This window comes from Aquabacterium sp., assembly GCF_048860245.1.
GTDB lineage: Bacteria > Pseudomonadota > Gammaproteobacteria > Burkholderiales > Burkholderiaceae_C > Aquabacterium.
Map to the genome: position 1 here is coordinate 1 of NZ_JBLIZW010000072.1, position 50,402 is coordinate 50,402.

Below are 50,402 nucleotides of genomic sequence, written 5' to 3' on the forward strand. Positions count from 1 at the left end.
ATCGACTCCAGTTCACCTTCCAGCACGCCCAACGCATTCTTGAGGTCGTGGGCAATGAGTGCGAGCGCAGTACTCATGATGATGGCTTTGGGTCAGGGCTCAGTGCGGCTGGGCAGCTGTGTCCAGCATGCTCAGGGTTTCGCGGAAGTAGCGTCGCATCATGATGACGCGGTCGCTGGCGGGCATCAGTTTTTCGAGTCGGGTCAGGTAATTGCTGACGCGCTCGATTCGACCGCGGTGACGTTCTTTCTTCAAACGCAGTGCCATGCAGTTGATCTGCGCAGCCTGCAGCAACACACCTGTGTTTTCAGGGTAGTCATGCACGGCTTGCTCAATCGCATCCACGGCTTCGTCGATGTGACTGTCACGCAGCAGTTTGCGGGCGTCTTTGACCTTGGCATCCAGACCCGCCGCCGCAGACTCGATCACCGAGCCGATCTTGTCCTCATGGCCGGTGTCGTGCAATGCCTTGCCGATCATCTGCTTGATGCGGGGGTTTTCGTGGTCGGCACTGATCGCAGCCTCCAGCAAAGCCAGTCCGGCTTCTTCATTGCCTGACATCAACTCGGCCTTGGCCAGTGCTACCGTGGCAAAGTCTGCTTTGCCGCGCCCCATGGTTTCGCGCGCCTTGGCCAACGTTGCGGCGGCCTGTTCCGTCTGTCCGGCCTGCATTTCGGCCTGAGCTTGCACGGCCAGGGCGACTTGCGCAAACTGGGGCGCGTTCTTGAATGTCTTGGCGGCATCGCCCAGCACACGCACGGCCTCAGTGGATTCGCCGATGTCCACCAAAGTCTGCGCCAGCATCAGCGGGTCCAGCGGCTGCTGCACCATCGAGCCACGGCTGGATTTGTTCGCTTTGACCAACGCATCCTTGGCAGTGTCCAGATCGCCATTGCGATAGGCGCTTTCGCCAACGAGCCGGAAGCGCCGCGCCGACGGTACGACCACAGCCGCTTCGCGCAACACCCACATGGCCCCTTCGGGGTCGCCCATGGCTTCCAGCGACTCGGCAATCACGTCGTAGGCGGCCACGTTGCGCTCGCCCTCGCGTGAGTCAATGATGTCCTGGGCAAACTGCTTCGCCTCTTCATACTGGCCTGCGGCTTTGTGGGCCCGTGCCAATCCCAATCTGGCCCAAGTCAGGTCGGCACGTTGTTCCAGTGCCGCCCGATAAACGACCTTGGCATCTTCGTGGCGTCCCAGCTTCAGCAGTGTCTGTGCCTTGAGTTGCAGGGCAGACATGAACCAACGGTTGCGTGCGGCCAGAAGCTTGTCACATTGGGTCAGTGCACCCGGCAAGTCCTCTTTGCTCAAGCACGTGGTGATGGGCAGCAGGGCATCGCGCTTGTCCAGTGCACTTTTCAGGCGTTCATCCAGGTCGGCCGCGGTGATGGGCTTCAGCAGGTAGGCGTCCGGGTAATGCTCGGTGGTGGCCGCAACCGAGGCATACGAGCCCTCTGCCGTGATCATGAAAAACAAGCAGTCATGAGGCAGAAGTTGCTCGTCTCTCAGGTACTCGAAGAACTGTTGCCCATCTGTTTTGTGGTTCAGGTTGTAGTCGCAGAGGATGAGGTTGTATCTGCGCGACTTGACCAAACGAACCGCATCATCTGCCGTGGAGGCTACATCAGTCTTGTTAATCCCTAACAGAGAAAGATATCCCCGCAACGTGGATTGCTGTACCGCCATGTCATCGATGATGAGCACAGCAAGGTTGGAGTACGGGGTGATGATGGTGGCCATGGCGCAATACCGACGGTTCCTTGCGACGAGTACGGGATCTGACGCGGATGGCCTTTGACACAAGCGCAAGGCCAGCCATGCACTACATCGTGTTTTTCGGCATGTGATGGGCTGACTTGAGCTTTGGGGTGAAATTCCTGCTTTTTCAGGACAAAAGAAAGGGTTAACCCCTTGTTTTGCGCTGCGGGAGTCAAAAGAAAAGGCGCCCGAAGGCGCCTTGGAGGGTGTCATGCTGACGATGATCACTTGAAGATGTTCTTCACGCGATCGGTCCAGCTCTTCGAATTGGGCGAGTGCTTCTCGCCACCTTTCTTGAAAGACTCGTCGAGTTCCTTCAGCAACTTGCGCTGGTGCTCGGTGAGCTTGACCGGCGTTTCCACCACGATGTGGCAGTACAGGTCGCCTGGGTAGCTGGAGCGAATGCCCTTGATCCCCTTGCCACGCAGACGGAAGGTCTTGCCGTGTTGCGTACCTTCGGGGATGTCGATTTCAGCCTTGCCGCCCAGGGTTGGCACCTCGATCGAGCCGCCCAGCGCTGCCGTGGTCAGTGGCACTGGCACGTTGCAGTGCAGGTCGTCGCCATCACGCTCAAAGATGTCGTGCTGCTTGATGCGGATCTCGATGTAGAGGTCGCCTGCAGGGCCACCATTGGTGCCAGGTTCGCCATTGCCGGCCGAACGAATGCGCATGCCTTCGTTGATGCCGGCCGGGATCTTGACTTCCAGGGTCTTGGTCTTCTTGACCTTGCCTTGGCCAGCGCAAGCGGTGCAGGGCTCGGGAATGATCTTGCCCGTGCCTTGGCAGTGCGGGCAGGTTTGCTGCACGCTGAAGAAGCCCTGACGCATGTGGACGGTACCCGAGCCATTGCAGGTCGGGCATGTCTTGGCGCTGGTGCCGGGCTTGGCGCCGCTGCCATGACACACGCCGCACTCGTCCCAAGCGGGGATGCGGATTTGGGTTTCCTTGCCCGCAGCAGCCTCTTCCAGGGTGATTTCCATCGCGTACGACAAGTCGCTGCCACGGTAAACCTGGGGGCCACCGCCACGGCGGCCACCGCCACCTTGGCCAAAGATGTCGCCAAAGATGTCGCCGAAGGCATCCGCAAAGCCGCCATACCCATGCGCACCACCTGCGCCGCCGCCCATGTTCGGGTCAACGCCGGCATGGCCGTACTGGTCATAGGCTGCGCGCTTCTTGGGGTCCGAGAGCATCTCGTAGGCCTCTTTGACCTCTTTGAACTTCTCTTCGGCTTCCTTGGCCTTGTCACCCTGATTGCGGTCAGGGTGGTACTTCATGGCCAGCTTGCGGTAGGCCTTTTTGATGTCGTCGTCAGACGCGCCTTTGGCGACGCCAAGGACTTCGTAAAAATCGCGTTTTGCCATGATCTTGTCGAGCTGAGCGAAGGTTGTTTCGCTGGTCGGGGCCAGATCCGACAAAGGCACAGGGCCTGAGCGCGTGGCTCATGCAACCTGTGCCCCATCGGTCAGAGGTGGACCAGATCAGTCCTTCTTGACTTCCTTGAACTCGGCGTCCACGACGTTGTCATCGGCCGGCTTGGCTTGCTCGGCACCTGCAGCACCTTCTGCAGCACCGGCAGCGCCTTGGTTGGCCTGCATGTCAGCGTACATCTTCTCGCCCAGCTTTTGCGAAGCGGTCATCAGGGCATTGGTCTTGGCCTCGATGTCGTCCTTGTCGTCACCCTTGAGGGCTTCTTCAACGTCCTTGATCGCGGCTTCGATCTTTTCCTTCTCACCGGCTTCCAGCTTGTCGCCGTATTCGGTCAGGGACTTGCGCACGCTGTGAACCATGCCATCGCCTTGGTTCTTGGCTTGCACGATTTCGAGCTTCTTCTTGTCTTCGGCGGCGTTCAGCTCGGCGTCCTTCACCATCTTCTGGATTTCTTCCTCGGACAGACCCGAGTTGGCCTTGATGGTGATCTTGTTTTCCTTACCGGTGCCCTTGTCCTTGGCGCTCACGTGCAGGATGCCGTTGGCGTCAATGTCGAAGGCCACTTCGATCTGGGGCACGCCGCGAGGTGCGGGTGGGATGCCTTCGAGGTTGAACTCACCCAGCATCTTGTTGCCCGAAGCCATTTCGCGCTCACCCTGGAACACCTTGATGGTCACGGCTGGCTGGTTGTCGTCAGCAGTCGAGAAGGTCTGGGCGAACTTGGTGGGGATCGTGGTGTTCTTGCTGATCATCTTGGTCATGACACCGCCCAGGGTTTCGATACCCAGGGACAGCGGGGTCACGTCCAGCAGCAGCACGTCGGTGCGATCGCCGGCCAGTACTTGACCTTGCACCGCAGCGCCCACGGCCACGGCTTCGTCAGGGTTCACGTCCTTGCGTGGGTCCTTGCCGAAGAACTCCTTGACCTTCTCTTGCACCTTGGGCATGCGGGTCATACCGCCGACCAGGATCACGTCATCGATGTCGGCCACGGCCACGCCTGCGTCCTTGATGGCGGTGCGGCAAGGGGCGATCGTGCGCTCGATCAGGTCTTCAACCAGGCTTTCCAGCTTCGCGCGGGTCAGCTTGATGTTCAGGTGCTTCGGACCAGTGGCGTCAGCGGTGATGTAAGGCAGGTTGATGTCGGTTTGAGCCGAGTTCGACAGTTCGATCTTGGCCTTTTCCGCGGCTTCCTTCAGGCGTTGCAGGGCCAGCACGTCCTTGGCCAGGTCGACGCCAGATTCCTTCTTGAACTCGCTGATGATGAAGTCGATGATGCGTTGGTCGAAGTCTTCACCGCCCAGGAAGGTGTCGCCGTTGGTCGACAGCACTTCGAATTGCTTTTCGCCGTCCACGTCGGCGATTTCGATGATGGAGACGTCGAAGGTGCCGCCGCCCAGGTCATACACGGCGATCTTGCGGTCGCCCTTGCCAACCTTGTCCAGACCGAAGGCCAGTGCAGCGGCAGTCGGCTCGTTGATGATGCGCTTGACATCCAGGCCCGCAATGCGACCTGCATCCTTGGTGGCTTGACGTTGCGCGTCGTTGAAGTAAGCCGGCACGGTGATGACGGCCTCGGTGACTTCTTCACCCAGGTAGTCTTCAGCGGTCTTCTTCATCTTGCGCAGCACGTCGGCCGACACTTGAGGAGGCGCCATCTTCTTGCCGCGCACTTCCACCCAAGCGTCACCGTTGTCCGCAGCGGTGATGGTGTAGGGCATCAGGTCGATGTCCTTTTGCACTTCCTTTTCGGTGAACTTGCGGCCGATCAGGCGCTTCACCGCGTACAGGGTGTTCTTGGGGTTGGTCACAGCCTGGCGCTTGGCCGAGGCGCCCACCAGCACTTCACCGTCTTCTTGGTAAGCAATGATGGAAGGGGTGGTGCGAGCGCCTTCGCTGTTCTCGATCACCTTGGTGGTGTTGCCTTCCATGATGGCCACGCACGAGTTCGTGGTGCCCAGGTCAATACCAATAATCTTGCCCATGTTTGTGTGCTCCTAGAGGATTTGGTCTGGAAGACAGTCGCTTCCGATTGATTCGTTATCTGTGCACGCCGGCGCCGTTTTCAAGAGCCCCTGTTTCAAAAAAGGGCTTGGACCGGTCGTGACAGCGGTTTATTTGGGGGCGGCCACGGTCACCAGGGCAGGGCGCAGCACGCGCTCGGCGATGGAATAGCCCTTTTGCAGCACACCCACCACGGTGTTGGCTTCCTGCTCGGCGGGTACCATGCTGATGGCCTGGTGGTAGTTGGGGTCGAACTTGGTGCCGGCTTCCGGGTTGATTTCCAGCACTTTGTTGCGCTCCAGCGCAGCGGTCAACTGGCGCAGCGTGGCGGTCACGCCTTCCAGCACCGTTTCGACCGGGGTGTCAGGCTTGGCAGCGTGCGAAGCCAGAGCGGCCTCCAGGCTGTCGCGCACGGGCAGCAGGCTTTCGGCAAAAGATTCCACCGCAAACTTGCGCGCCTTGGCGATTTCTTCTTCCGAGCGGCGGCGAATGTTTTCGGCCTCGGCCTTGGCGCGCAGGTAGGCGTCGGACACCTCTGCGTGCTTGGCCAGCAGTTCGGTCATGTCCTGGGCCACGGACTCGTTCGGCAGCGCTTCGGTCGCCGTGTCGGGGGTGGCTGCCTCTTCGGGCGTGTTGGTCGTGTCGCTCATTTCTGATTCGGGTGGTTGTTTGCGAAAACCCTCCCCATGTCAGGGTGCTGAGGGGGTTTTCAAGAGGGGTGAAGAAATTATTTTTCGATGCTGACGGACCATCGCTGCCAGTCGGCCAGTTTCCGACGGTCGCGCTTCGTGGGGCGTCCCTGTTCAATGCTCTCGGCTGGCTCGGCGGCCAGTCGACGCTGCTCCTGGGCTTGCTGGCGCAGGCGCGCACTTTCGGGCGTTTCTTCGTAGAGTTGTTGCGCCTGCGGCGCCGGCCCACGAACCGTGCTCAACGCTTTGACAACCACCGTTTTGATGATCGGGCCTTGACGGATTTCCACCCGATCGCCGGCGCGCAATTCACGAGACGCCTTGGCGACCTGGTCGTTGACCTGGATGCGTCCCTTTTCAATTTCGTCTGCAGCCAGCCCGCGTGTCTTGAAAAAACGGGCGGCCCACAGCCATTTGTCCAACCGCAAGCGTTCGGTCAGTCCGGGAAGCGGGCGTTCTGTGTCACTCATCGGTCGTCAATTTGTCAGTCTGGCGGCTGGTTCGAGCCAGGAATCGTGCCGGGTCCATGGCATCTCTGAGTCCGATCTCGACCGGGCAGGGCGAGCCGGTAACCCAGTGGGCCAGCAATTCTCCCGCAAGTGCGGCCCAGGTGATCCCCCGAGAACCCAGGCCGGTCACGACAAATAGCCCCCCTTGCTCGGTGCGCTGGCGTGGTATCAACCGCACCTGGTCCAGTCGCACCTTGCGGCTCGCTGCCTGAAGTCGGTCGATCGACCAAGGCAGCGCCCCCACCAACGGCAATCGGTCGGGTGTGGTGGCCCGCCATCCGGTTCTGCCAAACAGGGCCGCCATGTCAGGGACATCCGATGGACGGGTCAGATCCCGATGCCATGCGCCAAGGCGCTTGGCTTGTCCCAGATTGTGGATGTGGTCAGCCTGTCGAACGGCTGGATCTTCATCGTGGTGCTGTGTCGTGGCACCACACAGAAGATCTTTGCCGCCAAGCGGTAGTACGTACCCACTGCCCGCAACGGGCAATTTGGGAAGCGTCACATCCTTGAAGTCGGCTGTGTCGTGCGCGATCGCCGTGATCTGCCCGCGCACCCTTGAAAGTGGCACAGGCGACACGGCCAATGCCGAGGGCAACTTGTTGCACAACGCTGTGGCTTGGTGCGCGCAGGCCATGACAACGGACGCCGCTCGGGCGATTTCAACGCCATGGTCATCCAAGGCCAGCCAAGTACCGTCTTTTGCCTGCGTCAGCGATGCGACCTCCGAATGCCAGCGTACAGACAGCAGCGGTTGACCATCCAGCTGCCATGGCGCGGCTTCGCTCAGCAATTGCTTGGCATACCCAGCTGGATGCACCCATCCCGCTTGATGAAAAAACCATCCACCACAGGGCAAGTTCAATCCGCTCATCTCTGCGGCTTGCGCCCGATCCAGCCACTCGACATGGTCGTCAGGCAGGTTCAGCTTGGCGATCAAAGCCTTCGCATCATCACTGTGGGTCTTGGCATCGAGGCGGATCAGCCCCTGGGTCTGACCGGCGACCTGCCCGTCAGCGATCCACCCTTTAATTTGAGACCAAGTGGCAAGAGCCGCCGAGCGGTGGGCGCGCGCATGAATCCCGTCTTCACCGTGAACAATGCTGTGAAAAAGGCCCCCAGGGTTGCCTGATCCTTCCTGTGCGGGCCCAGCATGCCGGTCCATCAGGGTGACCCGCCACCCTTGCCGGCAAAGGGCATGCGCAGCGGAACATCCTGCCAAGCCTGCACCGATGACCAGCGCATGCCGATGCGGCGAGGCAACGGTGGACTGCAAACCGCCCGCGGGTGGTGGCGCCACATACCGAGGGGCAAAGTGCCCCTGAATCATGTCGCGCTTGCCGGCAAACCCGGGCGTCTTCGTCATCACAAAGCCGGCGCGTGTCAGTGCGTCCCGCACCCCGCGCGCAGCAGACCAGGTGGCCGCAGTGGCATCAGGCGCCGCCAGACGGTCGAGGCGGGACAGCAAGCCTTCATCCCACATATCGGGATTCTTGGCCGGCGCAAATCCGTCCAGATAAAACGCATTGACCGAGGCCAGCAACGACGGCAGCAACTCTGCAATGTCGCCCAGCCCTAACATCAGCGTCACGCCTTGAAGGCGCCCGTCAGCTGACAACGGCTCGTCAAAGTGCCGGGTATGCCAGCCAGCGGTCAGTGGCGGCCATTGCTCGATCAGGCGTGTTGACAATGCGGCGCGCAATCCAGCGTCTGGGTCTTGCGTGTCGGGCACGGCGGCGTGCACGCGCGCCAAATCATCACGCGTCAGCGGGTGCTTTTCGATCGAGATGAAAACCAGACGATCACATCGCTCGGCGTCAGCCAACCAGGTGGCCCACGTTGCCAGGAAATTGTTCCCCAGACCAAACCCGGTTTCCAGAATCACAAACCGGGTTTGACGCTGCCAGCGTGCTGGCAGTCCGTTGCCACCCAAGAACACGTGCCGGGCCTGAGCCCAAGCACCGGCCACTGCGTGATAAACGTCGTCGTACACCGGCGAGTAGGGGATGCCGGGAGCATGGCCCGACGGGCTTTCGCCCAGGGCCGCGGGAATCACTGACATGGCTTACTTACTGCGCAACCCAGCCGCCGTCCACGTTCCAGGCTGCGCCACGCACGTTGTCCGCGCCGGGCGAGCACAAGAACACGGCCAAGTCACCCAGTTGGGCAGGGGTCACAAATTGAAGGGAGGGCTGCTTCTCGCCCAGCAGACCCTTTTGTGCGTCAGCCAGACTGACACCTTCACGCTCGGCCTTGGCATCAATTTGCTTTTGCACCAGGGGCGTCAGCACCCAGCCGGGGCAAATCGCGTTCACGGTCACGCCGGTGGTGGCGGTTTCCAGCGCGGCAGCCTTGGTCAGTCCGACCAGTCCGTGCTTGGCCGCGACATAAGCCGACTTGCCGGCCGATGCGACCAAGCCATGGGCGGATGCCAGATTGATCACGCGCCCCCAGTTCTTGCTGCGCATGCCTGGCAGCGCCAATCGCATGGTGTGGAAGGCCGAGCTCAGGTTGATGGCAATGATGGCATCCCACTTTTCAACCGGGAAATCTTCCACATTGGCCACATGCTGAATGCCAGCGTTGTTCACCAGGATGTCAACGCCGCCAAATTCCGCTTGCGCGTAGGCGAACATGGCTTCGATTTCAGCGGGCTTGGACATGTCGGCGCCGTGATACCCCACTTTGACGCCGTGCGCGGCGCCAGCGGCCCGAACCGCCGATTGGGGGGCTTCGACCTCGCCAAATCCGTTCAGAATGATGTTGGCGCCTTGCGCAGCCAGCTTCTCGGCAATACCCAGACCAATCCCGCTGGTGGAGCCTGTTACCAAAGCGGTTTTACCTTTCAACATCTCGGGCCTCCTGTAGGTAAGAAGAAACACAAACAATGTGGAATGGCCCATTATCTGTTGTGATACCGACCTGCCACGCTTTCATTCGACCATGAGCACAGACAACAACGTTCAGCCCACGCTTCGCCATGTCACTTGCCCGGGCGCCAGTCACACCGATGCAGCGACCCACCGCATGGCTTATTGGTCGTGGGGGGACGAGCGCAATCCGAATGTGTTGATCTGTGTCCATGGCTTGAGTCGCCAAGGCCGTGACTTCGACACCCTGGCAAAGGCTCTGTGTGATCGCTATCACGTGGTCTGCCCGGATGTGGTGGGGCGCGGTGAGTCCGACTGGCTGGCCGACCCATCTGGCTACCAGGTGTTCGGCTATGTGGGTGACATGGTGGCGCTGCTCCAGTCGCTGCGCACGCAACGAGGTGCAGCCGATCCCATTGCGGTGGACTGGGTGGGTACGTCCATGGGCGGGTTGATCGGCATGGCGCTGTCGGCGCTGCCGCCAGCTGCGTCGGGGGCGACATTGCGCAAAATGGTACTCAACGACGTGGGGCCACGCGTGCGTCACGAAGCCATCGTGCGCATTGGCGAATACTTGGGGCAGCCCATGCGATTCTCGGACGAGCAGCAAGCTGCCGACTACCTGTGGCGCATCTCGACCGGATTTGGTCCCCATACGCCGGAGCAATGGCTGGCCTTGTCGCGGCCCTTGCTCCGGAAGGCACCGGATGGCAGCGGGCTGATCCTGCACTACGACCCGGCCATTGCCGCGCCGTTCAAAACCATGAATGCAGACAGCGCTGCTGCGGGCGAGGCCATGCTGTGGCAGGTGTACGATTCCTTGAAGGCCAAGGTGCTGCTGTTGCGAGGCAAGCAGTCCGACTTGCTGGACACGGCAACGGCCGTGGACATGACCCGGCGCGGACCCAAGGCGCGCTTGGTGGAATTTGAAGGTGTTGGGCATGCGCCAACGTTGATCGCCGCAGATCAGGTTGCCGCAGTGAAGGAATTCTTGATCGAATGAAGACCAGTTCTCTCATGCCAGGTTCGGCGGGGCATGCGGCCATTGTCGAGCTGGTCGAGATGTCCCCTGAAGGCGAATCGCCTTCAGGCAGTATTTTGTCCAAAGCTCGGTCGTTTGCTGAGCCCTTGCTGCTCACTCAGCGGTTTGAAACGGGCGAAGACGCGCTGACGCATGCCGACGGTGTCAACTTCATTCTGTCAGGCATCGGTGCGCCGCCGTCTTTGCGTGCTGCGGCTTATCTGGTCTATGCCAGCGAATACCTGACGCAGCCCGAAGAGATCATCGCCCGCTCGTTTGGCGAAGACGAGGCCACGCTGGTCACGCATACCCGCAAGCTGGTGCAGGTGCAGCGCAATGCGCGCGATGCCATGGCAGACGATGTCGACGGCCCACTGGCTGCCGAGCAGGTCGAGCGCATCCGCAAGATGCTGCTGGCTTTTTCCCGCGATTTGCGCGTGGTGCTGCTGCGCTTGGCATCGCGGCTGCAAACACTCCGCTATTACGCCGAGAGCAAGCAGCCTTGCCCCCGGGCGTTGGCGCGCGAGTCTCTTCAAGTGTTTGCGCCCCTGGCAAACCGTCTGGGCATCTGGCAGATCAAGTGGGAAATGGAGGACTTGTCTTTCCGCTTCCTGATGCCGGAGTCGTACAAAGCCATCGCCAAGTCATTGGACGAAAAGCGGCTGGAGCGAGAGCATCACATTGAACAGGTGCGTGCCCAACTGGCCCAGGCGCTGAAAGACGCAGGGATCCCGGCACTGGTACAGGGTCGCCCCAAGCACCTGTACAGCATCTGGAAGAAGATGAAGGGCAAGGATCTGCCCATTGACCGGGTGTTTGACATTCGCGCGCTGCGGGTCATCGTCGCAGACATCCCGGCCTGCTACGCTGCGCTGAGCCGTACGCATGAACTCTGGCACGCCATGCCGGAAGAGTTCTCTGATTACATTGCCAAGCCCAAGCCCAACGGCTATCAGTCCTTGCACACGGTGGTGCGTGATGAGCAGGGGCGCAGCATCGAAATCCAGATCCGAACACAAGCCATGCATGACCACGCTGAAAGCGGCGTGGCGGCACACTGGGCTTACAAAGAGGCGGGCACCAAAGGCTACGCCGGGGTGCAGGCTGCAGGCGATTTTGAAACCAGAGTGGCCGAGGCACGCAAAACTGTCTTGCGTCAGTTGCTGGCTTGGGAGCGAGATCTGGCTGCAGCGGATGATGCGCAGGGGGAGCCGGGTCACAAGGGGCTCTTCGACGATCGCATCTACGTCTTCACGCCGGGTGGCGAGATCATTGATTTGCCATCGGGCGCGACGCCCATCGACTTCGCCTACACCCTGCACACCAATCTGGGACACCGCTGCCGTGGCGCCAAGGTAGATGGCGCCATGGTGCCGTTGAACACCGCGCTCAAAAGTGGCCAGACCGTGGAAGTGGTGTCCATCAAGGAAGGTGGGCCTTCGCTGGATTGGCTGAATGCCGATTTGGGCTTCCTCAAAAGCCAACGCGCCCGCGCCAAAGTGCGCGCCTGGTTCAATGCTTTGGCGCAGCAGGCCACCATCGCTCGCGGTCGTGAGTCGGTCGAAAAACTGTTGCAACGTGAGGGTAAAACCGCCATCAAGCTCGACGAGTTGGCCTCGCGTCTCGGATTCAAGAGTGCCGATGCCTTGTTCGATGTGGTCGGCAAGGACGAGTACTCATTGCGCAACATCGAGCAGTTTCTGCGTCCGGCCGCGCCAGAGCAGAGTCCTGACGAGCTCATCACGCAGCGCATTGCCCGGGCGGATCCATCGAAATCCGCGACAGATGGCAAGGGTGTGCTGGTGGTCGGACTTGACTCGTTGCTGACGCAGTTGGCGCGTTGCTGCAAGCCTGCGCCGCCCGACAGCATCGGTGGGTACGTGACGCGAGGCAAGGGCGTCGCTGTCCATCGCGCGGATTGCGTGAACTTCCGCCAACTGGCCGCCCAACAGCCCGAGCGGGTGATCCCGGTCACGTGGGGGCGTCAGGCCATCACCGAGTCAGCGCAATACGCGGTGGATGTGATGGTGGAAGCACACGACCGGACCGGCCTGCTGCGCGACGTGTGCGACGTTTTGGCGCAGGGCAAGATCCATGTGCTGTCCATGCACAGCCACGTCGTGCGTGACCGCGTCACCATCACCCTGACCGTGCAGACAGGCGACACATCCCGCTTGAACAACATCTTGGCCAAAGTGTTGCAAATCGGGGGCGTATTGCGAGCCCGACGCAAATAATGCTATAGTAGCGGTCTTGCAGGCGCGTAGCTCAGTTGGTTAGAGCACCACCTTGACATGGTGGGGGTCGTTGGTTCGAATCCAATCGCGCCTACCAGATTTGGTAGAAAAGCCGATCAGCGTCAGCCGGTCGGCTTTTTTGTTGCCTGACTGCGGATCAGCACCTGGAGTGGGTTAGGGTAATGTCTTATATAAGATATAATTTCAGTCATTGATTACCCCCCAATCCAGCCCCCGACCCCGGGATCTCTGGAAAAAGTGAAGAAACCGCCCACAAGGCGGTTTCTTCCTTTGTGCGCGCCATTTGTTGAGTTCTGCGCGACTCGTTGCGCTTTGAGAATTCAGTCGCTGAATCCCCTCCTACAATGTTCCGAGAACACAGGAGCAGCTCATGAGCGCAACGCCACGAAAGTCCACCCGCAAAGAAGCCGAACCTTCAACCTCCGCCGAGTCGACGGAGCAGGGTGCACAACCGGGCGCGAGTACCGGCAGCGTCCGAGCGATCAAGAAGTACCCCAATCGTCGCCTGTACGACACGCAGACCAGCAGCTACATCACACTGGCCGACGTGAAGGACATGGTCCTGGCTTGTCAGCAATTCGTGGTGCTGGACGCCAAAAGCGGTGAAGACCTGACCCGCAGCATTCTCTTGCAGATCATTCTGGAAGAAGAAACCGCCGGGGTGCCCATGTTCTCAACGCAGGCCTTGGCTCAGATCATCCGTTTTTACGGCCACACCATGCAAGGGTTGATGGGGAACTATCTCGAGCAGAACATCCAGTCCTTCATCGACTTGCAGGGGCGGTTGGCAGAGAACTCCGTCGCCAACCTCCAGCAAAACCCGCTGATGCAAAACTTCATGGGCGGCTACATCGAGCAAACCCAGCAAATGTTTGCACAAATGCAGCAGCAAATGAGCAAACAGGCCGAGACGCTGATGGGGAGCCTCGGGGCAGGCCTAGCGCCCAAGAAGTAATGGCTTGAGTGCCGGCCACACGTTGTCCAGCAAAATGGGGTGGCCTGCAGCCGTTGGGTGAATGCCATCGGCCTGGAACCACTTACTGGCATCGGCGCGGTCGGCGATGCCCTTCAAGAAAAACGGCACCAGTGCGCACTTGGTTGCTTTTGCCAAGTCGGCGTACATCGTGGCGAAATCCTGTGTGTACCGCTTGCCGAAGTTGGGTGGCATCTGCATGCCCACCAGTACAACGCGCGCACCTTGGCGGACTGAGGCCTCAATCATGTTTTGCAGGTTTTGGCGCGTGCCGGTCAGCGCCAAGCCCCTGAGCGCATCGTTCGCGCCCAACTCAATGACAACCACCGACGGCTGATGCACCTGCAGTAAAGCTTGCAACCGAGCCTGCCCGCCAGAAGTCGTTTCACCGCTGATGCTGGCGTTTTCAACCTGCCAGTTCGGGCGCTCTGCCTTCAGTCGGGCCGATAGCAAAGCCACCCATCCCGCTCCACGAGGCAAGCCATACTCGGCAGACAGGCTGTCGCCCAGGATCAGTATTTTTTTGCCGGCATGGGTGTTGGCTCGGGCTTGTGAGCCCCAGGCAAGACCCCAAAAGATGGAAAGAGCGACGCGTCGCGTAAAGTTCATCTGACCGGACCCTTATTGCGCAGCACATGAATATCAACACCACCGAGCATGATCTGATCGACCGTCATGCCATCGTCGCCAAACGATTGGGTAAGCGCGTGCTTGACTCTACAGGTGAGTTGACCATCTTGCACGACATCGATCTGCAAATCCCACGCGGTGAGACGGTTGCGATTGTGGGGGCGTCCGGCTCCGGCAAAAGCACACTTCTGTCTCTGTTGGCGGGTCTGGATACACCCACCGATGGCGAGGTTTGGTTGTGTGGTCGATCCCTGTATGCAATGACCGAAGACGAGCGCGCAGCCCACCGTGCCCAACACCTTGGTTTCGTTTTTCAGAGTTTTCAACTCATTGGCCATCTGACCGCACTGGAAAACGTGATGCTTCCGCTGGAATTGCGGGGTGACAAACAAGCCAAGGCCAAAGCGGAGGCCATGTTGATCCACGTGGGTTTGGCGCAGCGTCTGGGCCATAAGCCCGCGCTGTTGTCCGGAGGGGAGCAACAGCGTGTTGCGCTCGCGCGCGCCTTTGTCGTTCGCCCAGACATCCTGATGGCCGACGAGCCGACGGGAAGCCTGGACCATGCCACCGGTCAAAACATCATGGATCTGATGTTCAAGCTCAATGCGGAGGCTGGTACCACGCTGGTGCTGGTCACACACGATCTGGGCATTGCTGAGCGCTGTCATGCGCGAATTCAGATCAGCGCGGGTCGTCTGAGCGGTTAGGATGCGCGCATGAGTCTGAAACTGCTATTTGGCTTCCATGCCGTTACCGTGCGCCTGAAGGTTGCGCCCAAAACCATTCGTGAATTGCATGTTGACGCGTCTCGGCGCGATCAGCGGATGAAGCAGTTTCTCGCCAAGGTCGAAGAGGCGGGCCTGAAAGTCATCGAAAGCGATGACGATCACCTGCAAAAGCTGTGTGGCACCCATCGCCACCAAGGCGTTGTGGCGCGCGTTGAAGCGGTACAGCAGGCGCGTTCGCTGGACGACCTGCTCGACTCTTTGTCCGAGCCGCCACTGCTGCTGGTGCTTGATGGCGTGACGGATCCACACAATCTGGGCGCCTGCCTGCGTGTGGCAGACGGTGCGGGGGCCCATGCGGTGATTGCGCCGAAGGACCACGCTGTGGGCATCAACGCCACCGTCGCCAAAGTGGCCAGCGGTGCAGCCGAGACGGTTCCTTACTTCATGGTGACCAATTTGGCTCGCACGCTCAAGGAGCTGAAAGAGCGCGACATCTGGATCATTGGCACGTCTGATGATGCGCCACACGGCCTCTACGACGTGGACCTCAAGGTCCCCACGGCCATTGTGTTGGGCGCTGAGGGGGATGGCATGCGTCAACTGACCCGCAAGAACTGCGATGACTTGGTCAGCATCCCCATGATGGGCTCGGTGGACAGCCTCAATGTGTCCGTGGCCAGCGGCGTGTGCCTTTACGAAGCTCGCCGCCAGCGCATGGCTTGATCACGGCGATCGCTGTAGCAACGCGGCGTCTCGGCGCCGCTGCACAGACCAGGCCCAGCCACTCAGGCTCAGCGCCACCATCATCCATGTCAGGCTGAGCCAGTGCAACTGGCTGTAGCCATGATGACTGAGCACCCATCCGCCGCCCGATGCCCCCATGGCATGCCCCAGGTAAATGGCGGATGTGTTCAGCGCCATGAGCGCGGGCGCCAGCCTGGGTGACAAGCCGCCCAATCGGGCTTGCTGACCAGAGTTGGTGGCAAACCCACTCAAAGCCCAGGGGATGAAAACCAAGGCCAGAGCGGGCAGTGTGTGCGCCAAAGGCCAGATCAACAAACTGATGGCCATCAGCCCCAATGTCAAGGTCACCGCAGGCGCTGCGCCCACACGGTCGACCATGCGATTGAGCACCAGGTTGCCCCCCAAGGCCAACGAGCCAAACCACGCAAACATCAAACTGATCTGCTCCGGGGTGGCACCAAAGTCGTACTTGTAATACGGGGCGGCATAGGCCAGCAGGGAGTACTGTCCTGCGCTTTGACATGCCGTCACGAGCACGACGGCCATCAGCAGTGGAGAGGTCAGGACCTTGCGCCAGGACCGCCATGACAGGGCAGGGGGGCGAATACCGGTCGGGACGTGACGATGAACCAGCCACGCAACGACGGCGGCACTTGCAGCGATCAGCCACATGGCAATGCGCCAGCCAAGCCGCTCACCGATCCACGCTGCCATGGGCATGCCGACGACCGATGCAATCGACCACCCCATGAAAACGAACGTGATCGCCCGCCCACGGTGTGCGGGGGTGCTCATGTAACCCATGGCTGCCGCAGCCTGCGGCGTGAACACGGCTGCGGACAGGACGGTCAGCGCCCGAGCGGGCCATAACCATGGGTAAGAGGGGGCCATGGCGCACAGTGCATGCCCGATCCCGTACCAAATCATGGCCCAGCAAAGCAGCACACGGCGATCAATGCGCGAGATCAGCCCAGCCAGTATGGGGGCGCCCAGGCCCATCATCACGGCCGCAATGGCGATCAACTGGCCACCTGTAGCGACCGTGATGCCCAAATCCTTGGTCAGATCGTTGAGCGTGCCGCCAACCACCATGACGCCGCACCCGATCACAAAGTTACCCGCCAGCAAGCTCCAGCGAGTGCGAGCCATGCTCGCTGCAGTCCGGGTTCGTTCAAGCTCCACGTCAGGTTGCCTTAATGCGGGACGCGAAGAGCCTCGGGATTCACGATGTTGGTGGGCGTGCCTGCGATGTAGTTCAGCAGGTTGTCGAAGGCCTCGCTGAACAAATGCTCGTAGTGATCCTGCTCCACGAAGCCAATGTGCGGGGTGCAAACAGCATTTTCCAGTCGCAGCAACGGGTGCCCCTGAAGAATGGGTTCACTTTCAAACACATCTACGGCCGCCATGCCTGGATGCCCGCGATTGAGGGCTGCGACCAAGGCACCGTCTTGCACCAATTCCGCACGGGAAGTATTGACCAGTAGCGCGGTGGGCTTCATGCGCGCCAAATCTTCCAGCGTCACGATGCCTCGCGTGTCCTGACTGAGTCGCAGGTGAATGCTCAACACGTCAGACTCGGCAAAAAAAGCCTCACGACTTTCCGCGGTCATGTAACCGTCGGCCACAGCCTCATTTCTGGCCCGCTCGCTGCCCCAAATGGTCACGCGCATGCCGAAAGCCTTGCCGTAGCCAGCCACCAGGCGACCCACTCGGCCATAGCCCCAGATGCCGAGCGACTTTCCGCGCAACAGCATGCCCACACCGAAATTGGTGGGCATGGAGGCAGACTTCAGGCCCGCCTGCTGCCATGCGCCGTGCTTGAGGTTGCCGATGTACTGCGGCAGGCGACGCATGGATGCCATCACCAACGCCCAGGTCAGCTCAGCTGGTGCGACGGGATCCCCGGCCCCTTCAGCCACGGCAATGCCCAACTTTGTGCATGCATCCAGGTCGATGTGGTCGCCCGCTCTGCCGGTTTGACAGATCAGGCGCAATTTGGGCAGCTTTTCCAGCAGCGCTTTGGGAAGGGGCGTCCGCTCGCGGATCAGCACAAGTGCTTCAGCGTCTCGGAGGCGGATGGCCAACTGGCCGGTGCCTTTGACGGTGTTGGTGAAGACTTTGGCGGAAAGCCCATCCAATTTGGACGCGCAATGGAGTTTGCGTACGGCGTCCTGGTAATCGTCAAGAATGATGATGTTCATGGGGCTGTCGGCGTTTCAGCCCGTCATTGTGCAACAACGCCTGCGTCAAGTGCGCAGTGACAGCATTAAATTTCGTCACCAAGTCGTTGATTTAACAGACCTGCTGGGGGCTGAATTGGTGATTTCTTGAGGGCGAATCGGGAAAACCATGTCCAGCGCATCCAGTCGCTTTTGCGCGTCCATCTGCCCACGGTGAAGCGCGACCACCCGAAATACGGCTGGGCGCAGGTGCCAAAGCTCCCTCAGTGAGCGAGACATGGCAATGTTGTCCCTGACCTCGTCTGCCTGTGCCGACTGTAGGTCCCATAGCGCACGCTCAAACTGTGCCTTGACGCCAGCCAGGCCCGACAGGGGAGGGAGCGTGGTTGGCAGATGCTCCAGGTCTCGGACCCAGCGCCAGAACATCTTGGGCCATTTCAACCAAACGGGATCGGGCTTTCGGCGCAATGCGGGTGGCGGCGTGTGGACGCGGCGCGATTCGCCGCACCCCAGCGTGTCGGACACCACAGTCAGTCGCGAGCCATTGACCGTCGACCCAGCCAAGGGCTCCAAATGTTTGCGGCGCACCGCGTTGCTCCCCGCCGAGGGGGATTGGCTATCAGAAAAGAATTGTGATGCCATGACATCCTCGCATCAGCCGCTTGAGACGGCCACTTGCTTCGGATATCGGACAAATGCGCTGTTGGGTTAATCAGCGTTTGGGTGAACAAATACCGAAAGGACGGGGCGTCAAGCCGCTGCCGCCAGCATGAGGGCGGGCTGGTGATCAAGACGTTGCCATCCTCCGTCGGACGCATCAGCAAACACGGCACGGGCACAGTCTTCGCAACGGCCGCAGCACGTCGCCACGCCAGTTGCCATCTGCAACTCATCGAATGACGAGCAGCCTTGCTGAGCACGCCGCGTGATTTCGCGATCAGAAACGCGATTGCAGACACAAACGATCATGGGGGTCCCCACGGGGTTTCAATGCGCTCATTCTAAATGCGAATGATTTGCATGTAAACGGTAGGATCATGGATCAGGCTTGGATCTCACCCATGATGGACTGCAGGTAGTTCTGAACGCCAACCTTGGTCAGCAAGTCGATTTGCGTTTCCAGGAAGTCGATGTGCTCCTCGGTGTCATCCAGAATTTTCTGAAAAATGTCGCGGGAGACGTAGTCACGTACCGCCTCGCAGTGCGCAATGCCTTCTTTCACGGTTGCCTGCGCAGCAGTCTCCAGTTTCAAGTCGCACTCCAGAATCTCGGGGACATCCTCCCCGATCAGGAGCTTGCCAAGGTCTTGCAGATTAGGCAGTCCGTCGCGCGTGAAGATTCGCTCCATCAGCATGTCGGCATGCTTCATCTCGCCGATCGACTCTTCGTACTCTTTCTTGGCAAGCTTGGTGAAGCCCCAGTGCTTCAGCATCCGATAGTGCAGAAAGTACTGGTTTGTCGCAGTCAGTTCGTTTTTCAGTTGCGCGTTCAGCAACTCGATCACGCGTGCATCGCCCTTCATGGTGAACCTTTCGTATCTGCGGCCTTTGCCGACGGTGGAGATGGACAAAGTACGGTCAGAGTGTGAACCAAATGGCATCTGTATGCCATGCGTTACCACCCTAAAGCTGCGGAATGGTTTCTCTTCGGTTATACTCCTAAGGTTTACCCGCAACCATCCCCGCCTAGCGAAACCCCGAACGTTTCCTTAACTGGACTCGACCTGTCACGCGCGCGCTCAGCTTCAGCAGAGTGCGGCGTCACGAGGGCAGAGCTGGGCGCGCACAACAAACGGAGAATGAACCCGTGCTGCCCGTACTGCCCCAAGCTCTTCTGGCCCTCGCAGACGGCACGGTCTTTCTAGGCACTTCGATCGGCGCTGCCGGTCACACAGTTGGCGAAGTGGTGTTCAACACCTCTTTGACCGGCTACCAAGAGATCCTCACCGACCCGAGCTACTGTAAGCAGATCGTAACCCTGACGTATCCGCACATCGGTAACTACGGCGTGAACGGTGAAGACGTCGAAGCCTCGAAAGTCCATGCCGCTGGTCTGATCATCAAAGATCTGCCCATCCGCACTTCCAACTTCCGCCAGAACCAAACGCTGTCGCAGTACCTGCAAGCCGAAGGCACGGTTGGTATCTCCAACATCGACACACGCAAGCTGACCCGCATTTTGCGCACCAAGGGTGCACAAAATGGTTGCATCGTGGCGCTGGCCGTGGGCGAGAAGGTCACTGACGCCGTCATTGCGGACGCCGTGGCCAAGGCCAAGGCTGCTCCAAGCATGGCCGGGCAGGATTTGGCTCAGGTCGTGACACGCACTGACGTGGCCGAGTGGACCGAAACCGAGTGGAAGCTGATCAACCCTCAGCTGGACGGCAAGCCTGGCTTTGGCAAGGTTGAAAACGCCAAGTTCCACGTGGTCGCTTATGACTTTGGTGTGAAGCGCAACATCCTGCGCATGCTGGCCGAGCGTGGCTGCAAGGTCACCGTGGTGCCTGCCAAGACGCCCGCTGCCGAAGTGCTGAAGTACAACCCTGACGGCATCTTCCTGTCCAACGGCCCCGGGGATCCCGAGCCTTGTGACTACGCGATTGCCGCCGCCAAGGAGCTGATCGAAACCGGCATCCCGACGTTTGGGATCTGCCTGGGTCACCAGATCATGGCTTTGGCCTCTGGCGCCAAGACCTACAAGATGCCTTTCGGGCACCACGGTGGCAACCACCCTGTGAAGGATCTGGACACCGGTCGCGTCAGCATCACCAGCCAGAACCACGGTTTCGCTGTGGACGCCAAGACGCTGCCAGCCAACATGCGCGCCACGCACATCTCGTTGTTCGACGGCACGCTGCAAGGCTTGGCCCGTACCGACAAACCCGCTTTCTGCTTCCAGGGTCACCCTGAAGCCTCGCCCGGACCGCATGACATCAGCTATCTGTTCGATCGCTTCGTGGCATTGATGGAGAAGAAGAATGCCTAAGCGTCAAGACATTAAAAGCATCCTGATCATTGGTGCCGGCCCGATCATCATCGGTCAGGCCTGTGAGTTCGATTACTCCGGCGCCCAAGCCTGTAAGGCCCTGCGTGAAGAGGGTTACAAAGTCATTCTGGTCAACAGCAACCCTGCGACCATCATGACCGACCCGAACACGGCCGATGTCACCTACATCGAGCCCATCACATGGCAAGTGGTCGAGCGCATCATCGCCAAGGAACGTCCTGACGCGATCCTGCCCACCATGGGGGGGCAGACTGCCCTGAACTGCGCCCTCGACCTGCACAAGCATGGCGTGCTGGACAAGTACAAGGTCGAAATGATCGGTGCCAACGAGCACGCGATCGAGAAGGCCGAAGACCGCCAGAAGTTCAAGGAAGCCATGACCAAGATCGGTCTGGACTCCGCCAAGTCTGGCATTGCTCACACGATGGAAGAAGCTTGGGGCGTGCAAAAGCGCATCCAGGCCGAAATCGGCGGCTCCGGTTTCCCCATGGTCATTCGCCCCAGCTTCACGCTGGGCGGCACTGGCGGTGGCATTGCCTACAACCCTGAAGAATTCGAAGAAATCTGCAAGCGTGGTCTGGACCTGTCGCCCACCAACGAGTTGCTGATTGAAGAGTCGCTGATCGGTTGGAAAGAGTACGAAATGGAAGTGGTTCGCGACAAAGCGGACAACGCCATCATCGTTTGCTCGATCGAAAACCTGGACCCCATGGGCATCCACACCGGTGACTCCATCACCGTGGCCCCGGCTCAGACCCTGACCGACCGCGAATACCAACTGCTGCGTAACGCGTCCATCGCCATCCTGCGCGAAATCGGCGTGGAAACTGGCGGTTCGAACGTGCAGTTCTCGATCAACCCGGACAACGGCCGGATGATCGTGATCGAAATGAACCCCCGCGTGTCGCGTTCGTCGGCACTGGCCTCCAAGGCAACCGGCTTCCCGATCGCCAAGATCGCGGCCAAGCTGGCTGTGGGCTTCACCCTCGACGAACTGAAGAACGACATCACTGGTGGCGCCACCCCGGCCTCGTTCGAGCCTTCGATCGACTACGTCGTCACCAAGATTCCTCGCTTCGCTTTCGAGAAGTTCCCTGCCGCCGACAACCGTCTGACCACTCAGATGAAGTCCGTGGGCGAAGTGATGGCCATGGGCCGCACCTTCCAGGAATCCTTCCAGAAGGCTCTGCGTGGCCTGGAAACCGGTATCGACGGTCTGACCGAGCGCAGCACCGACAAGGATGAAGTGATCGAAGAGATCGGCAACGCCGGTCCTGAGCGCATCCTGTTCCTGGGTGACGCTTTCCGCCTGGGCATGACTCTGGATGAAGTCTTCGAAGAGACCAAGGTCGACCCCTGGTTCCTGGCTCAGATTGAAGACATCATCAAGACCGAAGAGCAAGTCAAGGCTCGCAAGCTGGAATCGCTGTCGGCCGAAGAGTTGCGCTATCTGAAGAAGAAGGGCTTCTCGGATCGCCGTCTGGCCAAGCTGATGGGTACTGACCAGCACGCTTTGCGCAAGGCCCGTCATGCACTGGGTGTGCGTCCTGTCTACAAGCGTGTGGACACCTGCGCGGCCGAATTCGCCACCCAAACTGCCTACATGTACTCGTGCTACGAGAACGAAGGCGGCGAGTGCGAAGCCGATCCGACCGACAAGAAGAAGATCATGGTGCTGGGCGGTGGCCCGAACCGCATTGGTCAGGGTATCGAGTTCGACTACTGCTGCGTCCATGCTGCCCTCGCCATGCGCGAAGACGGCTACGAGACCATCATGGTCAACTGCAACCCCGAAACCGTCTCGACCGACTACGACACCTCCGACCGCCTGTACTTCGAGCCGGTGACGCTGGAAGACGTGCTGGAAATCGTCGAGAAGGAAAAGCCGGTTGGCGTGATCGTGCAGTACGGCGGTCAGACCCCGCTGAAGCTGGCCCTCGACCTCGAAGCCAACGGCGTGCCCATCATCGGCACCACGCCTGACAGCATCGACATTGCCGAAGACCGCGAGCGCTTCCAGGCTCTGCTGCACAAGCTCGGCTTGAAGCAGCCGCCGAACCGTACCGCGCGCAACGAGGAAGACGCCATCAAGCTGGCCAACGAGATTGGCTATCCGCTGGTGGTTCGCCCCTCCTATGTGCTGGGTGGCCGCGCGATGGAAATCGTGCACGGTGACAAGGACCTGGAGCGCTACATGCGCGAAGCCGTCCGTGTCTCCGAGAAGTCGCCTGTGCTGCTTGACCGCTTCCTGAACGACGCGGTGGAAGTGGACGTGGACTGCATTGCCGACGGCGCCGACACCATGATCGGCGGCATCATGGAGCACATCGAACAAGCTGGCGTGCACTCTGGTGACTCCGCTTGCTCGCTGCCTCCGTACACCCTGAGCGCCGAACTGCAAGACGAACTGCGTCGCCAGACCGCCCTGATGGCCAAGGCCCTCAACGTGGTTGGTCTGATGAACGTGCAGTTCGCCATCCAGGGCGACGTGACCAAGGGTCTGAACGACGCCACCGTCTACGTGCTGGAAGTGAACCCACGTGCCTCGCGCACCGTGCCGTACGTGTCGAAGGCGACGGGTCAACCTCTGGCCAAGATCGCCGCGCGCTGCATGGCCGGTCAAAAGCTGTCGACCCAGAAGTCACCGGACGGCCAGGCTCCTCGCGAAGTCGTGCCGCCTTACTTCACGGTCAAGGAAGCTGTCTTCCCGTTCAACAAGTTCCCGGGTGTGGACCCCGTCCTCGGCCCTGAAATGCGTTCGACCGGTGAAGTCATGGGTGTGGGTGAGACCTTCGGTGAAGCCATGCTGAAGTCTCAGCTGGGCGCCGGTTCGCGTCTGCCAACCAAGGGCACAGTGTGCATCTCCGTCAAGGATGGTGACAAGGAACGTGCCGTGGCGGTGGCCAAGGACCTGATCGAGCTGGGTTTCAGCGTGGTGGCCACCAAGGGCACTGCTGCCGCCATCGCGGCTGCGGGCGTCCCCGTCAAGCCCGTCAACAAGGTGAAGGATGGTCGTCCGCACATCTCCGACGCCATCAAGGCTGGTGAGATTCAGCTGGTGTTCACCACCGTGGACGAAACCCGCACCGCGATTGCCGATTCGCGCAGCATCCGCCAGGCCGCTTTGGCCAACCGGATCACCTACTACACGACCATGGCCGGCTGCGAAGCAGCGGTTGAGGCGATGAAGCATCAGGCTGATCTGACGGTTTATTCGCTGCAAGAACTGCACGCCAAACTGCACTAAACTGTGCGCTTAGCCCGGGGGCTTCGGCACCCGTGGCACCCTGACACATCAACGGGCCGCGCCCTCTCACCACCGCAAGGTGGCGCCTGGGACGCGGCTCGGTTTATTTTGCGAGACAAAACCATGTCCACGATTCCTATCACCAAGCGCGGCGCCGAAAAGCTCAAGGAAGAGTTGCAGCGTCTGAAGCACGTCGAGCGTCCTGCTGTGGTGCAAGCCATCGCGGAAGCCCGTGCCCAAGGTGACCTGTCGGAAAACGCAGAGTACGACGCCGCCAAGGACAAGCAAGGCTTCATCGAAGGTCGCATCAACGAGATCGAAGGCAAGCTGTCGGCTGCCAAGATCATCGATCCCTCCGAACTGGATGCTGGTGGCAAGGTTGTGTTCGGCGCCACCGTCGAGATGGAAATCGAAGCCACTGGCGACATCGTGACGTACCAGATCGTCGGTGACGACGAAGCCGATCTGAAGCACGGCCTGATTTCGATCAGCTCACCCATCGCACGCGCGCTGATCGGCAAAGAAGCCGGCGACGTGGCCGTGGTGCAAGCGCCCGGTGGCGAGCGCAACTACGAAATCATCGAAGTGCGCTACATCTGACGATGACGCTGGCTCGCATCCAAACCTTGCTGGCCACGTTGTGGGCTGGCATGGTCTTGACGGTTGGTGGCTTGGCTGCGCCGGCGCTGTTCAGCGTGCTGGAGCGTCAGGCTGCGGGACTCGGGGCAGGGCGCATGTTCTCGATCGAGGCCCGCGTCAGTTTCGTGTTCGCGGTGCTGATCTTCCTGCTGGAACGCCGCAGGGTGCGTGATGCCGTCGAAGCGGGGCAATCAGCCAGCGCAGTGAGCGCAACGCTCTTGTTGGCATTGAGCGCGCTGTTTCTGACGATCATGGGTGAGTTTGTCTTGCACCCGTTGATCGAAGCCGCCAAAGCCGGGCAGGCGACCACGCTGTCGTTCGGTGCCTTGCATGGGATTTCCTCATCCCTGTATTGGTTGAAGGCCCTGTTGATTGGTGTGTTGGCCTGGCGTCAAACCCAATGAAAAATGCCACATCGCCCGAGAGGGCGTGTGGCACAGACGAAACCCGTTCGGGAATCAGCTTGGCTTTTTGCTCGCCACGCGTTTTTTAGCGCGCTTGATCAAGCCGCCGGCGGTCACTCGCTGGTTACCCATCACCTGAACCTTCTTGATCTCAGGGCGGCGCAAGCCACTCTTGGAGAACTTCAGGATCTTCACTTCACGAGGCGCGGCGCCACGGCCTTCCTTGGGCTCAGCGCTCACCTTTTCAGGGATTGGGCGCCACAACACCAGCAACTTGCCGATGTGCTGGATGGGGGCTGCGTTGAGTTGGTCGCACATTTGCGCGAAGATCTCTTCGCGGTTGGCGCGGTCGTCACCCAGGACACGAACCTTGATCAGGCCATGGGCCTTGAGCGCAGCGTCGGTTTCCTTGAGAACGGCAGGAGTCAAGCCATCACCACCGATCATCACGACCGGATCCAGATGGTGGGCGTCAGCGCGCAGTGCGCGGCGCTCGGAGGTAGTCAATTGAATTGCAGGCATACCGCTATTATCCAACCATGAAAGTCAAAACCAAAAGTAAAAAGGTCAACAAGGCATGGTTGAACGACCATGTGACCGATCCCTACGTGCGTCTTGCACAAAAAGAAGGCTTTCGATCGCGTGCCGCCTACAAGCTCAAGGAAATTGACGAGGCGCTCAATCTGATCAAACCCGGTCAGCTGGTGGTCGACTTGGGTGCTGCTCCTGGCGCGTGGAGTCAGTACGTTCGACGCAAGTTCGCCCCCAAGGATGCGGGCACTGGCGGGGCCGCCGTGGGTGAACTGAACGGCACCATCATCGCGCTGGATTTGCTCGATTTTGAACCCGTTGAAGGCGTGACCTTCATTCAGGGCGACTTTCGTGAGGAAGAGGTCCTGCAGCAGTTGCAGGCGGCCGTGGGCGATCGCCCCGTCGATGTGGTGATCTCGGACATGGCCCCCAACCTCAGTGGCATTCAGGTGTCTGATGCCGCGCGGGTGGAGCATCTGATCGAACTGGCCATCGACTTTGCTCAGCATCATCTGAAGAAGGACGGTGCGCTGGTCTGCAAGGTCTTCCACGGCAGTGGCTACAACCAGTTGGTTGAAATGTTTAAGGCAAACTTTCGTGTGGTGAAACCAATCAAGCCCAAAGCGTCACGCGACAAATCTGCTGAAACTTTCTTGGTCGGCATTGGTCTGAAGGCTTGATGAATTTTCTTGATCGCGGTGTTTATGCCCTGGAAAACCGGGGTAGATAAGGGGTATGAGGCGAGCAGGGCTACTCTTGACTCGTCTAGAATCGTCCCCATATACCGCGAAGACCTTGCTGATTTTTTTCAGTTTGAAGGTGTCAGCTGGGTTTTTGATAGCTGTTTGGGTCGGGAGATGCGTCCGCATCAGCCCAAGCAGGTGTGAATGGGTTTAAGGAGCCGCGGTGAACAATCAATGGTTCTCCAAGATTGCAGTCTGGCTGGTTGTGGCACTGGTGTTGTTCACCGTGTTCAAGCAGTTCGATCGTGTCAGCACGGGGGGAAGTCCAATGGGCTACTCCGATTTCCTCGAAGAGGTTCGTGCCAAGCGAATCAAGAACGTCACCCTGCAAGAGGGCAATGGCGGCACAGAAATCATTGCCACCACAACGGATGACAAGCGCATCCGCAGCACCGCGACCTATCTGGATCGCGGCTTGGTGGGCGACCTCATCAACAACGGTGTCAAGTTCGACGTCAAACCCCGTGAAGAGCCCTCGCTCATCATGAGCCTGCTCATTTCTTGGGGGCCGATGCTGCTGCTGATCGGCGTGTGGATCTACTTCATGCGCCAGATGCAGGGCGGCGGCAAGGGCGGGGCATTCAGCTTCGGCAAGAGCCGTGCGCGCATGCTCGACGACACCAACAACAGCGTGACCTTCGCGGATGTGGCAGGTTGCGACGAAGCCAAGGAAGAAGTCAAAGAGTTGGTGGACTTCCTGCGCGACCCTCAGAAGTTCCAGAAGCTGGGCGGCCGCATTCCTCGCGGCGTGCTGATGGTCGGCCCTCCAGGCACGGGTAAGACCCTGCTGGCCAAGTCCATCGCTGGTGAAGCCAAGGTTCCGTTCTTCACGATCTCGGGTTCCGACTTTGTGGAAATGTTCGTCGGTGTCGGCGCCTCGCGCGTCCGTGACATGTTCGAGCAAGCCAAAAAGAACGCACCTTGCATCATCTTCATTGACGAAATCGACGCGGTCGGTCGTCATCGTGGCGCTGGCTTGGGGGGCGGCAACGACGAGCGCGAGCAGACGCTCAACCAGATGCTGGTCGAGATGGATGGTTTCGAGACCAACCTGGGCGTGATCGTGATCGCTGCCACCAACCGTCCCGACATCCTGGATCCGGCTCTGCTGCGTCCAGGTCGTTTCGACCGTCAGGTGTATGTGACGCTGCCCGATGTGCGCGGTCGTGAGCAAATTCTGAACGTCCACATCCGCAAGGTGCCGGTCGGTCAGGACATCAAGGTCGACATTCTGGCCCGTGGCACACCCGGCTTCTCGGGCGCTGATCTGGCCAACCTGGTCAACGAAGCAGCTCTGTTCGCTGCGCGCCGCAACGGTCGCGTGGTGGAAATGCAGGACTTCGAAAAGGCCAAGGACAAGATCATGATGGGCCCCGAGCGCAAGTCCATGGTCATGCCCGAGGAAGAGCGCAAGAACACCGCGTACCACGAAGCGGGTCACGCCTTGGTGGCGCGCTTGTTGCCCAAGACCGACCCGGTGCACAAGGTCACCATCATCCCTCGCGGCCGTGCGCTGGGTGTGACCATGCAATTGCCTGAAGGTGACCGCTACAGCATGGACAAGAGCCGCATGCTGGACACCATCTCGGTGCTGTTTGGTGGTCGCATTGCAGAAGAAGTGTTCATGAACCAGATGACCACCGGTGCATCGAACGACTTTGAACGTGCCACGGCCATCGCACGTGACATGGTGACCCGCTACGGCATGACCGATGAGTTGGGTCCCATGGTGTACGCCGACAATGAAGGTGAAGTCTTCCTGGGTCGCTCGATCACCAAGACCACCAACATGTCTGAAGAGACCATGCAAAAGGTGGACAAGCAGATCCGCAAGATCATCGATGAGCAGTACGGCATTGCGCGCAAGCTGATTGAAGACAATCAGGACAAGATGCACGCCATGGCCAAGGCTCTGCTGGACTGGGAAACCATCGACACCGAGCAGATTGACGACATCATGGCTGGCCGCGAGCCACGTCCTCCCAAGGACTGGACGCCTCCGAGCAATCGCAACAACGGGGGCACCAAGCCTCCGATGAGCGCAGACGGCGCGGCTGCTGCGGTCTGATCGCTGTCGCAGCATCACCAACGGGGCTTCGGCCCCGTTTTTTCATGCGGGATCCAGATGTATTGGCACACCACACGCTTTCAGATTGACCTGAGTTCGCCCAAGGTGATGGGCATCGTCAATGTCACGCCGGACTCTTTTTCGGATGGCGGTCGCCACAACCAGACAGCAGATGCTTTGGCGCATTGTGAGCAGTTGCTGCGAGAAGGTGCCCACATCCTTGACATTGGGGGCGAGTCAACCCGTGCAGGCTCACCAACCGTGCCAGTCGAGGATGAGTGGGATCGAATTTCTGGCGTTTTGCAGGGTGCGTTGAGACTGGGGGTTCCCATCTCGGTAGACACCTGCAAGCCTGAGGTCATGGCCCGCGCACTCGACATGGGCGTGGACATCATCAACGACGTGCGCGCCTTGGAAGCCCCGGGTGCCACGGATGTCATTGCCCGGCATCGTGAATGCGGTGTGTGCCTCATGCACATGCAGGGAACGCCACAAACCATGCAAGATCGACCCGATTACCCCGATGTGGTGGGAGAAGTGGTCAGTTATTTGCAGTCCCGCGTGCGCGCTTGTCTGGACATGGGGATCCGTGCTGAACAGATCACACTGGATCCGGGAATCGGATTTGGCAAGACACCCGAACACAATTTGATGTTGCTGAAAGAGCAAGCCAGACTGCTGGCCTTGGGATATCCGGTGTTGGTGGGCTGGTCTCGCAAATCCACCTTGGGACACATCACCGGCAAGCCTGTGGGTGACCGATTGGCTGCCAGCGTCGCTGCGGCGTTGGCCGGTGTACAGCGAGGCGCACACGTCGTGCGCGTGCACGACGTCGCTGCCACAGTAGATGCTCTCAAAGTGTGGGCCGCGGCAGGACTGCCGGGGTGATCCCTCAATCCGGGCGACAATCCACAATCGATCGAAATTTATTAAGCGTTCGCAGACATGTCTCGACAATTTTTTGGCACCGACGGTATTCGCGGTACCGTAGGTCAGTCCCCCATTACTCCGGATTTCGTATTGCGCTTGGGTCATGCCGTTGGACAGGTGCTTCGTCGTACGGCGTCGCGCCCAACCGTCTTGATTGGCAAAGACACGCGTATTTCTGGCTACATGCTCGAGTCCGCACTGGAGGCTGGCTTTTCGTCCGCAGGGGTAGACGTTTTGCTAACGGGGCCGCTGCCAACCCCCGGGGTGTCCTATCTGACGCGCGCGCTGCGCTTGAGCCTCGGCGTGGTCATCAGCGCATCACACAACCCGTTTGGCGATAACGGCATCAAGTTTTTCTCCGCGCAAGGCGAGAAGCTGCCCGACCAATGGGAGTTGGATGTCGAAGCCGCGCTGCAAGAGGCACCTCGTTGGGTGGACTCTGCTACGCTGGGCCGCGCTCGACGCATTGAGGACGCGCGCGGGCGTTACATCGAGTTCTGCAAAGCGACCTTTGCTTCCAACTTGTCGCTGCGCGGGTTGAAGCTGGTTGTGGATGCGGCGCACGGTGCGGCTTATCAGGTTGCGCCGGCGGTCTTCCATGAGTTGGGCGCTGAAGTGATCTCGATTGGCTGCTCGCCAGACGGCTTGAACATCAATGCCGGAGTCGGGGCGACGCATCCTGAGGCCTTGGTGAAAGCCGTGCAAGAGCACAAGGCTGACTACGGCATTGCCCTGGACGGTGATGCCGATCGCCTGCAACTGGTTGACGCGTCGGGGCGGTTGTACAACGGCGACGAACTGCTGTACGTGATGGTGGCCGACCGTTTGGCGCAAGGCGAGGTCGTGAAGGGTGCTGTGGGCACGTTGATGACCAATATGGCCGTGGAGCTTGCGCTGCAATCCAAGGGAATTGAATTTGTGCGCGCCAAGGTTGGCGATCGTTACGTGCTGGAAGAGTTGACCGCCCGAGGCTGGCAATTGGGCGGCGAGGGCTCCGGGCACCTGTTGGCGCTGGATCGCCACACGACCGGTGACGGCATCGTGAGCGCCCTGCAAGTGTTGCAGGCTGTGGTGCGCAGCAATAAATCGGTGTCGGATTGGCTGGACGGGGTTTCATTGTTCCCGCAGCGCTTGATCAACGTGCGATTGCAGCCGGGGCAGGACTGGAAGAGCAATGCCAAGCTCGCCTCGGTGCAACGTGAGGTTGCCGGTGAACTGGAAGGCAAGGGGCGCATTTTGATCCGGGCGTCAGGCACCGAGCCGCTGCTTCGTGTGATGGTGGAGGCGCGGGATCAGGCGCTGGCCGATTTGTCGGCACAAAGGCTCGCGGATGCCGTCACGGCTTGATCCGATTTAGCGCATGAAAAAGCCGGCCATATGGGCCGGCTTTTTTGTGGGATGACAGCGCGATTGACTTGATTACTTCTTCTTGGGTGGGGTCAGGACGGTGTCAATGACGTGGATGACGCCGTTGGTCGCCACTTTATCGGCCGAGGTCACCATGGCATCTTCAACGGTGACAAAGTCACCCGCCTTCGAAATGCTGATCTTTGCGCCTTGCAGCGTTTCCTTGGTGCTGCTGCCGGTGATGTCGGTCGACTTGATGACGCCTTGTACGATGTGGAAATTCAGCAGGCTCTTCAGCGCCTCAGGATCTTTGCTGAGCTTGCTCAGGGCGTCTGCAGGCATGGCCTTGAATGCCGCATCGCTGGGGGCGAAGATCGTCACAGGGCCTGTGGTGCCGAGTTGTGCGGCTAGGCCGGACTCTTGGGCCAGCTTGTTGAAGGTGCTCAGTTCCTGATCTGCAGCGATGGTGGCGCTCAGTGTCACAGGCGCGTTGGCCACCTGCGTGCTGGCGCAGCCGGTGATGTTCAGGGCCGTTGCCAGGACTGCGGCCAGGATCAGGTGTTGGCGAGGGATCAGTTTCATCGAGGTCTCCGCGTTCAGCTATATGACTTACAGAAGCAATGCCGACACGATAGAAACCGTCCGTGACGAATTGGTGACGAATGCATGACGAGCGCTGTCACAAACACCAATTCGGCTTCGGTGGCCCATTTGTGACAGCCGCCCCTTGTTTGTCATATAGGCGTCACAATCGACTCATAAAGTCTGCCTTGACCAAATTCTGACTGTCATTTGTTTTGACAAGAAAGGCGTACTCATGAGCTTCAAGATGATTCGCACCGCAGCAGCCGTCGCGCTGGCCGTGATGTCTGGTGCAGTGTTGGCCCAGGATGTGACCGGCGCGGGCGCCACATTCCCCGCTCCCGTTTACGCCAAGTGGGCGGCTGGTTACAACACCGCAACCGGCGTGCGCATCAATTACCAGTCCGTTGGTTCTGGCGCTGGCATCAAGCAAATCAAGGCCAAGACGGTGGACTTCGGTGCCTCCGACATGCCTTTGAAGGATGAAGAGCTGGCCAAGGATGGTCTGGTTCAGTTTCCTACCGTGATCGGTGGTGTGGTGCCCGTGGTCAACGTGAAGGGTATCCAGCCCGGTCAACTGAAGTTGACGGGTGAAGTGCTGGGCAACATCTACCTGGGCAAAGTGACCAAGTGGAACGACCCCGCCATCGTGGCACTGAACCCTGGCTTGGCTTTGCCTGATGCGCCCATCGCTCCTGTGCGTCGCGCCGATGGTTCGGGCACCAGCTTCATCTTCACGAACTATCTGTCGAAGGTGAACGCCGAATGGAAGGCCAAGGTTGGTGAAGGTACGGCTGTGAACTGGCCCACGGGCGCGGGCGGCAAGGGCAACGAAGGCGTATCGGCTTTCGTGCAGCGTCTGCCTAACTCGATTGGCTACGTCGAATACGCCTACGCCAAGCAAAACAAGATGGCTCACGTGGCGCTGAAGAATGCCGCAGGCAACTTCGTGCAGCCCGATGACGTCAACTTCAAGGCAGCGGCCGCCAGCGCCGAGTGGAACAAGTCGTTCTATCAGATCCTGACCAATCAGGCTGACAAGAACGCTTGGCCCATCAGCGGTGCCACGTTCATCCTGATGCACAAGTCGCAAGACAAGCCTGCTCAAGCCGCTGCGGCACTGAAGTTCTTTGAATGGGCTTACGTGACCGGCGACAAGACCGCCGCCGATCTGGAATACGTGCCACTGCCCGCATCGGTGAAGGATCTGGTCCGCAAGCAATGGGCTTCGATCACAGACACCGCCGGCAAGACGGTTTCGTACAAGTAATTGCCTCTGTTCGGGTGAGCTGCATGTGGTTGCGGCTCGCCCGGTCATGCTCTGACTGATGATTTTGGAAGCACTTCTCCATGGAGGCGTTCGATGACCGCCATACTCCCTGCTGGCATGAGTGATGCCGCAACAGTAACCTCGCGAGATGCGAAACGCCGCCCCATGACAAATCCTCCCTCACGTCGCGTACAGGCCCCTTGGGCTGACGCGGTTTTTGCCATGTTGGCCCGCGGTGCGGCCTTCATGACCTTGGCCTTGCTGGTCGGGATTCTGATTTCTCTGGTGCTGGGCGCCATGCCCGCCATCAAGGCCTATGGCCTGAGCTTCCTGTGGCGTACCGAATGGGACCCTGTGCAGGAGCAGTTCGGTGGCCTGGTGATGATCTACGGCACCTTGATGACCTCGTTCATTGCCCTGCTGATCGCCGTGCCGGTCAGCTTTGGTATCGCCTTGTTCCTGACCGAACTGTCGCCATCCTGGCTCAAGCGCCCCCTGGGGATCGCGGTGGAATTGCTGGCTGCCGTGCCATCCATCGTGTACGGCATGTGGGGGCTGTTGGTCTTTGGCCCCATCTTGTCGACCTATGTGCAGCAGCCCCTGCAAAGCCTGACGCAAGGTGTGCCGTACTTGGGGGCCTTCTTCTCTGGCCCGCCCGTGGGGATTGGCATTCTGTCGGCTGGTGTCATTCTGGCCATCATGATCATTCCTTTCATCGCATCGGTGATGCGTGACGTGTTTGAAGTCACGCCTCCCATGCTGAAAGAATCGGCCTACGGTCTGGGTTCGACCACCTGGGAAGTGGTTTGGAAGGTTGTGCTGCCGTACACCAAGACCGGTGTGGTCGGTGGCGTCATGCTGGGCCTGGGCCGTGCGCTGGGTGAAACGATGGCCGTGACCTTCGTGATCGGCAACATGAACCAGCTGAACTCGTTGTCTGTTTTTGAGGCTGCCAACAGCATCACCTCGGCCCTGGCCAACGAGTTTGCCGAGGCCAATGAGGGCCTGCATCAAGCTTCGCTGATCTATCTGGGTCTGATTCTGTTCTTCATCACCTTCGTGGTGCTGGCCTTCTCCAAGGTCTTGCTGTCCCGACTGAAGAAAAACGAAGGAGCGCGTTCATGAGCGCCGATATCCAAACAATCCGTGCGCGCAAGTACGCCTCACGCAAACGCATCAACGCGATTGCGCTGACCATGTCTCTGCTGGCCATGGCCTTCGGCCTGGTGTGGCTGGTCTGGATCTTGTTCGAGACGGTCAAGCTGGGGCTGGACGGCCTGGGCTGGACCACGTTCACCCAGATGACGCCGCCGCCGCAAGAAGAGGGCGGTCTGGCCAACGCGATTGCCGGCTCCTTCCTGATGGTGGGCTTGGCCACGCTGATCGGTACGCCTGTGGGTGTCATGGCCGGCATCTATCTTGCCGAGTATGGCGAGCGCGGCTGGCTGGGCAGTGCCACGCGCTTCATCAACGACATCCTGCTGTCGGCACCTTCTATCGTGGTGGGCCTGTTCATCTATTCCGTGGTGGTCGCCCGCATGCACACGTTCTCGGCTTGGGCCGGTGTGCTGGCCCTGGCGCTGATCGTGGTGCCGGTGGTCATTCGCACCACAGAAAACATGCTGTCGCTGGTGCCACATGCACTGCGTGAGGCAGCTTACGCCCTGGGTACGCCGAAGTGGCGCGTGATCCTCACGATCACCCTCAAGTCGGCACGCGCTGGCGTCATCACCGGCATCTTGTTGGCTGTGGCCCGCATCTCGGGCGAGACTGCGCCTCTGCTGTTCACCGCGCTGTCCAACCAGTTCTGGTCGGCCGATCTGGGGCAACCGATGGCCAGTCTGCCGGTCACCATTTTCAAGTTTGCGATGAGCCCGTATGAGAACTGGCAGAAGCTGGCATGGGCTGGCGTCTTCCTGATCACCGTGGGTGTCCTGGTGCTCAACATCATCGCTCGAACCATGTTCCGCCAGCGCTGATCGGCGCGGCTCAAAGATATTGACGGAGATCCATCTCATGGACGCCAAGGTTTCCAACCCCACCGCCAACAAGGCCAAACTGGCCGTTCGCAATCTGAACTTCTACTACGGCAAGTTCCACGCGTTGAAGAACGTGAACATGGAATTGCCCGAAAACCGCGTGACGGCTTTCATCGGCCCGTCGGGCTGTGGCAAGTCGACCCTGCTGCGCACCTTCAACCGCATGTTCGAACTCTACCCTGAGCAACGCGCCGAAGGCCAGATCCTGCTGGACGGTCAGGACATCCTGACCTCGAAGGAAGACGTGTCGCTGATTCGTGCTCGCGTGGGCATGGTTTTCCAAAAGCCCACCCCATTCCCGATGTCGATCTACGAAAACATCGCGTTTGGCGTGCGTCTGTTTGAAAACCTGTCTCGCACCGAGATGGACGAACGCGTGGAGTGGGCCTTGAAGAAGGCTGCGCTGTGGAATGAAGTCAAGGACAAGCTGAACCAGTCGGGATCGGGCTTGTCGGGTGGCCAGCAGCAGCGTCTGTGCATTGCTCGCGGTATCGCGATCAAGCCCGAAGTGCTGCTGCTTGACGAACCATGCTCTGCGCTGGACCCCATTTCGACCGGCAAGGTGGAAGAGCTCATTCACGAACTCAAGGACGACTACACCGTTCTGATCGTGACCCACAACATGCAACAGGCGGCGCGTTGCTCGGACTACACCGCCTACATGTACTTGGGTGAGTTGATTGAATTCGGCGCCACCACGGACATCTTCATGAAGCCCAAGCGCACCGAGACCGAGGACTACATCACCGGTCGTTTCGGTTGATGCACACGCGATATAAAACCAACAACATCAAGTGAAGGATAGGGCGATGACTGAAAAACACTTGTCCAGCCAGTTTGACAACGAGCTGAGCGGCATCTCGACCCGTGTGCTGGAAATGGGCGGCCTGGTGGAATCCCAGTTGGCACAAGCCATGGAGGCACTGACCCATTTCAATGGTGATCTGGCCAGCCGCATCCTGGTTCAGGAAGAGCGCGTAAACCAGATGGAGATGGAGATCGACGCCGACTTGTCGACCATCATCGCTCGCCGTCAGCCAACCGCACGCGACCTGCGCCTGCTCATCGCCATTTCCAAAACGATTGGCAACCTTGAGCGCGTGGGTGACGAGGCAGCCCGCGTTGCGCGCACGGTGCAGCGTCTGATCAACACCGGTGTGTCGAGCCGCCTGCGCTTGCCGGTGTCGGACGTGTCGTTTGAGGCGTCGTTGGCCACCGCATCGTTGCGCAAGTCTTTGGATGCCTTTGCGCGCCTGGACATCCGCACGGCACTGGAAGTGATCAAGAGCGACAACGAGATTGACGCTGAGTTTGATGGCCTGATGCGCAAGCTCATCACTTACATGATGGAAGACCCACGCACAATCTCGGCATCGATCGATCTGGTGTTTGTGGCCAAGGCCATCGAGCGTGTGGGCGACCATGCCAAGAACCTGGCCGAGCAGGTGATTTACATCGTCAAGGGTACAGATGTGCGTCACAACTCGCCCGAAGCAGTTGAGTCCATCATCAAATAAGTGATCGGGAGCGTTCTATGAGCAGAGTGCTGGTCGTTGAAGATGAATTCGCGATTGCCGAGTTGATTTCGCTGAACTTGCGTCATGCGGGCTTTGATGTGGCAGTTGCCCACAATGCCGATGAAGCGCAGTCTGAGATCGACAAGGTGTTGCCGGATCTGGTCCTGCTGGATTGGATGCTGCCAGGCCAGTCGGGCTTGAGCATCGCCAAGCGCTGGCGCGGCGTGGCTCGCACCAAAGATCTGCCCATCATCATGCTGACGGCCCGGGCCGAAGAGACCGACAAAGTCGCCGGGCTGGATGCGGGGGCTGATGACTACCTCACAAAGCCGTTCTCTACGCAAGAGTTGATGGCGCGAGTGCGTGCTGTGCTGCGTCGCAAAGCGCCTCAAGCCTTGGACTCTGCCGTGGAGATTGCTGGCCTGAAGCTCGACCCGGCCACACGTCGTGTGAGTCGCGGCGAACAGGAAGTGAAGATCGGACCGACCGAATTCAAGTTGCTGCACTTCTTCATGACCCATCCTGAGCGCGTGCACAGCCGTGCGCAACTGCTGGACCGGGTGTGGGGCGACCATGTCTTCATTGAAGAACGTACGGTGGATGTGCACGTCAAGCGTCTGCGCGAGGCTTTGACGCCTGTGCAGCGCGCACAGTTGATTGAAACCGTTCGGGGTGCAGGCTATCGCCTGACACAACAGGTCGCTAACGTCGCGGCCTAACTTAAGCCTACTGGTTATCGTGGATACAACTGATTCGTGGCTGTTGTCGCGTGTGGGCGCTCGCCTGTTGTCTGCTGGTGCAGGGGGCGTCGCAGGCTGGTTGATAGGTGATCGAATGGGCTACCCGGGCACGATGTGCGCGGTCGGCGCAATGAGCTCGGTATTGGTCATCTCGGTGGTGGATACCTTGCGAGGCCATCGGCTCTTGGACTGGTTGCGTGTGCCCGAGGGCGTGGCGCCAACCTTGCCTGGCATGTGGGGCGAATTGGCCCACCGCATGCAGCGTGTTCTGCAATTGCGGGAAATGGCCACCAATCAGGAGCGCGATCGACTCGCGCAGTTCCTGGCAGCCATTGATGCCTCACCGAATGGCGTGATGCTGCTCGATGCCAGCGATCACATTGACTGGATCAGTTCTGCGGCAGCCGATCATTTCGGGTTGAATCAACACCGGGATATTCAACAGCGCGTTACGAATCTGGTGCGCCAGCCGGCCTTTGTGGAGTACCTCTCGAACGGCAACTTTGCCGAGCCGCTGAAGTGCCCCATGGGCCATGGCTCCAAGAACTGCTTGCAGGTTTACGTCCGGCCTTATGGTGACGGGCTGAAGTTGGTGCTCTCTCAAGACATCACTGAGCGGGAGCGTGCTGACACCATGCGCAGTGATTTCGTGGCCAACGTCTCGCATGAAATCCGCACGCCCTTGACGGTGCTGGCGGGCTTCATCGAGACCATGGCAACCTTGCCGTTGACCGAAGCCGAGCGTGCGCGGGTGTTGTCGCTGATGTCGCAGCAAGCCGAGCGGATGCAGCATCTGGTTTCGGATTTGCTGACGCTGGCGCAGATCGAAGGTAGCCCCCGTCCGCCTTCCCATAACTGGACAGGTGTTTCCAAGCTGCTGGACCGCATTGAAAACGATGCGCAAGGATTGTCCAGAGGTCGTCATACCGTGGTGTTCAACCTGCCCCAGCCATGCAAACTCTGTGAGATTTCCGGTGTGGAAAGCGAATGGCTGAGTGCCATGGGCAACTTGGTGTCCAACGCCATCCGCTACACCCCCGAAGGGGGCGCCATCACGGTGTCGTGGTCCAGTACGCCCGATGGCTCAGCCGAGTTCAGCGTGCGCGATACAGGTCCAGGCATCGCGGCAGAGCACCTGCCTCGTCTGACCGAGCGGTTTTACCGTGCCGATGGCAGCCGCTCACGTGACACGGGCGGTACCGGGCTGGGCCTTTCGATCGTGAAACACGTGATCCAGCGACATGGTGGTGAACTCCGTATCACCAGCGAAGTTGGAAAGGGTTCCAACTTCACGCTGCACGTACCCGCAAGCCGCGTCCGATACGGCACGCCAGCTTGAAGCTGGTGGTCAGGGGTGAGCAACGGCTGCCGGCCGGCGATACACAACGATTTGTTCGGAGTTGCGCGTACGCTGGTTGAATTGCGCCACGCGCTCCCACCCATCGACGGTTGGGGCCGCGGCCCGACCACCAACGCGCAGCAACAGCGCGTCACACCGAACAGAGGGTGAGCGCTGGCTGTCTGGCAGGCCATTGACTTGATAGCCACCGAAGTATTCCAGTCCGGTCAATAAGCCAACGGGCACTTCTGGCGCGCACAACAAGGCTTTTGACGGGACGGTGGTGCTGATCTTGCCGATCAGGGCGCGATAACTGCGGGCCTGATCCAGAATGGGAAGCCACAGGGTCATGAACAACAGCCAGCACAAGGCGACACCGCCGGCTGGCAGCACCAGGCTCTTCCACAATGCATGGCTGTGCCGCGCCGTACGCCAACGAACGAGCGCCAGCCACAGCAGGGTACCGAGCAGCGCCGCCAATAAAGCCGTTAGCGAGAAATAGGCCTGAGTGCCTGGCACCAACTTGGCAATGCGCTCTGCGGTTTTGGCGGGGACCCCGGTATGCAGTGAGATGTAGCCCACCCAGATCAGCCCCGCACATACCGTAAAGAAGCACACCGAAAACCAATCCAGTGCGGCACCCAGACCGCGCTGAAGAATGGGGAGTGCAAATGAGGCCAGCACAGCCAGCGCTGGCAAAGTCACCAGCATGGCGCGCTCATTGCCACCCATGGCAATCGCTGCGCCAAAACCAACCAGGGCCAACAACAGTGGCACAGCGATGTGCCGGTAAGTGATCTGACGGCGCCAGTACCAAACCGTCAGTGCGGCAAGGGGCAGGGTGGGCCACGTAAACCAGACCACCAGCTTGGGAATGTCCATCACACGCTGAGCCGCATCGACGCGCCACGCCCACCCCGACAAACCGATTGCGCTGAGCAGCGTTGCCAGTGCGGCGGCCATCGCCGTGGCAGCGACCACGAACCAGAAGTGGCCGCGCAGTTCAGTTTGGCGTGAGCGCCAACAAACGGCCATTCCCGCCAAGCCGGACAACACCGCAACCGTCGGGCTGCCGCTCGCGGCCATTTCTGGAAGCGCGAGAAGGGCGGCCCAACGCGCCTGGATGGGGTGATATTGAGCCGATGAAAGGCTGTACAAAAAGGCCACGCTGCCGGTGAGTTGCAGCAGCTCTGGCGTGGTTTCATGCCCCAGTTGCAGCAGGCCCAATGAGGCGATCAACGCCAGCAAGGCACCATCGGCCAGTGCTCTCGCATAGTCCTGAGGGCGTGCTTCACCGCCAAACGCCAGGGGCAAGGGCTGAGCAGCATCCGTTCGCGCCAGGTGGTAGGTGCTGTACCACGTCAGTGCCAGGATCAGCGACAGCAGCAGCGCAAAGGGAATGCGTGCGGCCAGCGCCGGGTCGATCCAGGGACTCAGCAGGGAAATGAAGGCGCCCCCCAGCCAATAAGGCAGCACGCCCCCCGAAGTTGGCAATACGCCGCCGACATTGGGGTGCAGCCAGGAGGCTTGTCCCAGCGCCACGCTCCACATGTGTCCGAACGACGCGATGTCTTCGTTCTTCCAGGGATCTCGCCCGATCAGGCCCGGGATGACATAGGCGGCACAAAACAGCAGGAGCGCCCAACGGGGCAAGCGCTGCACCGCCTTCTGGGTCACCAGAGCGGGAGTAATGAAGGGGGCCTGCGAACGGGTGGTCATGCGATGTGTGGCTCGGGCAGGGCAGAAACGAAAAAGGGCAGCATACAGCCACCCTTTTGAGATTCAAGTGCAGGAGCGCAGAAGACCTGCGCTCGGCACACAAGATTACTTGCGGAATGCAGCAAACTTGTTGCGGAACTTCTCGACGCGGCCGCCCAGGTTGTCGACGCTCTTTTGTTGGCCGGTGTAGAAGGCGTGCGATTCGGAAGAGGTTTCCAGCTTGAACAGGGGCAGTTCACGGCCGTCTTCCAGCTTGATGGTTTCCTTGGTAGGAGCGCAGGAACGGGTCACGAACTTGAAGCCGTTGGACTGGTCCAGGAAAACGACTTCACGGTAGTTGGGGTGAATACCTTGCTTAGGCATGTGAGAAACCTCTTGCTGTTTGCATCATCGGTAGCCACCAGACCCCATGTCTGGCACTTTCCGACAGCCGGAAAATGGCGGATTGTAGCAGATAAAAAACCCTGATCGCAAGGCGAGCAGGGCTTAGTGGGCATGTCAGCCATGCCCATGCTCCAGGGGATCAACCCCCACGACGCATCATGTCGAAGAAATCGTGGTTGTTCTTGGTGGAGCGCATCTTGTCGAGCACGAACTCCATCGCCTCGATCTCATCCATTGGGTAGAGCAGCTTGCGCAAAATCCAGCTCTTTTGCAGGATTTCGGCCTTGAGCAGCAGCTCTTCGCGACGGGTGCCGGACTTGTTGATCAGGATGGATGGATAGACACGCTTTTCGGCCATGCGGCGATCCAGATGGATTTCGCAGTTGCCGGTGCCCTTGAACTCTTCGTAGATCACTTCGTCCATGCGGCTGCCGGTGTCGACCAGCGCGGTGCCGATGATGGTCAGCGAACCACCTTCTTCCACGTTACGGGCGGCGCCAAAGAAGCGCTTGGGGCGTTGCAGCGCGTTGGCGTCCACACCACCGGTCAGCACCTTGCCGGAGCTGGGCAACACGTTGTTGTAGGCGCGGGCCAGACGGGTGATCGAGTCCAGCAGGATGACCACGTCCTTCTTGAGTTCGACCAGACGCTTGGCCCGCTCGATCACCATTTCGGCGACCTGAACGTGACGCTGGGCTGGCTCGTCGAAGGTGGAGCTGATGACCTCGCCGCGCACGGTGCGCTGCATTTCGGTCACTTCTTCGGGACGCTCGTCGACCAGCAGCACGATCAGGTGAACGTCGGGATGATTGGCAACCAGCGCGTGCGCCAGGTTCTTCATCATCACGGTTTTACCGCTCTTGGGAGGCGCAACCAACAGCGCGCGCTGACCCTTACCGATCGGGGCGATCAGATCGATGATGCGGCTGGTCACGTTGTCATCGCCGCGCACGCCATCGCTTTCGAGCTTGAATTGCTCGTCAGGGAACAGCGGCGTGAGGTTTTCGAACATCAGTTTGTTCTTGTTGACCTCGGGGGCAATGCCGTTGACGCGGTCAACCTTGACCAGGGCAAAGTAACGCTCGCCGTCTTTGGGCACGCGCACTTCGCCTTCGATCATGTCGCCGGTGTGCAAGTTGAAGCGGCGAACCTGACTGGGAGACAGGTAAATGTCGTCCGTGCTGGCCAGGAAGCTGGTGTCCAGCGAGCGCAAGAAGCCAAAGCCGTCAGGCAAGACTTCAAGCACGCCGTCGCCGAAGACCTGTTCGCCAGCCTTGGCGCGCTTCTTCATGATGGCGAACATCAGCTCTTGCTTGCGCATGCGAGCGACGTTCTCGATTTCGAGGGCTTCGGCCATCTCCACCAATTTGGAGATGTGCAACGCCTTCAGTTCTGACAAGTGCATGGATGGGGACCCTGAACGAAATCTGACCAGCGCAACATCACTCTTCGAAGGAGCAATGAGCCAGGCAGAAGAAAAACTCGTGGGTGAATGGACAAGAGGCCACGGGGCCATCGTTTGTCGAGGTGAGGTCAGCCGGGAAGGCGCCCTGTGAGGGCCATTTGCTGCGACACCGTCAGTCTGATGTTGTCAGACTGCTTCGACGAACACCGACCGAAAACCCGGTCAGCGATCGCATTATAGATACATAAATGGCGAAGGCCCGTGAGGGCCCCGCCGAGACGCTTACAGGTTGGCGTCGATGAAGGCGGTCAGTTGCGCCTTGGACAGGGCACCAACCTTGGTTGCAGCCAACTGACCATCCTTGAAGATCATCAGCGTAGGGATGCCGCGGATGCCAAACTTGGCGGGCACATCGCGGTTTTGGTCCACGTTCATCTTCGCAACGTTCAGACGACCAGCGTAATCATTGGCGACTTCGTCGAGGATCGGGGCGATCATCTTGCAGGGGCCACACCACTCGGCCCAGTAGTCCACCAGCACGGGCTGTGCAGACTGGAGGACGTCTGCCTCGAACGAAGCATCAGAAATGTGTTTGATCAGGTCGCTGCTCATGTAATTGTCCTTGGGGGAATTTGACGAGCCACATCTTCGTTACGGTGCGTCGTCAACGGTTGGGGAATTCTGACACAGAAGCTGTGCGGGGGTTATGGCAGGACGCAATCCCATTTCTATCGCGTTGATAGCCTGCGTCCAACCGTTGCATCCATGATCATGCGCTTACAAAAAAGTCCGCAATGTGAAATAGAGGGTGGTTTATGCATCAGGACCGGGCTTTGAGTGACTTGTTTTGTTGTGCAATACCGGAGTAACAAAGGGAAACCACGTTCCGAGGATCATTCGTCTTGCAAGCGACCATGGCCACCGCCGCAACACAACAGCAGACAGCGCCGCGACAGTTCGCGCGCTTTCAGTTGCTGCGCATGCTCGGGCGGTCGCTGGCATCGGCTGTTTGGTTGGCGATGGACCCGCGACTGCAGCAAGAGGTTTTGGTCGTGGTGCCTCGCGCGCAACCCGCCAACGTGCGCGAGCGTGAGAACTGGATGGCAGACGTTCAGGCCGGCGCGAGGCTGCGTCACCCACGGTTGTCCGAGGTGCTGGAAGTCGGTCTGCACGAGGGGTGGCCCTTCGTGACCTACGCCCGGGGTACCGGGATGACTCTGGCTGAACGGGTATCCACGGGATCCAGCCTGACGCCTGTTGAAAGTGTGCAGATCATCGCTGAAGTGCTGGAGGGCGTGGCTTACGCCCACGAAGCCGGCGTGGCGCACCATGACATTGGCTTGCATGACGTGTTGCTGGATGCCAATGGGCATGCGCAATTGCTGGGGCTCGGTGCCGGACTGGCCCGACTCGCCCCTGGTGACGCACGTGCACAGCACATGGGGCGGCAGGAACTTCGCCTGGCTTCAGAGCGCGACGTGCTGATGTGTGGCCTGTTGCTGCACCGCCTGCTGGCCAACCACCCGGCACTGGATGACGCAGACATTGGCAGCGCAGCCGGGCGTGTCGGCGTCGAGATTGTTCGGCTGCCCTGGACAACCCCGCATCCGGTTCCGGAAACCTTGCGTGCGATCGTCAACCGATCGACAGACCGGCAGCACCGTCAGCGCTATCTGAATGCACGCACCCTGCTGGGCGCACTGCATGGTTGGATCAAAACCAATGCAGACGAGGCCGGGGGGCCGCTGGCATTGCTGCTGGACCGATTGAATTCGGTTGGAACATTGCCTTCTCGCCCGGGCATGGAGCGTGCGCTGGTGGGGGCGTTGTCACAGGAAATGCTGCGCGTGGACGACTTTGTCGACGTTCTCGTGATGAATCCGGCGCTGACATGGGAAATGCTGCGAGCCGTCAACACGGCATCGTTCCGGAGTCAGGGCGTGGATGAGGCAGTCAGCACCTTGTCGCGTGCGGTGATGCTGCTGGGGCAACAAGGCATTCGCAAAGTGGCCTCCACGGTGCGTGCATGGCCGGGTGCCTTGGGGGCTCAGGCCAGCCTGACGCATACCGGTGAGACACCATCCGTTGTAGCCCTGCAGCATGAGCTTCGGCGCACATGCCTGGCGGGTGCCATGGCCCGCTTGTTGGCGCCGTTTACCATCCACGACGAAGAAGCATCGGTTTCAGCCATGTCCCAGAGATTGGGTCGCTTGCTGATCCACTATCACTTCCCGGACGAGGCCGCACAGATCCATCGTTTGATGCAGCCGTCGCCGGCGACCGAGCCCGATGCCAAACCCACGCCTGGCATGCAGTTGGAAACGGCCGTGAGCGCGGTACTGGGTGTCAACCTGGATGATTTAGGCGGTGCTGTGCTGCAGCACTGGGGCATGCACGAACGCATCGTTCATGCGGGTCGCCCTCTGCCCAGAACTACGCCTGTACGCCACCCGAGTTCGCCGGAGGAAACCCTGCGTGCCGTGGCCAGTCTGGCCAATGAGTTGACCGATGCGCTTCAAATGGAGCCCACCAAGGTGCCCAGCGCGATTCATCAGGCCTATTTGCGCTATGCGCGTGCGCTGGAGTTGAGCTCGAAAGAGTGCCTGCAAACGATCGAGCAGGCCACCCGTCTGGTCGACGGGGGCCGAAAGCCTGAAGCGCTTAACCCAACTTGAGTGCCTGAGCGCACTCTTTGACCAGCGCCGGGCCGCGATAGATCAGACCCGTGTAGATCTGGACCAGATCCGCCCCGGCATCGATCTTGGAGCGTGCATCCGCTGCGCTCATGACGCCACCCACCCCGATGATGGGGAAGCGTGGGCCCAATGCCGCACGCAACTGACGAATCACCTGATTGCTGGCCTCCAGCACGGGGGCGCCACTCAAGCCGCCAGTTTCCTCGGCGTGCTTCATGCCCTGAACCGCGTCACGAGAAATGGTCGTGTTGGTGGCGATCACGCCGTCAATGCCATTCTTCTGCAATGTGGCTGCGATCACGCCTGCTTGCGTTTCGTCCAGGTCAGGCGCGATCTTGACGAACATCGGAACGGTGCGACCATGCTGTTGAATCAGCTGTTGGCGACGCTCTTGCAGTTGTCCCAGCAAGGCATCCAGAGCCTCGTCGCTTTGCAGTGCGCGGAGGTTTTTGGTGTTGGGAGAGGAAATGTTGACGGTGACGTAGTCGGCGTGTGGGTACACCCCTTCGAGGCAGATGAGGTAGTCATCCACGGCGTTTTCAATGGGGGTGACCGCGTTCTTGCCGATGTTCAGCCCCAGGATGCCGCCGCTTTGACGGAAGCGCGCACGCTTGACGTTGGCCAGAAAAGCATCCAGCCCTTCGTTATTGAAGCCCAGGCGGTTGATCAGCGCATTGGCTTGCGGCAGACGGAACATGCGAGGCTTGGGGTTGCCGGGCTGCGCCTTGGGTGTGACCGTGCCCACCTCGACAAAGCCGAAGCCCATGGCACCCAGCCCGTCGATCACCTGACCATTTTTGTCCAGACCAGCGGCCATCCCGATGCGGTTGGGGAAGGTGATGCCTGCCACTTCGACGGGGTCCTGAACGCGCTCGCTGCCCCACAGGCAGGCCAGAGGCGTGTTCTGAAACCGGGCCAGGCCCGCGATGGTCAATTCGTGTGCCGTTTCCGGGTCCAGGTTGAACAGCACGGATTTGGGCAGAGAGTAGGGCAGCAGAGCCATAAGACGGCGATTGAGCGACGAAGTCGACTGTTGACGGCAAACCTCTATTGTCCCCGATCTGGGCGTACTTGCATCCCCTGTGTGCCATCAAGTCGCTGTGGCAAACTGCGCGACCTTGATGCTCGCGCTGGCCCCGTCAATGAAGGCAGGGCAATCGCAGCAATGTTTGAATGTTTTTCGACAAGGCCTGAGCTTGGACAAGATCCTGATGCAATTGGCGGCCGAACTGAAGGTTCGTCCCGCGCAAGTCAACGCAGCTGTCGAACTGCTCGACGGTGGCGCCACGGTTCCCTTCATTGCCCGTTACCGCAAGGAAGCCACCGATGGCTTGGATGACACCCAACTGCGTGAGCTGGATGCTCGCTTGGGCTACCTGCGTGAGCTGGAAGACCGTCGCGCGGCCGTGCTCAAGAGCATTGATGAGCAAGGCAAGCTGACGCCGGAATTGCGGGCAGCCATCGAGTCCGTGCCCACCAAGCAAGAGCTGGAAGACCTGTACCTGCCGTTCAAGCCCAAGCGTCGCACCAAGGGCATGATCGCCCGCGAGGCTGGCATCGAGCCCTTGGCCGACAAGCTGTTTGCAGACCCAAGCCTGGACCCTCAGTCGGAGGCCGCTGCGTTTGTGAACGCTGATGCCGGCTTTGCTGACACGTTCGCGGTGCTGGATGGCGTCCGGGACATTTTGTCTGAGCGCTGGGCGGAAGATGCCACGCTGATCGGCAAGATGCGCGACTGGCTGTGGTCAGAAGGCCTGTTCAAGTCCAAGCTGATGGATGGCAAGGACGAGAACAACCCCGATGTCGCGAAGTTCCGCGACTACTTTGACTACGATGAACCCATCCGGACCGTGCCCTCGCACCGCGCATTGGCTGTGTTCCGTGGACGCACGCAAGAATTCCTGGATGCCAAGCTCGTGCTGGATGAGGAAGTCATGCCAGGCAAGCCCACACTGGCAGAAGGTCGCATCGCGGTGCACTTGGGCTGGAGTCACAACAAGCGTCCGAGCGATGACTTGATTCGCAAATGCATTGCGTGGACGTGGAAGGTCAAGCTCTCGCTGAGCCTGGAGCGTGACCTGTTTGCCCGCCTGCGTGAAGACGCCGAGGCCACCGCCATCAAGGTGTTCGCAGAAAACCTGCGCGACCTGTTGTTGGCAGCGCCTGCTGGCAAGCGTGTGGTCATGGGCTTGGACCCTGGTATCCGCACTGGTGTGAAGGTGGCCGTGGTGAGCGATACCGGCAAGGTGCTGGATACGTCGACCGTGTACCCCCATGAGCCGCGCAAGGACTGGGAAGGCTCGATCCATACGCTGGGCCGCTTGTGCGCTGCCCATGGGGTCAACCTGATCGCCATTGGCAATGGCACGGCCAGCCGAGAGACCGACAAGCTCGCGGCCGATTTGATCAAGCGGATTCAGCAGATGGCGCCAGGCACACCCATTGAGAAGGTGGTGGTGTCGGAAGCCGGGGCATCGGTGTATTCGGCGTCGGAGTTTGCGTCCAAGGAATTGCCAGATCTGGATGTGAGTTTGCGTGGCGCGGTGTCGATCGCACGTCGCTTGCAGGACCCACTGGCCGAGTTGGTCAAGATCGACCCCAAGAGCATCGGGGTCGGCCAATACCAGCACGACGTCAATCAGAGCGAACTGGCGCGGACGCTGGATGCGGTGGTGGAAGACTGCGTGAACTCCGTGGGGGTGGATCTGAACACGGCTTCAGCACCTTTGTTGTCACGGGCTTCGGGTCTGAGCACGGCCGTGGCCAACAGCATTGTGCGCTGGCGTGATGCGAATGGCGCGTTCAAAAACCGCAAGCAGTTGATGGATGTGGCTGGGTTGGGCGCCAAGACGTTTGAACAGTCAGCGGGTTTCTTGCGCATCCGTGATGGCGACAACCCATTGGACATTTCCGGCGTTCACCCCGAGACCTATCCGGTGGTGGAGAAGATGCTGACGAGTACCGGCAAGCAAATCGGTGACCTGATCGGCAAGAGTGATGTGCTGCGCACGATCAAGCCTGAAGTGTTTGCCAATGACAAGTTCGGGGTGATCACCGTCAAGGACATCTTGGCAGAGCTGGAAAAGCCGGGGCGCGATCCTCGCCCGGACTTCAAGGTGGCACGCTTCAACGACGGTGTCGAGGACATCAAGGACCTGAAAGAAGGCATGGTTCTGGAAGGGACCGTGTCCAACGTCGCCCAGTTTGGCGCGTTCGTGGATTTGGGTGTGCATCAGGACGGTCTGGTCCACGTCAGCCAGTTGTCCAACAAGTTTGTGACCGATGCCCGAGAGGTGGTCAAAACGGGTGACATCGTCAAGGTCAAGGTGATCGAGGTCGATCTGGCGCGTCAACGCATTTCGCTGACGATGAAGCTGGACGCCGCGACGGGGCCGAAAGGCGCGGGTGCCGCACGGGACAACAGCTTCCGTCCTGCTGCGCGCAACGAGCGCCAAGGTGGTGGGCGGGGCGCTCCGGCACCCGCCTCTCAGGGGCAGTCCGCAATGGCTGCGGCCTTTGCCAAATTGCAGACCAAACGCTGAGCGACTTGCCGTTCAGACTCGGGCGCGAACCAGTCTCAAACCGTTGAACACCACAATGAGGCTGGCGCCCATGTCTGCAAACACTGCCATCCAGAGGGTGGCGTGCCCCGCCAAGGCCAGCGCCAGGAACACCGCCTTGATGCCCAGAGCGATGCCAATGTTCTCTTTCAGGATGCGTGCTGCACGCTGACTGAGGCGGATGAACTGAGCGATTTTCCGAGGGTCGTCATCCATGATGGCCACATCAGCGGCTTCCAGCGCAGTCGCGGTGCCGGCTGCGCCCATGGCCATGCCAATGTGGGCGCGCGCCAAGGCGGGTGCGTCGTTGACGCCGTCTCCGACCATGGCAACGGGGCCGTATTGCGCCGTCAATTGCGCCACCGCACTCAGCTTGTCTTCAGGAAGCAGGTTGGCACGCACATCGGCAATGCCTGTGGCTTGCCCGACCACAGCCGCGGTGGTGGGGTTATCGCCGGTGAGCATGACGGTGTGAATGCCCATGGCCGACAACGCTGCAACGGCAGTCGAAGATTCTGGCCTCACGGTATCCGCCACCGCAATGATGCCAACGGGATGGTGCGCATTGGTCAGCACCATGGCCGTCTTGCCTTGCGATTCGAGCGATGCCAGCAGGGCTTCCAAATCGGGGGAGCACAAACCGCGCTCTTCGACCAGTCGATGGTTGCCCAACTGCCAGCGCTCGCCGTTGACATCACCTTGAACGCCACGGCCGGCCAGCACACTGAAGTTCGTCACTGGCGATAGAGCGCCATCACCACCTTGGGCTTTGGCTGCCGCCACAATCGCTTGCGCCACAGGGTGCGCGCTATGGCTGTCCAGGCTGGCTGCCATGTGCAGGGCTTGTGCAGACGTCCATCCTTGCAAGGGATGCACATCGGTCACTTCGGGGCGCCCTGTGGTCAGGGTGCCGGTTTTGTCCAGTGCAACCGTGCGGATGTGCCGGCCCCCTTCCAGGTGGGCGCCGCCCTTCACCAAAATGCCCATGCGTGCGGCGGCAGCCAAACCACTGACCACCGTCACGGGCGTGGAAACCACCAAGGCACAAGGGCAGGCAATGACCAGCATCACCAAAGCTTGGTAAAGCCAGTCATGCCACGTCCCCTGCGTGAGCAGCGGGCCTGAGAGTGCCACGACCACGGCAAAGGCGACCACAGCAGGGGTGTAGTAGCGCGCAAACTGATCAACGAATCGCTGAGTGGGGGCACGTTGGGTCTGCGCCTCTTGAATGGCTTTGGCGATGCGCGCCAGGGTGCTGTCGCCCGCCACCGCCGTGACTTCGGCCTCAGCCACGCCATCGGTCACGATGCTGCCGGCGAAGAGCGGATCACCGGGCTGTTTGTCGACCGGCATGCTTTCGCCAGTGATCGGTGCCTGATTGAGGGCTGCGTGCCCCACTGTGATCTTGCCGTCCAGCGGGACGCGCTCTCCGGTCCTGATGCGAATGCGCGCACCGACTTGAACCTGCCCGACTGGCACCTCGACCCAGTCATGGCTTCGCCAGACGGAAGCGGTATCCGGCGCATGCTCTGACAGCGCCGAAATGGCATGACGTGCACGCTCCAGCGACAGTGCCTCAATGGCCTCTGCGACCGCGAACAGGAAGATGACCATGGCGGCTTCAGCCCAATTGCCAATCGCCAAGGCACCGGCCACGGCCAGCGTCATCAAAAAGTAAATGTTGAGCGTGAGGTGGCGCAGCGCAATCCATCCCTTTTTGAGGGTGGGGCCACCGGCCGTGGCGATCGACAACGCAGCCAAGGCCAGCACAGCCATGTGTTGCTCTTGTCCGGTGAGCCAGGCGACGCTCTCAGCCAGCACAGCAGCAAGGCCCGACGCCACCAGCAGCCCCTTGGTGCGAGAACTGAGTGCAGGGGCGAGCGGGGCGGCGGCTTCGCCGTCTGTCAGCAAGACGGGCACCATGCCAACGTCGAGCAGGGCATCGGCCACCGCACTGGCATCGTCCAAGCGGTGATAGACCGTCAGCTCACGCGCCAGCAGATTGAAGTCAAGTCGAACCACACCGGCCAGCCCTTCGACGCGCTGGCGAATCAGGCGCTCTTCCGTCGGGCAGTCCATGGCGTCAATGCGGTAGCGCACGCGGCTGGCATCGACTGGGGGTGGGGGGGGAGGTGACACCTGCTGGGCCTGGGTGGCAGGGCCACAACAGGTGTCGATGTGCTCATGGTCGTGATCGTGATGGGCTCCCGACGCAGAGGCACGAGCCGGCGCTTGTGGCGCCACGGCAATGGGAATGACGCGGTGTCGACGGGAGTTCTCTTGCATGCGGGAATTTTGGCATGCCCCGTCGGCCGGTCGAAAGTCAGAGCATGGAGCCCGTTTGCTGATAGCGGGTATGCCACGCGAACGCCTGTTGAAGCAGGTGTGGCGTGTGACCACCATGTCGGCAGGCCTCGTGGAAATAGTCTTGCAAGGCT

At 60.1% G+C, this 50,402-nt stretch carries 43 protein-coding genes and 1 tRNA gene; 23 read left to right on the forward strand and 21 right to left on the reverse strand.

Features of this window, described 5'->3' with window-relative positions:
* Positions 1 to 99: 99 nt before the first annotated feature.
* From ACMV18_RS08380 to ACMV18_RS08410, 7 genes are all read right to left on the reverse strand, one after another.
* Positions 100 to 1,743, reverse strand: a complete 1,644-nt coding sequence (locus tag ACMV18_RS08380; protein WP_420817476.1) for a tetratricopeptide repeat protein — start codon at positions 1,741 to 1,743, stop codon at positions 100 to 102.
* Positions 1,744 to 1,985: 242 nt separating this feature from the next.
* Positions 1,986 to 3,125: a molecular chaperone DnaJ gene (dnaJ, locus tag ACMV18_RS08385; protein WP_374258598.1), complete on the reverse strand. Its 1,140-nt coding sequence runs from the start codon at positions 3,123 to 3,125 to the stop codon at positions 1,986 to 1,988.
* Positions 3,126 to 3,242: 117 nt separating this feature from the next.
* The gene (dnaK, locus tag ACMV18_RS08390; RefSeq protein WP_420817477.1) at positions 3,243 to 5,177 is read right to left on the reverse strand and encodes a molecular chaperone DnaK; all 1,935 of its coding nucleotides are present in this window, start codon (positions 5,175 to 5,177) and stop codon (positions 3,243 to 3,245) included.
* A 129-nt stretch (positions 5,178 to 5,306) separates the two neighbouring features.
* On the reverse strand, positions 5,307 to 5,846 hold the full coding sequence (gene grpE, locus ACMV18_RS08395) for a nucleotide exchange factor GrpE (RefSeq protein ID WP_374258969.1): 540 nt from the start codon (positions 5,844 to 5,846) through the stop codon (positions 5,307 to 5,309).
* A gap of 77 nt (positions 5,847 to 5,923) precedes the next feature.
* Positions 5,924 to 6,355 carry an RNA-binding S4 domain-containing protein gene (locus ACMV18_RS08400; protein ID WP_374258968.1) on the reverse strand — a complete coding sequence of 144 codons (432 nt, stop codon included), beginning with the start codon at positions 6,353 to 6,355 and terminating at the stop codon, positions 5,924 to 5,926.
* Positions 6,348 to 8,456 carry an FAD-dependent 5-carboxymethylaminomethyl-2-thiouridine(34) oxidoreductase MnmC gene (gene mnmC, locus ACMV18_RS08405; protein ID WP_420817478.1) on the reverse strand — a complete coding sequence of 703 codons (2,109 nt, stop codon included), beginning with the start codon at positions 8,454 to 8,456 and terminating at the stop codon, positions 6,348 to 6,350. Before mnmC ends, ACMV18_RS08400 begins: the two co-directional genes overlap by 8 nt.
* Positions 8,457 to 8,463: 7 nt before the next feature.
* Positions 8,464 to 9,246, reverse strand: a complete 783-nt coding sequence (locus tag ACMV18_RS08410) for a 3-hydroxybutyrate dehydrogenase (RefSeq protein ID WP_420817479.1) — start codon at positions 9,244 to 9,246, stop codon at positions 8,464 to 8,466.
* Between the two features lie 91 nt (positions 9,247 to 9,337).
* Here ACMV18_RS08410 and ACMV18_RS08415 point away from each other — a divergent pair, with 91 nt between their 5' ends.
* From ACMV18_RS08415 to phaR, 4 genes are all read left to right on the forward strand, one after another.
* Entirely contained in the window at positions 9,338 to 10,267 is a 930-nt protein-coding gene (locus tag ACMV18_RS08415; RefSeq protein WP_420817480.1) for an alpha/beta fold hydrolase, read from the forward strand.
* Positions 10,264 to 12,522, forward strand: coding sequence for a RelA/SpoT family protein (locus ACMV18_RS08420; protein ID WP_420817481.1), 2,259 nt, complete (start codon positions 10,264 to 10,266; stop codon positions 12,520 to 12,522). The genes ACMV18_RS08415 and ACMV18_RS08420 overlap by 4 nt, the downstream gene beginning before the upstream one ends.
* A gap of 20 nt (positions 12,523 to 12,542) precedes the next feature.
* Positions 12,543 to 12,619, forward strand: a tRNA-Val gene (locus ACMV18_RS08425).
* Between the two features lie 294 nt (positions 12,620 to 12,913).
* On the forward strand, positions 12,914 to 13,498 hold the full coding sequence (phaR, locus tag ACMV18_RS08430) for a polyhydroxyalkanoate synthesis repressor PhaR (RefSeq protein WP_420817482.1): 585 nt from the start codon (positions 12,914 to 12,916) through the stop codon (positions 13,496 to 13,498).
* Here the strand turns inward: phaR and ACMV18_RS08435 are convergent.
* Entirely contained in the window at positions 13,481 to 14,125 is a 645-nt protein-coding gene (locus ACMV18_RS08435; protein WP_420817483.1) for an arylesterase, read from the reverse strand. The genes phaR and ACMV18_RS08435 overlap by 18 nt on opposite strands.
* A 26-nt stretch (positions 14,126 to 14,151) precedes the next feature.
* Here ACMV18_RS08435 and ACMV18_RS08440 point away from each other — a divergent pair, with 26 nt between their 5' ends.
* Complete coding sequence (locus ACMV18_RS08440) at positions 14,152 to 14,853, forward strand: ABC transporter ATP-binding protein (RefSeq protein WP_420817484.1); 702 nt, start codon at positions 14,152 to 14,154, stop codon at positions 14,851 to 14,853.
* Between the two features lie 9 nt (positions 14,854 to 14,862).
* On the forward strand, positions 14,863 to 15,597 hold the full coding sequence (gene rlmB / locus ACMV18_RS08445) for a 23S rRNA (guanosine(2251)-2'-O)-methyltransferase RlmB (RefSeq protein ID WP_374258960.1): 735 nt from the start codon (positions 14,863 to 14,865) through the stop codon (positions 15,595 to 15,597).
* Here the strand turns inward: rlmB and ACMV18_RS08450 are convergent, their stop codons facing one another.
* The 5 genes from ACMV18_RS08450 to bfr all read right to left on the reverse strand — a co-directional run bounded on the left by ACMV18_RS08450 (position 15,598) and on the right by bfr (position 19,320).
* Positions 15,598 to 16,767: an MFS transporter gene (locus tag ACMV18_RS08450; protein WP_420817485.1), complete on the reverse strand. Its 1,170-nt coding sequence runs from the start codon at positions 16,765 to 16,767 to the stop codon at positions 15,598 to 15,600.
* Positions 16,768 to 16,811: 44 nt separating this feature from the next.
* Complete coding sequence (locus tag ACMV18_RS08455) at positions 16,812 to 17,819, reverse strand: D-2-hydroxyacid dehydrogenase family protein (RefSeq protein WP_420817486.1); 1,008 nt, start codon at positions 17,817 to 17,819, stop codon at positions 16,812 to 16,814.
* A gap of 75 nt (positions 17,820 to 17,894) precedes the next feature.
* Complete coding sequence (locus ACMV18_RS08460) at positions 17,895 to 18,386, reverse strand: hypothetical protein (RefSeq protein WP_420817487.1); 492 nt, start codon at positions 18,384 to 18,386, stop codon at positions 17,895 to 17,897.
* Positions 18,387 to 18,548: 162 nt separating this feature from the next.
* Complete coding sequence (locus ACMV18_RS08465; RefSeq protein WP_420817488.1) at positions 18,549 to 18,767, reverse strand: (2Fe-2S)-binding protein; 219 nt, start codon at positions 18,765 to 18,767, stop codon at positions 18,549 to 18,551.
* 73 nt (positions 18,768 to 18,840) lie between these two features.
* Complete coding sequence (gene bfr, locus ACMV18_RS08470; protein WP_420817489.1) at positions 18,841 to 19,320, reverse strand: bacterioferritin; 480 nt, start codon at positions 19,318 to 19,320, stop codon at positions 18,841 to 18,843.
* A gap of 284 nt (positions 19,321 to 19,604) precedes the next feature.
* Between bfr and carA the strand changes: the two genes are divergently transcribed.
* The 4 genes from carA (at position 19,605) to ACMV18_RS08490 (ending at position 25,094) form a co-directional block, all read left to right on the forward strand.
* Positions 19,605 to 20,783 carry a glutamine-hydrolyzing carbamoyl-phosphate synthase small subunit gene (gene carA / locus ACMV18_RS08475; RefSeq protein ID WP_420817490.1) on the forward strand — a complete coding sequence of 393 codons (1,179 nt, stop codon included), beginning with the start codon at positions 19,605 to 19,607 and terminating at the stop codon, positions 20,781 to 20,783.
* The gene (carB, locus tag ACMV18_RS08480; protein WP_420817491.1) at positions 20,776 to 24,051 is read left to right on the forward strand and encodes a carbamoyl-phosphate synthase large subunit; all 3,276 of its coding nucleotides are present in this window, start codon (positions 20,776 to 20,778) and stop codon (positions 24,049 to 24,051) included. The genes carA and carB overlap by 8 nt, the downstream gene beginning before the upstream one ends.
* 123 nt (positions 24,052 to 24,174) lie before the next feature.
* Positions 24,175 to 24,651, forward strand: a complete 477-nt coding sequence (gene greA, locus ACMV18_RS08485; protein ID WP_374255986.1) for a transcription elongation factor GreA — start codon at positions 24,175 to 24,177, stop codon at positions 24,649 to 24,651.
* 2 nt (positions 24,652 to 24,653) lie between these two features.
* Positions 24,654 to 25,094: a DUF4149 domain-containing protein gene (locus ACMV18_RS08490; protein ID WP_374255988.1), complete on the forward strand. Its 441-nt coding sequence runs from the start codon at positions 24,654 to 24,656 to the stop codon at positions 25,092 to 25,094.
* Positions 25,095 to 25,148: 54 nt separating this feature from the next.
* Here the strand turns inward: ACMV18_RS08490 and ACMV18_RS08495 are convergent, their stop codons facing one another.
* Positions 25,149 to 25,616, reverse strand: a complete 468-nt coding sequence (locus ACMV18_RS08495; RefSeq protein ID WP_374255990.1) for a YhbY family RNA-binding protein — start codon at positions 25,614 to 25,616, stop codon at positions 25,149 to 25,151.
* Between the two features lie 17 nt (positions 25,617 to 25,633).
* Here ACMV18_RS08495 and ACMV18_RS08500 point away from each other — a divergent pair, with 17 nt between their 5' ends.
* The 4 genes from ACMV18_RS08500 to glmM all read left to right on the forward strand — a co-directional run bounded on the left by ACMV18_RS08500 (position 25,634) and on the right by glmM (position 30,713).
* Positions 25,634 to 26,305 (forward strand): RlmE family RNA methyltransferase, encoded by a 672-nt coding sequence (locus ACMV18_RS08500; RefSeq protein ID WP_374255991.1) that lies wholly within the window; start codon positions 25,634 to 25,636, stop codon positions 26,303 to 26,305.
* Between the two features lie 226 nt (positions 26,306 to 26,531).
* Positions 26,532 to 28,436 carry an ATP-dependent zinc metalloprotease FtsH gene (gene ftsH, locus ACMV18_RS08505; protein WP_420817492.1) on the forward strand — a complete coding sequence of 635 codons (1,905 nt, stop codon included), beginning with the start codon at positions 26,532 to 26,534 and terminating at the stop codon, positions 28,434 to 28,436.
* A gap of 57 nt (positions 28,437 to 28,493) precedes the next feature.
* Complete coding sequence (gene folP, locus ACMV18_RS08510) at positions 28,494 to 29,324, forward strand: dihydropteroate synthase (protein ID WP_420817493.1); 831 nt, start codon at positions 28,494 to 28,496, stop codon at positions 29,322 to 29,324.
* Positions 29,325 to 29,381: 57 nt separating this feature from the next.
* Entirely contained in the window at positions 29,382 to 30,713 is a 1,332-nt protein-coding gene (gene glmM / locus ACMV18_RS08515; RefSeq protein WP_420817494.1) for a phosphoglucosamine mutase, read from the forward strand.
* Positions 30,714 to 30,785: 72 nt separating this feature from the next.
* Here glmM and ACMV18_RS08520 read toward each other — a convergent pair whose 3' ends face one another.
* Entirely contained in the window at positions 30,786 to 31,295 is a 510-nt protein-coding gene (locus ACMV18_RS08520; protein ID WP_420817495.1) for a fasciclin domain-containing protein, read from the reverse strand.
* 235 nt (positions 31,296 to 31,530) lie between these two features.
* Between ACMV18_RS08520 and pstS the strand changes: the two genes are divergently transcribed.
* The 7 genes from pstS (at position 31,531) to phoR (ending at position 38,200) form a co-directional block, all read left to right on the forward strand.
* Complete coding sequence (gene pstS / locus ACMV18_RS08525; protein ID WP_420817496.1) at positions 31,531 to 32,565, forward strand: phosphate ABC transporter substrate-binding protein PstS; 1,035 nt, start codon at positions 31,531 to 31,533, stop codon at positions 32,563 to 32,565.
* A gap of 165 nt (positions 32,566 to 32,730) precedes the next feature.
* The gene (gene pstC, locus ACMV18_RS08530; protein WP_420817497.1) at positions 32,731 to 33,690 is read left to right on the forward strand and encodes a phosphate ABC transporter permease PstC; all 960 of its coding nucleotides are present in this window, start codon (positions 32,731 to 32,733) and stop codon (positions 33,688 to 33,690) included.
* The gene (pstA, locus tag ACMV18_RS08535; protein ID WP_374256003.1) at positions 33,687 to 34,544 is read left to right on the forward strand and encodes a phosphate ABC transporter permease PstA; all 858 of its coding nucleotides are present in this window, start codon (positions 33,687 to 33,689) and stop codon (positions 34,542 to 34,544) included. The genes pstC and pstA overlap by 4 nt, the downstream gene beginning before the upstream one ends.
* Positions 34,545 to 34,581: 37 nt before the next feature.
* On the forward strand, positions 34,582 to 35,367 hold the full coding sequence (pstB, locus tag ACMV18_RS08540; protein ID WP_420817498.1) for a phosphate ABC transporter ATP-binding protein PstB: 786 nt from the start codon (positions 34,582 to 34,584) through the stop codon (positions 35,365 to 35,367).
* Positions 35,368 to 35,413: 46 nt separating this feature from the next.
* Positions 35,414 to 36,121 (forward strand): phosphate signaling complex protein PhoU, encoded by a 708-nt coding sequence (gene phoU, locus ACMV18_RS08545; protein WP_374256007.1) that lies wholly within the window; start codon positions 35,414 to 35,416, stop codon positions 36,119 to 36,121.
* Between the two features lie 17 nt (positions 36,122 to 36,138).
* A complete protein-coding gene (phoB, locus tag ACMV18_RS08550; protein ID WP_420817499.1) occupies positions 36,139 to 36,840 on the forward strand; it encodes a phosphate regulon transcriptional regulator PhoB in 702 nt (233 codons plus the stop codon).
* 19 nt (positions 36,841 to 36,859) lie between these two features.
* Positions 36,860 to 38,200, forward strand: coding sequence for a phosphate regulon sensor histidine kinase PhoR (phoR, locus tag ACMV18_RS08555; RefSeq protein WP_420817500.1), 1,341 nt, complete (start codon positions 36,860 to 36,862; stop codon positions 38,198 to 38,200).
* Positions 38,201 to 38,209: 9 nt separating this feature from the next.
* Here the strand turns inward: phoR and ACMV18_RS08560 are convergent, their stop codons facing one another.
* From ACMV18_RS08560 to trxA, 4 genes are all read right to left on the reverse strand, one after another.
* On the reverse strand, positions 38,210 to 39,919 hold the full coding sequence (locus ACMV18_RS08560) for a hypothetical protein (protein ID WP_420817501.1): 1,710 nt from the start codon (positions 39,917 to 39,919) through the stop codon (positions 38,210 to 38,212).
* A gap of 105 nt (positions 39,920 to 40,024) precedes the next feature.
* Positions 40,025 to 40,282, reverse strand: coding sequence for a type B 50S ribosomal protein L31 (locus ACMV18_RS08565; RefSeq protein ID WP_374256014.1), 258 nt, complete (start codon positions 40,280 to 40,282; stop codon positions 40,025 to 40,027).
* A 160-nt stretch (positions 40,283 to 40,442) separates the two neighbouring features.
* Entirely contained in the window at positions 40,443 to 41,708 is a 1,266-nt protein-coding gene (rho, locus tag ACMV18_RS08570; protein WP_374256016.1) for a transcription termination factor Rho, read from the reverse strand.
* A gap of 282 nt (positions 41,709 to 41,990) precedes the next feature.
* On the reverse strand, positions 41,991 to 42,320 hold the full coding sequence (gene trxA / locus ACMV18_RS08575) for a thioredoxin TrxA (protein WP_420817502.1): 330 nt from the start codon (positions 42,318 to 42,320) through the stop codon (positions 41,991 to 41,993).
* 302 nt (positions 42,321 to 42,622) lie between these two features.
* Here trxA and ACMV18_RS08580 point away from each other — a divergent pair, with 302 nt between their 5' ends.
* Positions 42,623 to 44,383: an HDOD domain-containing protein gene (locus tag ACMV18_RS08580; RefSeq protein ID WP_420817503.1), complete on the forward strand. Its 1,761-nt coding sequence runs from the start codon at positions 42,623 to 42,625 to the stop codon at positions 44,381 to 44,383.
* On the opposite strand, the gene ACMV18_RS08585 is transcribed toward ACMV18_RS08580, so the two are convergent.
* Positions 44,370 to 45,407: a quinone-dependent dihydroorotate dehydrogenase gene (locus ACMV18_RS08585; RefSeq protein WP_420817504.1), complete on the reverse strand. Its 1,038-nt coding sequence runs from the start codon at positions 45,405 to 45,407 to the stop codon at positions 44,370 to 44,372. The genes ACMV18_RS08580 and ACMV18_RS08585 overlap by 14 nt on opposite strands.
* Positions 45,408 to 45,600: 193 nt before the next feature.
* On the opposite strand from ACMV18_RS08585, the gene ACMV18_RS08590 reads away from it, so the two are divergent.
* The gene (locus ACMV18_RS08590; protein WP_420817505.1) at positions 45,601 to 47,946 is read left to right on the forward strand and encodes a Tex family protein; all 2,346 of its coding nucleotides are present in this window, start codon (positions 45,601 to 45,603) and stop codon (positions 47,944 to 47,946) included.
* Between the two features lie 12 nt (positions 47,947 to 47,958).
* On the opposite strand, the gene ACMV18_RS08595 is transcribed toward ACMV18_RS08590, so the two are convergent.
* Entirely contained in the window at positions 47,959 to 50,250 is a 2,292-nt protein-coding gene (locus ACMV18_RS08595; RefSeq protein WP_420817506.1) for a heavy metal translocating P-type ATPase, read from the reverse strand.
* Between the last annotated feature and the right edge of the window lie 152 nt (positions 50,251 to 50,402).

Excerpts from the sequence above, each read along its gene's own strand:
- ACMV18_RS08380 (WP_420817476.1), bottom strand. The coding sequence starts at position 1,743 with ATGGCCACCATCATCACCCCGTACTCCAACCTTGCTGTGCTCATCATC.
- dnaJ (WP_374258598.1), bottom strand. The coding sequence starts at position 3,125 with ATGGCAAAACGCGATTTTTACGAAGTCCTTGGCGTCGCCAAAGGCGCG.
- dnaK (WP_420817477.1), bottom strand. The coding sequence starts at position 5,177 with ATGGGCAAGATTATTGGTATTGACCTGGGCACCACGAACTCGTGCGTG.
- grpE (WP_374258969.1), bottom strand. The coding sequence starts at position 5,846 with ATGAGCGACACGACCAACACGCCCGAAGAGGCAGCCACCCCCGACACG.
- ACMV18_RS08400 (WP_374258968.1), bottom strand. The coding sequence starts at position 6,355 with ATGAGTGACACAGAACGCCCGCTTCCCGGACTGACCGAACGCTTGCGG.
- mnmC (WP_420817478.1), bottom strand. The coding sequence starts at position 8,456 with ATGTCAGTGATTCCCGCGGCCCTGGGCGAAAGCCCGTCGGGCCATGCT.
- ACMV18_RS08410 (WP_420817479.1), bottom strand. The coding sequence starts at position 9,246 with ATGTTGAAAGGTAAAACCGCTTTGGTAACAGGCTCCACCAGCGGGATT.
- ACMV18_RS08415 (WP_420817480.1), top strand. The coding sequence starts at position 9,338 with ATGAGCACAGACAACAACGTTCAGCCCACGCTTCGCCATGTCACTTGC.
- ACMV18_RS08420 (WP_420817481.1), top strand. The coding sequence starts at position 10,264 with ATGAAGACCAGTTCTCTCATGCCAGGTTCGGCGGGGCATGCGGCCATT.
- phaR (WP_420817482.1), top strand. The coding sequence starts at position 12,914 with ATGAGCGCAACGCCACGAAAGTCCACCCGCAAAGAAGCCGAACCTTCA.
- ACMV18_RS08435 (WP_420817483.1), bottom strand. The coding sequence starts at position 14,125 with ATGAACTTTACGCGACGCGTCGCTCTTTCCATCTTTTGGGGTCTTGCC.
- ACMV18_RS08440 (WP_420817484.1), top strand. The coding sequence starts at position 14,152 with ATGAATATCAACACCACCGAGCATGATCTGATCGACCGTCATGCCATC.
- rlmB (WP_374258960.1), top strand. The coding sequence starts at position 14,863 with ATGAGTCTGAAACTGCTATTTGGCTTCCATGCCGTTACCGTGCGCCTG.
- ACMV18_RS08450 (WP_420817485.1), bottom strand. The coding sequence starts at position 16,767 with ATGGCTCGCACTCGCTGGAGCTTGCTGGCGGGTAACTTTGTGATCGGG.
- ACMV18_RS08455 (WP_420817486.1), bottom strand. The coding sequence starts at position 17,819 with ATGAACATCATCATTCTTGACGATTACCAGGACGCCGTACGCAAACTC.
- ACMV18_RS08465 (WP_420817488.1), bottom strand. The coding sequence starts at position 18,767 with ATGATCGTTTGTGTCTGCAATCGCGTTTCTGATCGCGAAATCACGCGG.
- bfr (WP_420817489.1), bottom strand. The coding sequence starts at position 19,320 with ATGAAGGGCGATGCACGCGTGATCGAGTTGCTGAACGCGCAACTGAAA.
- carB (WP_420817491.1), top strand. The coding sequence starts at position 20,776 with ATGCCTAAGCGTCAAGACATTAAAAGCATCCTGATCATTGGTGCCGGC.
- greA (WP_374255986.1), top strand. The coding sequence starts at position 24,175 with ATGTCCACGATTCCTATCACCAAGCGCGGCGCCGAAAAGCTCAAGGAA.
- ACMV18_RS08490 (WP_374255988.1), top strand. The coding sequence starts at position 24,654 with ATGACGCTGGCTCGCATCCAAACCTTGCTGGCCACGTTGTGGGCTGGC.
- ACMV18_RS08495 (WP_374255990.1), bottom strand. The coding sequence starts at position 25,616 with ATGCCTGCAATTCAATTGACTACCTCCGAGCGCCGCGCACTGCGCGCT.
- ACMV18_RS08500 (WP_374255991.1), top strand. The coding sequence starts at position 25,634 with ATGAAAGTCAAAACCAAAAGTAAAAAGGTCAACAAGGCATGGTTGAAC.
- folP (WP_420817493.1), top strand. The coding sequence starts at position 28,494 with ATGTATTGGCACACCACACGCTTTCAGATTGACCTGAGTTCGCCCAAG.
- glmM (WP_420817494.1), top strand. The coding sequence starts at position 29,382 with ATGTCTCGACAATTTTTTGGCACCGACGGTATTCGCGGTACCGTAGGT.
- ACMV18_RS08520 (WP_420817495.1), bottom strand. The coding sequence starts at position 31,295 with ATGAAACTGATCCCTCGCCAACACCTGATCCTGGCCGCAGTCCTGGCA.
- pstS (WP_420817496.1), top strand. The coding sequence starts at position 31,531 with ATGAGCTTCAAGATGATTCGCACCGCAGCAGCCGTCGCGCTGGCCGTG.
- pstC (WP_420817497.1), top strand. The coding sequence starts at position 32,731 with ATGACAAATCCTCCCTCACGTCGCGTACAGGCCCCTTGGGCTGACGCG.
- pstA (WP_374256003.1), top strand. The coding sequence starts at position 33,687 with ATGAGCGCCGATATCCAAACAATCCGTGCGCGCAAGTACGCCTCACGC.
- pstB (WP_420817498.1), top strand. The coding sequence starts at position 34,582 with ATGGACGCCAAGGTTTCCAACCCCACCGCCAACAAGGCCAAACTGGCC.
- phoU (WP_374256007.1), top strand. The coding sequence starts at position 35,414 with ATGACTGAAAAACACTTGTCCAGCCAGTTTGACAACGAGCTGAGCGGC.
- phoB (WP_420817499.1), top strand. The coding sequence starts at position 36,139 with ATGAGCAGAGTGCTGGTCGTTGAAGATGAATTCGCGATTGCCGAGTTG.
- ACMV18_RS08560 (WP_420817501.1), bottom strand. The coding sequence starts at position 39,919 with ATGACCACCCGTTCGCAGGCCCCCTTCATTACTCCCGCTCTGGTGACC.
- ACMV18_RS08565 (WP_374256014.1), bottom strand. The coding sequence starts at position 40,282 with ATGCCTAAGCAAGGTATTCACCCCAACTACCGTGAAGTCGTTTTCCTG.
- rho (WP_374256016.1), bottom strand. The coding sequence starts at position 41,708 with ATGCACTTGTCAGAACTGAAGGCGTTGCACATCTCCAAATTGGTGGAG.
- trxA (WP_420817502.1), bottom strand. The coding sequence starts at position 42,320 with ATGAGCAGCGACCTGATCAAACACATTTCTGATGCTTCGTTCGAGGCA.
- ACMV18_RS08580 (WP_420817503.1), top strand. The coding sequence starts at position 42,623 with ATGGCCACCGCCGCAACACAACAGCAGACAGCGCCGCGACAGTTCGCG.
- ACMV18_RS08585 (WP_420817504.1), bottom strand. The coding sequence starts at position 45,407 with ATGGCTCTGCTGCCCTACTCTCTGCCCAAATCCGTGCTGTTCAACCTG.
- ACMV18_RS08595 (WP_420817506.1), bottom strand. The coding sequence starts at position 50,250 with ATGCAAGAGAACTCCCGTCGACACCGCGTCATTCCCATTGCCGTGGCG.